Origin of the sequence: Streptomyces sp. NPDC014727 (assembly GCF_043083485.1) — a bacterium.
Taxonomy (GTDB): domain Bacteria; phylum Actinomycetota; class Actinomycetes; order Streptomycetales; family Streptomycetaceae; genus Streptomyces.
Genome location: NZ_JBIBYR010000002.1, coordinates 199,555 through 255,383, shown reverse-complemented (window position 1 = coordinate 255,383; position 55,829 = coordinate 199,555). Strand labels below are relative to the sequence as shown.

53 protein-coding genes (1 of these 53 running past the window's edge) are annotated in these 55,829 nt (G+C 71.4%); 31 read left to right on the top strand and 22 right to left on the bottom strand.

The genetic code is table 11. The features are described from left to right. The 3 genes from ACF1B9_RS04790 to ACF1B9_RS04780 form a co-directional block, all read right to left on the bottom strand. A protein-coding gene (locus tag ACF1B9_RS04790) for an ABC transporter permease (protein WP_391739069.1) crosses the window boundary here: on the bottom strand, nt 1–1,348 show its 5' portion. It extends 116 nt beyond the left edge of the window; only the first 1,348 of its 1,464 coding nucleotides appear in the window; its start codon is at nt 1,346–1,348; the stop codon falls past the left edge of the window. A 165-nt stretch (nt 1,349–1,513) separates the two neighbouring features. Next, the gene (locus ACF1B9_RS04785) at nt 1,514–2,782 is read right to left on the bottom strand and encodes an Ig-like domain-containing protein (RefSeq protein WP_391739067.1); all 1,269 of its coding nucleotides are present in this window, start codon (nt 2,780–2,782) and stop codon (nt 1,514–1,516) included. A 291-nt stretch (nt 2,783–3,073) separates the two neighbouring features. Further along, the gene (locus tag ACF1B9_RS04780) at nt 3,074–3,469 is read right to left on the bottom strand and encodes a hypothetical protein (RefSeq protein WP_391739066.1); all 396 of its coding nucleotides are present in this window, start codon (nt 3,467–3,469) and stop codon (nt 3,074–3,076) included. A 108-nt stretch (nt 3,470–3,577) separates the two neighbouring features. Here ACF1B9_RS04780 and ACF1B9_RS04775 point away from each other — a divergent pair, with 108 nt between their 5' ends. Continuing rightward, entirely contained in the window at nt 3,578–3,865 is a 288-nt protein-coding gene (locus ACF1B9_RS04775; protein WP_391739065.1) for a hypothetical protein, read from the top strand. A gap of 59 nt (nt 3,866–3,924) precedes the next feature. Here ACF1B9_RS04775 and hutH read toward each other — a convergent pair whose 3' ends face one another. The 5 genes from hutH to ACF1B9_RS04750 all read right to left on the bottom strand — a co-directional run bounded on the left by hutH (nt 3,925) and on the right by ACF1B9_RS04750 (nt 10,069). Next, nucleotides 3,925–5,475 carry a histidine ammonia-lyase gene (gene hutH, locus ACF1B9_RS04770; RefSeq protein ID WP_391739063.1) on the bottom strand — a complete coding sequence of 517 codons (1,551 nt, stop codon included), beginning with the start codon at nt 5,473–5,475 and terminating at the stop codon, nt 3,925–3,927. Nucleotides 5,476–5,553: 78 nt separating this feature from the next. After that, nucleotides 5,554–6,714, bottom strand: coding sequence for a diguanylate cyclase domain-containing protein (locus ACF1B9_RS04765; protein WP_391739061.1), 1,161 nt, complete (start codon nt 6,712–6,714; stop codon nt 5,554–5,556). An 85-nt stretch (nt 6,715–6,799) separates the two neighbouring features. Then, the gene (locus tag ACF1B9_RS04760; RefSeq protein WP_391739060.1) at nt 6,800–7,612 is read right to left on the bottom strand and encodes an enoyl-CoA hydratase/isomerase family protein; all 813 of its coding nucleotides are present in this window, start codon (nt 7,610–7,612) and stop codon (nt 6,800–6,802) included. Nucleotides 7,613–7,768: 156 nt separating this feature from the next. Then, complete coding sequence (locus ACF1B9_RS04755) at nt 7,769–8,938, bottom strand: adenylate/guanylate cyclase domain-containing protein (RefSeq protein ID WP_391739058.1); 1,170 nt, start codon at nt 8,936–8,938, stop codon at nt 7,769–7,771. 225 nt (nt 8,939–9,163) lie between these two features. Next, nucleotides 9,164–10,069 carry a biotin--[acetyl-CoA-carboxylase] ligase gene (locus ACF1B9_RS04750; RefSeq protein WP_391739056.1) on the bottom strand — a complete coding sequence of 302 codons (906 nt, stop codon included), beginning with the start codon at nt 10,067–10,069 and terminating at the stop codon, nt 9,164–9,166. Nucleotides 10,070–10,203: 134 nt separating this feature from the next. Between ACF1B9_RS04750 and ACF1B9_RS04745 the strand changes: the two genes are divergently transcribed. The 4 genes from ACF1B9_RS04745 (at nt 10,204) to ACF1B9_RS04730 (ending at nt 12,970) form a co-directional block, all read left to right on the top strand. After that, a complete protein-coding gene (locus ACF1B9_RS04745; RefSeq protein WP_391739054.1) occupies nt 10,204–11,796 on the top strand; it encodes an acyl-CoA carboxylase subunit beta in 1,593 nt (530 codons plus the stop codon). Nucleotides 11,797–11,810: 14 nt separating this feature from the next. Beyond that, entirely contained in the window at nt 11,811–12,020 is a 210-nt protein-coding gene (locus ACF1B9_RS04740) for an acyl-CoA carboxylase epsilon subunit (RefSeq protein WP_391739053.1), read from the top strand. Nucleotides 12,021–12,211: 191 nt separating this feature from the next. Further along, nucleotides 12,212–12,340 (top strand): morphogenic membrane protein MmpB, encoded by a 129-nt coding sequence (gene mmpB / locus ACF1B9_RS04735; RefSeq protein WP_093900106.1) that lies wholly within the window; start codon nt 12,212–12,214, stop codon nt 12,338–12,340. A 12-nt stretch (nt 12,341–12,352) separates the two neighbouring features. Beyond that, complete coding sequence (locus ACF1B9_RS04730) at nt 12,353–12,970, top strand: nucleoside triphosphate pyrophosphatase (protein ID WP_391739052.1); 618 nt, start codon at nt 12,353–12,355, stop codon at nt 12,968–12,970. A 97-nt stretch (nt 12,971–13,067) separates the two neighbouring features. Here ACF1B9_RS04730 and ACF1B9_RS04725 read toward each other — a convergent pair whose 3' ends face one another. After that, nucleotides 13,068–13,523, bottom strand: a complete 456-nt coding sequence (locus tag ACF1B9_RS04725; protein WP_391739050.1) for a hypothetical protein — start codon at nt 13,521–13,523, stop codon at nt 13,068–13,070. Nucleotides 13,524–13,963: 440 nt separating this feature from the next. On the opposite strand from ACF1B9_RS04725, the gene ACF1B9_RS04720 reads away from it, so the two are divergent. Together ACF1B9_RS04720 and ACF1B9_RS04715 are read left to right on the top strand one after the other, a co-directional pair. Next, nucleotides 13,964–15,718, top strand: coding sequence for an acetyl/propionyl/methylcrotonyl-CoA carboxylase subunit alpha (locus ACF1B9_RS04720; protein WP_391739049.1), 1,755 nt, complete (start codon nt 13,964–13,966; stop codon nt 15,716–15,718). A gap of 354 nt (nt 15,719–16,072) precedes the next feature. Then, nucleotides 16,073–16,672, top strand: a complete 600-nt coding sequence (locus ACF1B9_RS04715) for a helix-turn-helix domain-containing protein (RefSeq protein ID WP_351082128.1) — start codon at nt 16,073–16,075, stop codon at nt 16,670–16,672. A 178-nt stretch (nt 16,673–16,850) separates the two neighbouring features. Here the strand turns inward: ACF1B9_RS04715 and ACF1B9_RS04710 are convergent, their stop codons facing one another. Both ACF1B9_RS04710 and ACF1B9_RS04705 read right to left on the bottom strand, forming a co-directional pair. Next, complete coding sequence (locus ACF1B9_RS04710) at nt 16,851–17,816, bottom strand: DeoR/GlpR family DNA-binding transcription regulator (RefSeq protein ID WP_391739048.1); 966 nt, start codon at nt 17,814–17,816, stop codon at nt 16,851–16,853. Nucleotides 17,817–18,040: 224 nt separating this feature from the next. Next, entirely contained in the window at nt 18,041–19,480 is a 1,440-nt protein-coding gene (locus tag ACF1B9_RS04705) for an NAD(P)H-quinone dehydrogenase (RefSeq protein ID WP_391739331.1), read from the bottom strand. A 248-nt stretch (nt 19,481–19,728) separates the two neighbouring features. Here ACF1B9_RS04705 and ACF1B9_RS04700 point away from each other — a divergent pair, with 248 nt between their 5' ends. The 3 genes from ACF1B9_RS04700 (at nt 19,729) to ACF1B9_RS04690 (ending at nt 22,917) form a co-directional block, all read left to right on the top strand. Further along, the gene (locus ACF1B9_RS04700) at nt 19,729–20,166 is read left to right on the top strand and encodes a gamma-glutamylcyclotransferase (RefSeq protein WP_351082125.1); all 438 of its coding nucleotides are present in this window, start codon (nt 19,729–19,731) and stop codon (nt 20,164–20,166) included. Nucleotides 20,167–20,277: 111 nt separating this feature from the next. Next, a complete protein-coding gene (locus tag ACF1B9_RS04695) occupies nt 20,278–21,102 on the top strand; it encodes a purine-nucleoside phosphorylase (RefSeq protein ID WP_266358490.1) in 825 nt (274 codons plus the stop codon). A gap of 174 nt (nt 21,103–21,276) precedes the next feature. After that, entirely contained in the window at nt 21,277–22,917 is a 1,641-nt protein-coding gene (locus ACF1B9_RS04690) for a phospho-sugar mutase (RefSeq protein ID WP_391739330.1), read from the top strand. Nucleotides 22,918–22,969: 52 nt separating this feature from the next. On the opposite strand, the gene ACF1B9_RS04685 is transcribed toward ACF1B9_RS04690, so the two are convergent. From ACF1B9_RS04685 to ACF1B9_RS04665, 5 genes are all read right to left on the bottom strand, one after another. Further along, nucleotides 22,970–24,091 (bottom strand): cation diffusion facilitator family transporter, encoded by a 1,122-nt coding sequence (locus tag ACF1B9_RS04685; RefSeq protein WP_391739047.1) that lies wholly within the window; start codon nt 24,089–24,091, stop codon nt 22,970–22,972. A 192-nt stretch (nt 24,092–24,283) separates the two neighbouring features. Then, a complete protein-coding gene (locus tag ACF1B9_RS04680; protein WP_391739045.1) occupies nt 24,284–25,477 on the bottom strand; it encodes an ABC transporter permease in 1,194 nt (397 codons plus the stop codon). After that, the gene (locus ACF1B9_RS04675) at nt 25,474–26,193 is read right to left on the bottom strand and encodes an ABC transporter ATP-binding protein (protein ID WP_391739043.1); all 720 of its coding nucleotides are present in this window, start codon (nt 26,191–26,193) and stop codon (nt 25,474–25,476) included. Before ACF1B9_RS04675 ends, ACF1B9_RS04680 begins: the two co-directional genes overlap by 4 nt. After that, the gene (locus ACF1B9_RS04670; protein ID WP_391739042.1) at nt 26,190–27,269 is read right to left on the bottom strand and encodes a peptidoglycan-binding protein; all 1,080 of its coding nucleotides are present in this window, start codon (nt 27,267–27,269) and stop codon (nt 26,190–26,192) included. The genes ACF1B9_RS04675 and ACF1B9_RS04670 overlap by 4 nt, the downstream gene beginning before the upstream one ends. Next, nucleotides 27,266–27,919 (bottom strand): hypothetical protein, encoded by a 654-nt coding sequence (locus ACF1B9_RS04665; protein ID WP_391795891.1) that lies wholly within the window; start codon nt 27,917–27,919, stop codon nt 27,266–27,268. Before ACF1B9_RS04665 ends, ACF1B9_RS04670 begins: the two co-directional genes overlap by 4 nt. Nucleotides 27,920–28,054: 135 nt before the next feature. On the opposite strand from ACF1B9_RS04665, the gene ACF1B9_RS04660 reads away from it, so the two are divergent. From ACF1B9_RS04660 to ACF1B9_RS04635, 6 genes are all read left to right on the top strand, one after another. Then, the gene (locus ACF1B9_RS04660) at nt 28,055–28,750 is read left to right on the top strand and encodes a response regulator transcription factor (protein ID WP_391739040.1); all 696 of its coding nucleotides are present in this window, start codon (nt 28,055–28,057) and stop codon (nt 28,748–28,750) included. 65 nt (nt 28,751–28,815) lie between these two features. Further along, nucleotides 28,816–30,318 (top strand): ATP-binding protein, encoded by a 1,503-nt coding sequence (locus ACF1B9_RS04655; RefSeq protein WP_391739329.1) that lies wholly within the window; start codon nt 28,816–28,818, stop codon nt 30,316–30,318. Continuing rightward, complete coding sequence (locus ACF1B9_RS04650) at nt 30,315–30,809, top strand: hypothetical protein (RefSeq protein ID WP_391739038.1); 495 nt, start codon at nt 30,315–30,317, stop codon at nt 30,807–30,809. Before ACF1B9_RS04655 ends, ACF1B9_RS04650 begins: the two co-directional genes overlap by 4 nt. A 501-nt stretch (nt 30,810–31,310) precedes the next feature. After that, complete coding sequence (locus ACF1B9_RS04645; RefSeq protein ID WP_391739036.1) at nt 31,311–31,976, top strand: hypothetical protein; 666 nt, start codon at nt 31,311–31,313, stop codon at nt 31,974–31,976. Nucleotides 31,977–32,137: 161 nt separating this feature from the next. Then, entirely contained in the window at nt 32,138–32,749 is a 612-nt protein-coding gene (locus ACF1B9_RS04640) for a TetR/AcrR family transcriptional regulator (protein ID WP_391739034.1), read from the top strand. Further along, nucleotides 32,746–33,783 (top strand): DMT family transporter, encoded by a 1,038-nt coding sequence (locus tag ACF1B9_RS04635; protein ID WP_391739032.1) that lies wholly within the window; start codon nt 32,746–32,748, stop codon nt 33,781–33,783. Before ACF1B9_RS04640 ends, ACF1B9_RS04635 begins: the two co-directional genes overlap by 4 nt. Nucleotides 33,784–33,824: 41 nt before the next feature. On the opposite strand, the gene ACF1B9_RS04630 is transcribed toward ACF1B9_RS04635, so the two are convergent. After that, complete coding sequence (locus ACF1B9_RS04630; RefSeq protein ID WP_391739030.1) at nt 33,825–34,496, bottom strand: PH domain-containing protein; 672 nt, start codon at nt 34,494–34,496, stop codon at nt 33,825–33,827. Nucleotides 34,497–34,620: 124 nt separating this feature from the next. Between ACF1B9_RS04630 and deoC the strand changes: the two genes are divergently transcribed. From deoC to ACF1B9_RS04610, 4 genes are all read left to right on the top strand, one after another. Then, complete coding sequence (gene deoC, locus ACF1B9_RS04625) at nt 34,621–35,622, top strand: deoxyribose-phosphate aldolase (RefSeq protein ID WP_391739328.1); 1,002 nt, start codon at nt 34,621–34,623, stop codon at nt 35,620–35,622. 13 nt (nt 35,623–35,635) lie between these two features. Then, the gene (locus ACF1B9_RS04620; protein ID WP_391739327.1) at nt 35,636–37,084 is read left to right on the top strand and encodes an aldehyde dehydrogenase family protein; all 1,449 of its coding nucleotides are present in this window, start codon (nt 35,636–35,638) and stop codon (nt 37,082–37,084) included. Beyond that, nucleotides 37,074–38,003, top strand: a complete 930-nt coding sequence (locus ACF1B9_RS04615) for an aldehyde dehydrogenase family protein (RefSeq protein WP_391739029.1) — start codon at nt 37,074–37,076, stop codon at nt 38,001–38,003. Before ACF1B9_RS04620 ends, ACF1B9_RS04615 begins: the two co-directional genes overlap by 11 nt. A 123-nt stretch (nt 38,004–38,126) precedes the next feature. After that, nucleotides 38,127–38,834 (top strand): uridine kinase, encoded by a 708-nt coding sequence (locus ACF1B9_RS04610; protein ID WP_391739028.1) that lies wholly within the window; start codon nt 38,127–38,129, stop codon nt 38,832–38,834. A 154-nt stretch (nt 38,835–38,988) separates the two neighbouring features. Here the strand turns inward: ACF1B9_RS04610 and ACF1B9_RS04605 are convergent, their stop codons facing one another. Continuing rightward, nucleotides 38,989–39,801 (bottom strand): SigE family RNA polymerase sigma factor, encoded by an 813-nt coding sequence (locus tag ACF1B9_RS04605; RefSeq protein WP_391739026.1) that lies wholly within the window; start codon nt 39,799–39,801, stop codon nt 38,989–38,991. Between the two features lie 192 nt (nt 39,802–39,993). Between ACF1B9_RS04605 and afsQ1 the strand changes: the two genes are divergently transcribed. The 5 genes from afsQ1 (at nt 39,994) to ACF1B9_RS04580 (ending at nt 43,830) form a co-directional block, all read left to right on the top strand. Beyond that, nucleotides 39,994–40,671: a two-component system response regulator AfsQ1 gene (afsQ1, locus tag ACF1B9_RS04600; protein ID WP_176729344.1), complete on the top strand. Its 678-nt coding sequence runs from the start codon at nt 39,994–39,996 to the stop codon at nt 40,669–40,671. Continuing rightward, nucleotides 40,668–42,206 (top strand): ATP-binding protein, encoded by a 1,539-nt coding sequence (locus ACF1B9_RS04595; protein WP_391739024.1) that lies wholly within the window; start codon nt 40,668–40,670, stop codon nt 42,204–42,206. The genes afsQ1 and ACF1B9_RS04595 overlap by 4 nt, the downstream gene beginning before the upstream one ends. Continuing rightward, nucleotides 42,203–42,820 carry a hypothetical protein gene (locus ACF1B9_RS04590; protein ID WP_391739023.1) on the top strand — a complete coding sequence of 206 codons (618 nt, stop codon included), beginning with the start codon at nt 42,203–42,205 and terminating at the stop codon, nt 42,818–42,820. The genes ACF1B9_RS04595 and ACF1B9_RS04590 overlap by 4 nt, the downstream gene beginning before the upstream one ends. 166 nt (nt 42,821–42,986) lie before the next feature. Continuing rightward, entirely contained in the window at nt 42,987–43,535 is a 549-nt protein-coding gene (locus ACF1B9_RS04585) for a VanZ family protein (protein WP_391739022.1), read from the top strand. Nucleotides 43,536–43,629: 94 nt separating this feature from the next. Next, nucleotides 43,630–43,830, top strand: a complete 201-nt coding sequence (locus ACF1B9_RS04580; protein WP_351086442.1) for a PspC domain-containing protein — start codon at nt 43,630–43,632, stop codon at nt 43,828–43,830. A 71-nt stretch (nt 43,831–43,901) separates the two neighbouring features. Here ACF1B9_RS04580 and ACF1B9_RS04575 read toward each other — a convergent pair whose 3' ends face one another. Next, the gene (locus ACF1B9_RS04575) at nt 43,902–44,219 is read right to left on the bottom strand and encodes a hypothetical protein (RefSeq protein WP_391739021.1); all 318 of its coding nucleotides are present in this window, start codon (nt 44,217–44,219) and stop codon (nt 43,902–43,904) included. Between the two features lie 136 nt (nt 44,220–44,355). Beyond that, nucleotides 44,356–45,510 (bottom strand): adenosine deaminase, encoded by a 1,155-nt coding sequence (locus ACF1B9_RS04570; protein ID WP_391739019.1) that lies wholly within the window; start codon nt 45,508–45,510, stop codon nt 44,356–44,358. A 103-nt stretch (nt 45,511–45,613) separates the two neighbouring features. Between ACF1B9_RS04570 and ACF1B9_RS04565 the strand changes: the two genes are divergently transcribed. Continuing rightward, nucleotides 45,614–46,375: an alpha/beta hydrolase family protein gene (locus tag ACF1B9_RS04565; RefSeq protein ID WP_391739018.1), complete on the top strand. Its 762-nt coding sequence runs from the start codon at nt 45,614–45,616 to the stop codon at nt 46,373–46,375. Between the two features lie 295 nt (nt 46,376–46,670). After that, nucleotides 46,671–47,216 carry a hypothetical protein gene (locus ACF1B9_RS04560; RefSeq protein ID WP_391739017.1) on the top strand — a complete coding sequence of 182 codons (546 nt, stop codon included), beginning with the start codon at nt 46,671–46,673 and terminating at the stop codon, nt 47,214–47,216. 33 nt (nt 47,217–47,249) lie between these two features. Here ACF1B9_RS04560 and ACF1B9_RS04555 read toward each other — a convergent pair whose 3' ends face one another. Further along, the gene (locus tag ACF1B9_RS04555) at nt 47,250–48,203 is read right to left on the bottom strand and encodes a LysR family transcriptional regulator (RefSeq protein ID WP_391739015.1); all 954 of its coding nucleotides are present in this window, start codon (nt 48,201–48,203) and stop codon (nt 47,250–47,252) included. Nucleotides 48,204–48,265: 62 nt separating this feature from the next. On the opposite strand from ACF1B9_RS04555, the gene ACF1B9_RS04550 reads away from it, so the two are divergent. The 3 genes from ACF1B9_RS04550 to ACF1B9_RS04540 all read left to right on the top strand — a co-directional run bounded on the left by ACF1B9_RS04550 (nt 48,266) and on the right by ACF1B9_RS04540 (nt 51,480). Further along, nucleotides 48,266–49,585: an MFS transporter gene (locus ACF1B9_RS04550; protein WP_391739014.1), complete on the top strand. Its 1,320-nt coding sequence runs from the start codon at nt 48,266–48,268 to the stop codon at nt 49,583–49,585. Between the two features lie 85 nt (nt 49,586–49,670). After that, nucleotides 49,671–50,387 carry a L,D-transpeptidase family protein gene (locus tag ACF1B9_RS04545; protein WP_391739013.1) on the top strand — a complete coding sequence of 239 codons (717 nt, stop codon included), beginning with the start codon at nt 49,671–49,673 and terminating at the stop codon, nt 50,385–50,387. Nucleotides 50,388–50,493: 106 nt separating this feature from the next. Then, on the top strand, nt 50,494–51,480 hold the full coding sequence (locus tag ACF1B9_RS04540) for a sigma-70 family RNA polymerase sigma factor (RefSeq protein ID WP_391739011.1): 987 nt from the start codon (nt 50,494–50,496) through the stop codon (nt 51,478–51,480). A gap of 184 nt (nt 51,481–51,664) precedes the next feature. Here the strand turns inward: ACF1B9_RS04540 and ACF1B9_RS04535 are convergent, their stop codons facing one another. After that, nucleotides 51,665–52,033: an STAS domain-containing protein gene (locus tag ACF1B9_RS04535; protein WP_391739326.1), complete on the bottom strand. Its 369-nt coding sequence runs from the start codon at nt 52,031–52,033 to the stop codon at nt 51,665–51,667. 361 nt (nt 52,034–52,394) lie between these two features. Between ACF1B9_RS04535 and ACF1B9_RS04530 the strand changes: the two genes are divergently transcribed. After that, nucleotides 52,395–55,670, top strand: a complete 3,276-nt coding sequence (locus ACF1B9_RS04530) for a S8 family serine peptidase (RefSeq protein ID WP_391739325.1) — start codon at nt 52,395–52,397, stop codon at nt 55,668–55,670. Nucleotides 55,671–55,829 lie beyond the last annotated feature (159 nt).

Genomic DNA, 55,829 nt, shown 5'->3' with positions numbered 1-55,829 from the left:
AGAGCGAGACGGGTGCGGTCAGTGCTACGTCGAGCGTCCTGGCCGCTCCGGGACCGCCCGGACCGGCCATGAACCGGCCGCCGCCCATTCCGCCGCCCGAGGAGCCGAGCTGTGCGGTGAGGGTGGGGCTGATGGCGGTCACGACGTACGCGCCGGCAAGCCCGACGGCGATGCCGAGCACCCCGCCCAGCAGTCCGTTGACGAGGGCCTCGCCGACGACCTGACGGGTGACCCGGCCGCTCTTCCAGCCGAGCGCCTTCAGGGTGCCGAACTCCCGTACCCGGCGGCTGACCGCCGAGGAGGTGAGCAGTCCGGAGACCAGGAAGGCGGCGGCCAGAACCGCGATCGACAGCCACTTGCCGACGCCTGCGGCCAGGTCGGAGGCGGTGGAGAGGGAGCCGGAGACGGTGTCGGCGAGATCGGCGGAGGTGGTGACGGTCGTGCCCGGGACGTTCTTCTGGATGGTGGACTTGACCTGGTCGATCTGCTGCGAGTCCGCGGCCTTCACATAGACCGTGGTGACCTTGTTCTTCGAGTCGGCGAGAGTCTGCGCCTGCTTCAGCGGGATGTAGAGGTTGGCGGCCGCGTCACCGCTGTCGGCGGTCGAGACCCCGACGATCGTGAACTCGGTCCCGTGGATGGTCACGGTCTTGCCGACGTCGAGCTTCTTCTCCTTGGCGTACGCGGAGTCGACGACGGCGATCTTCGCGTCGGTCTCGGACGTCTTGAACGTACGGCCCTTGGTGATCTCCGAGGAGGTCAGCGGGCCGAGGGCCTGCTTCGTGACGTCGGTGCCGTACACGGAGTAGGAGTTGACGTCGAAGGAGGCACCGCCGCCCCTGACCTCGCCCTGCGGCTGCGCGGCGCCGCCGCCCTGCCCGCCGGGACCGCCCCGGTCGTCCTGGCCTCCCGTGCCGCCCTGCTGCTTGAACTCGCCGCGCCTGAACTGGCCGTCGACCTTCATGACGTTCAGGCTGAGTCCGCCGACGGCGTCCGCGACACCGTTCTGTCCGCCGATCGCGTCGACGGTGGAGGAGGCCAGCGTCTGGAAGCCCTGTACCAGGACCCGGTCGCTGCTCTGTGTCGAGTCGTCGCCGTTGCCCTTGGCGTCGAACTCGAACTTCGGGCGTCCGCCGCTTGAGCCGGGAGCGACGGCGGCCTTGGTGACCGTCATGTCCGTACCGAGGCCGTACAGCGATTGCAGGACCTTGTCCTGGGCCTTGCTCATGCCGGAGGAGACCGAGCTGACGACGATGACCAGCGCGATGCCCAGGGCGAGTCCCGAGGCGACGACCAGCGCCGCCTTTCTGCGGCGGCGCAGTTCGCGCCGGAGGTAGGTGAAGAACATGGCGCGAAGCTACGAGCCGGTCGTGATGGTGGGTTAAGGCCAGGATGAGAGCCGGGTGAGAACACCTGCGTACGCCGAAGGCGGCGGCGCCGCGGATCCGAGGGGATCCGGGTGCCGCCGCCTCCGTACGGGATTCGGGACTGCGGGAGGGGTGGTGCGTGCGGGTCAGGCCTGGGAGCCCGCCGTCCACTCCGCCCAGCTCATGTTCCAGCCGTTGAGGCCGTTGTCGGGGGTGATGGTCTTGTCCGGGGAGTTCTTGACGATGACCACGTCGCCGACGAGGGAGTTGTTGTAGAACCACGCGGCGGGCTGGCCGGCGTCGTTCGCGCCCTTCACGTCGGCGAGACCGACACAGCCGTGGCTGGTGTTGGCGCTGCCGAAGATCGACCGCGCGCCCCAGTAGTTGCCGTGGATGAAGGTGCCCGAGGTGGAGAGCCGCATGGCGTGCGGCACGTCCTTGATGTCGTACTCGCCCTTGCCGTCGCCGTCGGTGAAGCCGACCGTCGCACCGTTCATCCGGGTCTCCTTGAACTTCTCGGAGATCACCATCTGCCCGTTGTACGTGGGGTTGGCGGAGGAGCCGGAGGAGATCGGGATGGTCTTGATCGTCTTGCCGTCCTGGGTGACGGTCATCATCTTCGTGTTGGCGTCGACCGTCGAGACCTGGTTGCGGCCGACCTTGAAGGTGACCGTCTTCTGCTGCACACCGAAGACGCCGTCCGCGCCCTCGACACCGTCCAGCGCCAGCTTCAGCGTGACGGTGGAGCCGCCCTGCCAGTAGTTCTCGGGGCGCAGGTCGAGGCGCTGCGCGTTGAACCAGTGTCCGACGACCTGCTGGCCGCTGCTGGACGTCACGGTGATCCCGGCCTGGACGGCCTTCTTGTCCGTGATCGGCTTGTTGAAGTTGATCGAGACCGGCATGCCGACGCCGACCGTGGAGCCGTCCTCGGGGGTGAAGTTGCCTATGAAACTGTTGGCGGGCGAGACGGTGGTGAACGAGGAGTTCTCGTGCGCCTCGCGGCCCTTGGAGTCCTTGGCCGTCGCGCTGATCTTGTACGTGGTCGAGCGCTCCAGCTGGACGTCCGGCTTCCAGCTCTTGCCGTCGGCGGCGAGCGTGCCCTTGACGGCCGCACCGGCCTGCGTGGTCATGGCGACCTGGGACAGCGTGCCCTTGGCGACGGTGACCTTCGCGTCGTTGTTGATGCTCGCGTTGGTCGCACCGTTCTTCGGCGAGATGGCTATCTGCGCCTCGGACGCGTCCTGGGCGGCCGCCTTGTCGACCTCGGCCGCCTGCGACTTCTTCGAGCTCTCGGAGCTGCTGCCGCTCGCGTCGCCGTCGTTGCAGGCCGTGAGCACCAGAACGCCGCCGAGCAGTGCGGACGCGGCCATCAGGCCCCTGCGCCGCTTGCTTCCCGTCATCACACGCTTCTCCATCGTTGCCGAATCCCCAAAAACCCCGAGCGGAGCCGCCGTCGCCCGGCGAAACCCGTCAATGTTCCTAGAACCCATGGAAAGGGTCCTTCGTTCCACATCCAAGAGAGATGTGGGGAACAACACTCACCGACGCATCCGCGGCGGCGGTGGTTCCCGCTTCCGATCACGTATGTGCGAGACCGGTGCGCACGACGGCCCCGGCCCACGGAAAGCGGGCCGGGGCCGGTGCTTCACACCTGCCGGACCCGTTGCTCCGTGCCGCCGCTCACGCCGTTGTGTCCGCCGTCGTCCTCACCCATTGTGCGGGACGCCGTCGTCCACCTCGTCGACGTCGTCGGTCTCGTAGTCCTCTTCGCCGCCCTCCTCGTCCTCGTCGAGGTCCCAGCCGTCCGGGTCGTCCGGGTCGTAGTCGACGGTCTCGCTGCTCCAGGACGCCTGGGCGAGTTCGACCCCCGGCACCTCGCTGACCAGGTCGAACGGATCGACGAGGGAGGCGAGGGCCTCCGCGCCGTCCTCCCGTACGGCCTCCTCGGCCCGTACGCGCTCCTCGGCGGCCTCGCCGCCGGGCTCCCCGTACTCGGCGGCGATGGACTCCAGTGCGGTGCCGCTGAGGGCGTCCAGGTCCGTGATCTCCAACACCATTTCGACGCGAAGCCGAACAAATTGTGATGTCCCAGAAGTGCTCATGTGCCGGAGCGTAAGCTCCCCGCCCCCGCGACTTTCCCACGACCCGCTGCTTTCACTAGCATCGGCGTACAGGCCTAACTCACGGCTGTGACAAGGGGGATCGATTCCGTGGCCGCTGCTCGCCGCCCGCTCCTGACCGCCACCGCCGCGGGCACGTTGCTGGCCGCCCTGTGGTTCGTCCCGTCCGCCAACGCGACGGACGAATCGGCCGGCGCTCCGGGCGCCCGGATCCGACAGGCGACCGCCGCCGAGGACACCGCGACGGGCCCGAGGCTCGCCGACACCGGCGCCGGGGTCGACACCAGCCCGTATCTGATCGGCGGCACGGCGTTCCTGGGCATCGGCGCGGCGTTCGTCACCTACTCGGTCCGCCGCGCCGAGGCCCTGTCCGCCTGAACAGGCCAGGATCTTCAGCGTTCTTCCAGGCCGTTCTTCCAGGCCGGTGCGGTGCTCTTCTAGGCCAGCGGTCCGGTCACCGGCTCGACCGCCGCGACCAGCCTCCCGGTACGGACGAACGCGTCCGCCGCGGCCAGGTCCGGCGACAGAAAGCGGTCCGGCCCCGGCCCCTGGACGCCCGCCGCGCGCAACGCCTCGATGGCCGCCTGCGAGGCCGGGGCGGGCGCGAGGCCCTGCGCGGCGCGCAGTTCGATGGCACGGGTCGCCGCGTACAGCTCCACGGCGACGATCCGGGCGAGGTCGTCGACGGCGGTACGGAGCTTGCGCGCCGCCGACCAGCCCATGGAGACGTGGTCCTCCTGCATCGCGGAGGACGGGATCGAATCGGCCGAGGCGGGGACGGCGAGCCGCTTCATCTCGCTGACCAGGGCGGCCTGGGTGTACTGGGCGATCATCAGGCCCGAGTCCACCCCGGCGTCGTCGGCGAGGAACGGCGGCAGCCCGTGCGAACGGTTCTTGTCCAGCAGCCGGTCGGTGCGGCGCTCGGTGATCGAACCGAGGTCGGCCGCGACGATCGCCAGGAAGTCGAGGACGTACGCGACGGGGGCGCCGTGGAAGTTGCCGTTGGACTCGACCCGGCCGTCGGGGAGCACGACGGGGTTGTCGACGGCGGAGGCCAGTTCGCGGTCGGCGACGATCCCGGCGTAGTCGAGGGTGTCGCGTCCGGCGCCGTTGACCTGGGGAGCGCAGCGCACGGAGTAGGCGTCCTGCACACGCGGCGCGTCGTCCTGGTGGTGGCCCGTGAGGCCGGAACCGGCGAGCACCCGCAGCATGTTGTCGGCGCTGGCGCCCTGGCCCGGGTGCGGGCGGATGGCGTGCAGTTCGGGGGCGAGGACCTTGTCCGTGCCGAGCAGCGCCTCCAGGGAGAGGGCGGCGGTGATGTCGGCCGAGGTGTAGAGGTTCTTCAGGTCGGCGAGGGCCATGACGAGCATGCCCAGCATGCCGTCGGTGCCGTTGAGGAGGGCGAGGCCCTCCTTCTCGCGCAGCTCGACCGGGGTGATGCCGTGGGCGGCGAGCAGCTCACCGGCGGGGCGCACGGTGCCGTCGGGGCCTTCCGCGTCGCCCTCGCCCATCAACGTCAGCGCACAGTGGGAGAGCGGGGCCAGGTCGCCGGAGCAGCCGAGCGAGCCGTACTCGTGGACGACGGGGGTGATGCCCGCGTTGAGGACGTCGGCCATGGTCTGCGCGACCTCGGGGCGCACGCCGGTGTGCCCGGAGGCGACCGTCTTCAGCCGCAGGAACATCAGAGCGCGGACGACCTCGCGCTCGACCCGTGGGCCCATGCCGGCGGCGTGCGAGCGGACGATGTTGCGCTGGAGCTGTGCGCGGAGCTCCTGGCTGATGTGCCGGCTGGCCAGCGCCCCGAAGCCGGTGGAGACGCCGTAGACCGGCTCCGGCTTGGCGGCGAGCGCGTCCACGATCTCGCGGGCGGCGGCGAGCGCGCTCACGGCGTCCGCGGAGAGCTCGACGCGGGCGTTGCCGCGGGCCACGGCGATGACGTCCTGGGCGGTGGTACCGGACGTCCCCACCACGACTGTATGCATATCCATATTCAGAAGCGTACGGATTGAATCCCTTCATGTCACTAGTGGTCGCACGGTTGACCCCTTACCCATCCGGTCACACGGTCAGGGGCGGCTGCCGCGCAGGTGGCGGCGGTCGTGCGGGGACCTGGGCGGCGCGTCGGCCAGCCGGATCACCTCCCCGTCGCGCCCCGCCACCACCGGCTCCGTGGAACGGGCCGCCTTCGCCCGGTACTGGGCCGCGTCCGCCAGCCGGAAGAGCCGTCGCGCCGACACCACGGGGCCGATCGGATCACCGGTCGACGCGATCCCGCACGCCACCCCGTCACCGAGCTCCAACTCGGCTGCCCGTTCGCAGAGTTCGGCGGCCACCCGGATCACCTCGTCCACTTCGGGCCCCACCGCGAGCAGACAGAACTCATCGCCGCCGAGCCGGGCCGCGAGCGCACCGGGCAGCATGGCGCCGCAGCGGGACAGTACCGAGCCGAAACGTTCCAGCAGGCGGTCCCCGACGGCATGGCCATGGGTGTCGTTCACCCGCTTCAGACCATTGAGGTCGCAGACGACCAGACTGATCACCGCGCCGTCCGCCCGGTGCCGCTCCACCGCCTCGTCGAGCCGCACATCGACGGCACGGCGGTTGGCCAGCCCGGTCAGCGGATCGGTGAAGGCGAGCTTGCGGACCTCTTCGAGCCGTTCGGTCTGGGAGATCCCGGCGGCGACGACCGCGGCCAGCACGGTCGCGAAGTCCGCGTCCTCCCGGCCGAACACCGGCTGCCCCACCGGGCGGGCCACATACAGCTCACCCCAGGCCCGCCCGTGCAGCACGATCGGCGCGACCACGCAGCAGCCGCGCCCGCGTCGACGCAGGGCCGCCACCCGCTGTTGGCAGTACCCGCGCCCGTACCCCCGCACCCCCGCGCACGGCGTCCCGCCCACCGGACCGTCGGCGGTCTCGACCCAGGCGTCCGGCTCACCGCCACCGGCCCACCGCTCGTGCAGGAACTCGGTGATCTCCGGGAACTGGTACACCGGATACGCCTCCTCCTCGGGGAACTCCTCCTCCCCCTCGGCCCGTTCGCCCGCGTTCACCAGAACGCGCAGCCGCCCGCGCCCCCGCTCCCAGACGGAGAGCGCGGCGAAGCTGCCGCCCAACGCCTCGCACGCCCCCAGCGCAGCCGCTCGCCACGACCCCCGCGGGGTGTGCGCCGCCGCCATCGTCTGCGCGAGCGAAACCACGGCCCGCAGCCGCACATCATCACCCATCGCTACAGCTTATGTAGTTTTGTGGTGATTTGATCAGTTTGCGACCTCGATCATGTTCACTGCGTGTCTCTTTGAACACGCAACGTCACTCGCCGGGCCAGTTCGGCTTCCTCTTCTCGTTGAACGCGGCCACCCCCTCGGCCCGGTCACCGGAGAAGGCCACCGACCGCCAGGCGGCGTCCTCGACTTCGAGACCGGCGCGCAGATCGAGGCCGTGCCCCAGGCGCAGCGCCCGCTTGGCGGCCCGCAGCCCCACCGGGGAGTTGGCGGCGATCCGCCCCGCGAGCGCCAGCGCGGTCTCCCGGTCCCGTCCCGCTTCCACCAGTTCGTCGACCAGCCCCGCCTCACGCGCCTCGGCCGCCTCCACCCGCCGTGCCGTGAAGACCAGCTCGGCGGCGCGCGCCGCGCCGATCCGCCGCGGCAGCAACTGCGTGCCGCCGCCGCCCGGGATGACACCGACCGACACCTCGGGCAGCCCCACCACGGCCGTGCGGTCGGCGACGATCAGGTCGCAGGACAGGGCCAGCTCGAATCCGCCGCCGAGCGCGAAGCCGTGCACGGCCGCGATGGTCGGCATCGGCAGTTCCAGTACGCCGGTGTACGCGGCGCGGGCCGTCGGGCGCTGACGCAGCAGCTCGGCGTCGGTGAAGGAGTTGCGCTCCTTCAGGTCCGCGCCCACGCAGAAGGCCCGTTCGTGGCTGGAGGTGAGGACGGTGACCCGTACGCCCGGGTCGGCGGCGAGCGCGGCGCAGGCCGCATTGATCGAGCGGGCCATGTCCGTGGACACCGCGTTCATCGCTCCCGGCCGGTCGAGGACCAGCTCGGCGACGTGTTCCTGCCCCTCGTGGACCCGTACGACGACGAATTCCCCGAACCGCTGCTCGGACGTGACGGTCATGACTGGCACCCCTCCGGTTAACGATCGTTACCGGAGGGATCCTATGGGGCTCCCCGGACAGTGGTCCGGGCGCGTTCGGGCCCGGGGCCCCTCGTTCGGATCACGCCGACGTGCCCCGCCACCGCGCACCGACCGCGCCCGATCCGGACGGAAGACCTAGGACGTGCCCCGGCGTGCCAGCAGCCAGGGCTCCACCACACCGAGGCCGCGCACCGGGCGCTGCCACATCGGCTGCAGCCCGTAGCGGTACGTGGGCAGGGACGGCTCCACGCCGTCCTGGCGCTCCTTCTCGGCCGCTGCGGCCTCCTCCGCCGCCTGCGCCTCGGAGGCCGGCGCGTCGCCGGTACGGGTCAGCTCCTCCGCGAACGCCCCGTCCACCAGTACGGCGTCCTTCGGGGCTATCGAGGTCAGCCGGCTCGCGAGGTTCACCGTCGTACCGAAGACATCGCCCATTCGGGTGGTGACCGTGCCGAACGCGATGCCGACCCGCAGCGCCGGCATGGTCTCGTCCTGGGTCATCGCCTCGATCAGACGCAGCGCGATCTCGGCCGCGGTGCCCGCGTCGTCGGCGGCGAAGAGGACCTCGTCGCCGAGGGTCTTGATGAGCCTGCCGCCGTGGGCGGCGACCAGGTCGGCCGAGGTGGTCTCGAACGCCTCGACCAGCTCGCCGAGCTCCTCCTCCTCCAGCCGCCGGGTCAGCCGGGTGAATCCGACGAGGTCGGCGAAGCCGACGGCCAGGCGCCGGTCGACCATCTCCTCGTCGTCGGCGGCCTGCACGACCCGGCCGGTGGCGGCGGCGAGCTGGCGCCGCCACACGTACACCAGGAACTCCTCCAGCTCCGGCAGGAGCAGCTCCACCAGCGGGTACGTGACCTCGGTGCGGGTCATTCCGGGCTCGGGCGGTTCGGTCAGCCCCTCCAGGAAGGAATCGATCTGCCATTCCGCCAGCCGGGCGGTGGTCTGCCCGGTGGACCGGGCCACCTGGATGGCCATCGGCTCACTGAGCAGCCCCGCCTCGACGAGTCCCGCGAGCCGGCGCAGCGCCAGCACATCGGCCTCGGTGAGCGCCCTGGCCTGCCCGATGTCGGCGAAGCCCATGGCCCGCCAGAACCGGGAGGCCAGGTCCATCGAGACACCGGCGGTACGGGCCGCCTGGAACGGCGTGTAGCGACGGTCGGCGCCCAGGATCAGCTGTTCCAGCCGGATCGCGAGGGGGTCGTCGGTCGGTTCCGCCGTATGGTCGACTTCGTGATGCGGTGTCGGGTGGACCGAGGGTTCCGACGGGGGCTCCGCGCCCGCACCGGAGGTCGTGTCGTCGACGGTCACCAGCCGCCTCCTGCCCGTTCCCTGCGCACTGCCCTGCCGATCTGTCGGTGGATCGCCTCAACGATACGGCAGGTGTGCCGTGGCTCACGTCCCCATGGCCTCCGGGAATGTTCTCGGACGAGCCGGTGGGCGTGGGTGGTTTCCGCCGGTGGGGGGATTCCGGGAGGGCAAGGAGGCATGCCCCCGGTGTCGGGCGGGCCGGGGGACGGTCGTCGTGCCGCCGCCTCAGACCAGGCCGCCTCCGACGCCCCGCAGGTGCACGATGTCGCCCGCCGACACGGGCTCCTGGAGACCGTCGTCGGTGGACAGGATCAGGCGGCCGTCGCCGTCGATCGCCACGGCCTCGCCGGTGAGCGTGCGGTCGCCGGGCAGTTGGGCCCGTACCCTGCGGCCGAGGGTCGCGCAGCCCGCCGCGTACGCCTCCTGCAGTCCGCTCGCCGCCGCGTCGCCCTCCGCCGCGCGCCACTGGCCGTACCAGTGCTCCAGGGAGCGCAGTACGCCCCGCAACAGCGTCTCCCGGTCGGTGGAGACCGCCCCGGCCAGGGCCAGCGAGCCGGCCGTGGCGGCGGGGAGTTCGTCGGCGCGCAGGGACACGTTGAGGCCGATGCCGACGACGACGCCGTTCCCGGCGCGCTCGGCCAGGATGCCGCCCGCCTTGCGCTCCTCGCCCCGTGGGGTCTCCCCCGCACGGAGCCTGTCGGGGCTCCTGGGGACCGTCACGAGAAGGTCGTTCGGCCACTTCAGGGCCGTGTCGACGCCCGCCGCGCGGGCCAGGCCCGCAGCCGTCGCGACGCCGGTGAGCAACGGCAGCCAGCCCCACCGCCGGACGGGGACGTCGCCGGGCGTCAGGAAGACGGAGAGGAACAGGCCCGAACGGGCCGGGGCCGCCCAGGTGCGGTCGAGGCGCCCGCGGCCCGCGGTCTGCTCCTCGGCGACCAGCACGGCGCCCTCGGCGAGGCCGGACGCCGCGCGTGCGGCGAGGTCGGAGTTGGTGGACCCGGTGGTCTCCACGACGTCGAGCGAGGTCCACAGGCCGCCCGGCCGCAGCAGCCCGCGGCGCAGCGCGGGGACGTTGAGGGGCGGCCGGTCCAGGTCCGACCAGCGGCTGTGAGGCGCATCCGAAGGTGTCATGCAAGCCAGACTAGGTGTGGCAAACGACGCACTGCTGAACCGTATCCGCGCCGATACCCTACGGATCAGTAGGTGTTTCAGTACCTGATCAGCAGCACAGTCGTCCCCGTGACCAGGCAGGGAGCCGCCACCCGATGTCCGAGCCGGAAGAGATCGACATCCACACCACCGCGGGCAAGATCGCGGACCTGCAGCACCGAATCGACGAAGCGACGCACGCGGGCTCCGCGCGCGCGGTCGAGAAGCAGCACGCGAAGGGCAAGCTGACCGCCCGCGAGCGGATCGACCTCCTGCTGGACGAGGGTTCCTTCGTGGAACTCGACGAGTTCGCCCGGCACCGCTCCACCAACTTCGGCATCGAGAAGAACCGCCCGTACGGGGACGGTGTCGTCACCGGCTACGGCACGGTCGACGGCCGCCCCGTCTGCGTGTATTCGCAGGACTTCACCATCTTCGGCGGATCGCTCGGCGAGGTCTACGGTGAGAAGATCGTCAAGGTGATGGACTTCGCGCTGAAGACCGGCTGCCCGGTCATCGGCATCAACGACGGCGGCGGCGCCCGTATCCAGGAAGGCGTGGCAGCGCTCGGCCTGTTCGCCGAGATCTTCCGCCGCAATGTGCACGCCTCGGGCGTCGTCCCGCAGATCTCGCTGATCGTCGGACCGTGCGCGGGCGGCGCGGTCTACTCCCCCGCGATCACCGACTTCACCGTCATGGTCGACCAGACCTCGCACATGTTCATCACCGGCCCCGACGTCATCAAGACCGTCACCGGCGAGGACGTCGGTTTCGAGGAACTCGGCGGCGCCCGCACCCACAACACCACCTCCGGGGTGGCGCATCACATGGCGGGCGACGAGAAGGACGCCATCGAGTACGTCAAGTCGCTGCTGTCGTACCTCCCTTCGAACAACCTCTCCGAAGCACCGGCCTTCCCGGAGGAGGCGGACCTCACCACGAGCGACGAGGACCGCGAGCTCGACACCCTCATCCCGGACTCGGCGAACCATCCGTACGACATGCACTCCGCCATCGAGCACGTGCTGGACGACGGCGAGTTCCTGGAGACCCAGGCCCTGTTCGCCCCGAACATCCTCACCGGCTTCGGGCGCGTCGAGGGCTATCCGGTGGGCATCGTCGCCAACCAGCCGATGCAGTTCGCCGGCTGCCTGGACATCAACGCGAGCGAGAAGGCGGCGCGGTTCGTCCGCACCTGCGACGCCTTCAACGTGCCCGTCCTGACCTTCGTCGACGTCCCCGGCTTCCTGCCCGGCGTCGACCAGGAGTACGGCGGCATCATCCGCCGCGGCGCCAAGCTGATCTACGCGTACGCGGAGGCGACCGTCCCGCTGATCACGGTGATCACCCGCAAGGCGTTCGGCGGCGCGTACGACGTCATGGGCTCCAAGCACCTGGGCGCCGACATCAACCTCGCCTGGCCGACCGCGCAGATCGCCGTGATGGGGGCGCAGGGCGCGGTGAACATCCTGCACCGCCGCACCATCGCCGCCGTCACGGACCCCGACGAGGCAGACGCCACCCGTGCCAAGCTGATCGCCGACTACGAGGACACGCTGCTCAACCCGTACGTGGCGGCCGAACGCGGCTACGTCGACGCGGTGATCATGCCGTCCACCACTCGCGCCCACATCGTCAAGGCGCTGCGCCAGCTGCGCACCAAGCGGGAGTCGCTGCCCCCGAAGAAGCACGGCAACATCCCCCTCTAGAAAGGGTCCTGACCATGATCAAGGTCGTACGGGGCAACCCGACCCCGGAGGAGCTGGCTGCCGCACTGGCGGTGGTCCGGGCACGCGCCGCGGCCCCGCTGTCCGAGGTGTCGCCCGGCGCTCCGGCGGTGCCCGGCCAGTGGTCCGACCCGGGGCGCATCGCCCGGCGCGAACGCCATCTGCCGGGGCCGCGGGCCTGGGCGCGGACGTACTGGCCCGGGTAGCCGCGGGACGACGGCCCGGTCCCCGCTCCCCAGCAGACCGGGCCGTCACCCGTCCGCACGTGTTTTCCGAGGTCCGGGCCCTTTCGGGTCCGGACCTCGGTGCGTACGGGCGCGATCTGGCCCGTACGCACCAGGGCGCCTGAGTACCCGTACTCAGGCGCGCCGCCCGGCCCCGCAGCAGGATCGGTCCCATGCTGTGGTCCGACCCGGAGAACAAGCCGCCGAAGGAACTGCGCGACGCCCAGGACATGATGCGGCGCGCGGGGCTGGTGCTCGCGCTCGCGATGGTGGTCGCGATGTTCGTGCTCGGGACACGGTGAGGGGCTTCTACGATGGCGCGTATGACTGATCAGCGCCGTCTCGTGCTCGCCTCCGCCTCCCCCGCCCGTCTCGGCCTTCTGCGGCAGGCCGGATTCGCACCCGAGGTGATCGTCAGCGGGGTGGACGAGGAGGCGCTGAGCGCCCCGACACCGGCCGAGCTGGCGCTCGTGCTCGCCGAGGCCAAGGCCGCCGCGGTGGCCGGCCGGCCCGAGGCGGCGGGCGCCCTGGTCATCGGGTGCGACTCGGTGCTCGAACTCGACGGCGAGGCGCTCGGCAAGCCGGCCGACGGCGAGGAGGCCATCGCCCGCTGGAAGTCCATGCGCGGCCGGGCCGGAGTGCTGCGGACCGGCCACAGCGTGATCGACACCGCGACCGGACGTACGGCCTCGGCGACCGCGTCCACGACCGTCCGCTTCGGCGAACCGACGGACGCCGAGATCGCCGCCTACGTGGCCACGGGCGAGCCGCTCCACGTCGCGGGCGCCTTCACGCTGGACGGCCGCTCGGCACCGTTCGTCGACTCCATCGAGGGCGACCACGGCAATGTCATCGGGCTCTCGCTGCCGCTGCTTCGCCGGCTGCTGGGCGAGCTGGGGATCTCCGTCACCGAGCTGTGGGTCCGCGGCTGAGCCGGAGCGGCCACCTCGCCGGGCCGTCCGGTTCGGCCGTTCGGGTGGGCCGACCGAGCCGGGCCTCGGGACCGGACCGTCCGTTCGGCCGTTCGGGTCAGACGGGAGCCGGAGCGTTCGGCTCGGCGTCCTCGGCCGGCCGGCCGGTCCCGGACTCGGGACCGTACGCCACCAGCGCCAGCACGATCAGCCCGAGCACCACCATCAGACACGCGAACGCGGCCCAGCCGACCAGCCCCACCGTCAGCGCGCCCAGCACCCCGTGCACCACGGCGCAGGTGATGAGGGCGATGCGGCCGATGCGGCCGGGAGCCCGGTCGCGGAGGCCGGTCAGCAGGAGGACCAGCCCGCACAGCAGCAGGTACAGCCCGAAGACACCGCCCATCGCCCAGGTGCCGTTGACCATGGCGGAGGGTTCCAGCCCGGCCAGCGACATGTCCTGGTTCCTGACGACCGTCGCCAGGATGCCGTTGACGACCACGATGCCCACAGCCTCCACGAACAGCACGATCGCCGCCACGAACGCCACCGGTCTGCGCACCACGGTGCTCACCCCCTGTTACCTGCAGTACGTGCGATAGCGCGGACCCTACAGGGGGTACCCCCTGCTCCTTAAGAGCTTGGGGGAGGGTAACGCCCGGACAAGGGCCCGGGCATCCTTCCCTTCCGCCCCGCACTCCTGACGCGCACCCGTGCGCTTCCCCTGCGCCCCCTCGCCGTGACCGCCGCGCGACGGGCAAAGAATCGTTCGCCCATTAGTGGGGACTCGACAAAGAAACGCCGGGCGGGGCTGCTTGCATGAACAGAGACCTGGACCACACCTCGTGGCTACTGTGCGGTCATGAATCCGGGCGTACCGTGGTGCCACAAGGGATTTCGCGACTTGAGCAAGCCTCGAATCACACTCCGTGTGGGCAAGCTCACCAGTGGGGACGGGTCGTAGGGCCGTGTCGGTAGTCCCTAAACTCAGCTTGTTTCAAGGAGGGAGCCATCGTGCGCAAGGTGCTCATCGCCAACCGTGGCGAAATTGCTGTCCGTGTTGCTCGGGCATGCCGGGATGCCGGGATCGGGAGCGTGGCCGTCTACGCCGACCCGGACCGCGACGCTCTGCATGTACGCGTGGCCGACGAGGCATTCGCCCTGGGCGGTGACACCCCGGCCGCCAGCTATCTGGACATCGCCAAGGTGCTCCAGGCTGCCAAGGACTCGGGGGCGGACGCGATCCACCCGGGCTACGGCTTCCTGTCGGAGAACGCCGAGTTCGCCCAGGCCGTGCTGGACGCGGGTCTGACCTGGATCGGCCCGCCGCCGCAGGCGATCCGGGACCTCGGCGACAAGGTCGCCGCCCGGCACATCGCCCAGCGGGCCGGTGCCCCGCTGGTGGCCGGCACCCCCGACCCGGTCTCGGGCTCCGCCGAGGTCGTGGCCTTCGCGAAGGAGCACGGGCTGCCGATCGCGATCAAGGCCGCCTTCGGTGGTGGCGGTCGCGGGCTGAAGGTGGCGCGCACGCTGGAGGAGATCCCGGAGCTGTACGACTCCGCGGTCCGTGAGGCCGTGGCGGCGTTCGGCCGTGGCGAGTGCTTCGTGGAGCGCTACCTCGACAAGCCGCGCCACGTCGAGACGCAGTGCCTGGCCGACACCCACGGCAACGTCGTCGTCGTGTCCACCCGTGACTGCTCGCTCCAGCGCCGCCACCAGAAGCTGGTCGAGGAGGCCCCCGCGCCGTTCCTCTCGAAGGCACAGAACGCGGAGCTGTACGCGGCGTCGAAGGCCATCCTCAAGGAGGCCGGATACGTCGGTGCGGGCACCGTGGAGTTCCTCGTCGGCACGGACGGCACCATCTCGTTCCTGGAGGTCAACACCCGGCTCCAGGTCGAGCACCCGGTCACCGAGGAGGTCACCGGCCTCGACCTCGTCCGCGAGATGTTCCGCATCGCCGACGGCGAGGAACTCGGCTACGACGACCCGGCCGTGCGCGGGCACTCCTTCGAGTTCCGGATCAACGGCGAGGACCCGGGCCGCGGCTTCCTGCCCGCCCCGGGCACCGTCACCGTCTTCTCCCCGCCGACCGGCCCCGGTGTCCGCCTCGACGCGGGCGTGGAGTCCGGTTCCGTCATCGGGCCCGCCTGGGACTCGCTGCTGGCGAAGCTCGTCGTGACCGGCGCGACCCGTGAGCAGGCGCTGCAGCGGGCGGCGCGTGCGCTGGCCGAGTTCCATGTCGAGGGCATGGCCACCGCCATTCCGTTCCACCGTGCCGTCGTGGCCGACCCGGCGTTCACCAGTGACCCGTTCCGGGTCCACACCCGGTGGATCGAGACCGAGTTCGTCAACGACATCAAGCCCTTCACCGCCGCCGCCGATGTGGAGGCTGAGGAGGAGACCGGTCGCGAGACCGTCGTCGTCGAGGTCGGCGGCAAGCGTCTTGAGGTCTCGCTGCCCTCGTCGCTGGGGATGAGCCTGGCCCGTACCGGACTCGCGGCGGGCGCCAAGCCCAAGCGCCGGGCGGCGAAGAAGTCCGGCTCCGCGGTCTCCGGCGACACGCTGGCGTCCCCGATGCAGGGCACCATCGTCAAGGTCGCCGTCGAGGAGGGCCAGGTGGTCCAGGAGGGCGATCTGGTCGTCGTCCTGGAGGCCATGAAGATGGAGCAGCCGCTCAACGCGCACCGCGCCGGCACCATCAAGGGACTCGTCGCCGAGGTCGGCAGCTCGATCTCGTCCGGCGCCGTGATCTGCGAGATCAAGGACTGAGCGACGGGGTCGGCCCGTCGTCGCACCGGGGGGGGGGGGGGGGGGGGGGGGGGCCCGCGGCGGGGGGGGGGGGGGGGGGGGGGGGGGGGGGGGGGGCCGGGCGGGGGGGGGGGGGGGCCCCGGGGGGGCCCCCCCCCCCCCCCCCCCCCCGGCTGTTCTGCATCGGCGTCGTGTCACTCCTCGGCGGAGAACTTGGCGGAAACTCGGCGGACGGCGCAGCCGGCGCCCTCGCGACGAGCGAGGGGGTCAGGGTCGGGGGCAGTGTCGGAAGGCCGGCCCCGGGCGGTGCGGAAACTCCCTCCGGACCCGCAATGGCATCCTGGACCCCGGGGCGGAAAAAGGGAGGACTGCCCAATGGCGATGAGCACGGCACAGACATCGGCCCGGCCCATGCGCGCCGACGCGCGCCGCAATTACGACCGGCTGCTGGGCGAGGCCCGTACCGCCTTCGCGGAACACGGCACCGACGCGTCCCTGGAGGACATCGCGCGACGCGCGGGCGTGGGGATCGGCACGCTGTACCGGCACTTCCCGAACCGGCACGCGCTGATGAACGCCGTCTTCCAGGAGGCGCTGACCTCCCTGATCAACCGTTCGCGGGAGCTCGCGGGGGCCCGGCAGCCGTGCCGGGGCCTGGTGGAGTGGCTGGGCGCGATCATCACTCACGCGGGCGAGTACCGCGGGCTCGCCCAGGCGCTCATGTCGACGTCACGGGACGAGACTTCTGCGCTGTCGCAGTGCAATGTGCCGCTGCGCGAGGCGGGGGCGGTGCTGCTGGGGCGGGCTCAGGCGAGCGGGGCCGTACGGGCGGATGTGTCCATAGACGACCTGATGCAGCTGACGAACGCGATCGCGCTGGCCGCCGAACAGTCGCCGGACGACCCGGAGTTGGCGAGTCGGCTGCTGATGCTGACCTTGCAGGGGCTGAAGGGGCCGAACGCGGAGGCGAATTGAGCACGCGGGGGCGGATGGCGACGGGGTCGCGGTGCCGGGTTCGTCCCTCCGCCCGCCTCTGCCGTGACCGGTGGCGCCTCCCCCGGCTCCCCCGGTCGTCGATCACCGGAACGGCTTGATTCCGACGGGCGCGGCGCGGAACGCGCCCGCCGCGGGCGAACCGCACCCGCACCGCCCTCTACCGGCGTCGCAGATCCGCCACTCTCGCCCGGTCCCCCTGGCTCTGTTCCGCCAGGCCTGCCGCGCTGCGCAACTGCTGCGGCCCGGGCCCACCTGCGCGCGTACGGCGCTGACCGGGCAGCGGCATGTCGCGGCGGGCCTGGCGGCCCGGGGGAACGGCTTCGGCCGGTGCGGGGCCACTGCCCGCGCCGGCCACCGCGATCTGCACCCCCTGATCCGCCAGGGCCTGCAGTTCGGTGGCGGCACGGTCGTCGTGGCCGGGCGGCTCGTCCGTCACCAGGCGGGTGATCAGATCCGTCGGCACCGTCTGGAACATGGTGTCGGAGCCGAGTTTGGTGTGGTCCGCCAGGACCACCACCTCCGCCGCCGCCTGCACCAGGGCCCGGTCCACGCTCGCCGAGAGCATGTTGGACGTGGAGAGGCCGCGCTCCGCCGTGAGCCCGCTCCCGGAGAGGAACGCGCGCGAGACCCGCAGCCCCTGGAGGGACTGCTCGGCACCGCTGCCCACCAGGGCGTAGTTGGAACCGCGCAGCGTTCCGCCGGTCATCACCACTTCCACCCGGTTGGCATGGGCCAACGCCTGGGCGACCAGGAGGGAGTTGGTGACGACGGTCAGACCGGGGATCCGCGCGAGCCGGCGGGCCAGCTCCTGCGTGGTCGTACCGGCACCGACGACGATGGCCTCGCCCTCTTCGACGAGACCGGCGGCCAGGTCGGCGATGGCCGTCTTCTCCGCGGTCGCGAGATGGGATTTCTGCGGAAAGCCGGACTCCCGCGTAAAACCGCCCGGCAAAACCGCACCGCCGTGCCGGCGGTCGAGGAGTCCTTCTGCCTCCAGTGCCCGCACGTCCCGCCGTACGGTCACTTCGGAGGTCTGGACGACGCGGGCGAGCTCACGGAGCGATACCGCCCCGTTGGCACGCACCATTTCGAGGATCAATTGACGACGTTCTGCAGCGAACACGAAACTGACAGTAACGTGACCGCCCGAGTGTTTTCAGCAGTTTGCGCCGAATAAGAGAAGTTGTGCGTAGAAGGGGCCGCCAAGTGGTAAGGGTGACCCCCTTGTTGTTCCGCACTGATCACCCGACGGCCACCCGGACACCCGACGTGCCAGGGAGTTGCCGGGGACTGCCCGGATCCGAAGCCTCTTACGGCCTGATCCGCTCCCTGTCGTGCACCAGGCCGTCAGGCCTCGCCCGCGAGCTTGCGGGTGTGCAACTGACGGGCCACTTCCGCGATCGATCCCGACAGGGACGGGTACACGGTGAAAGCGTTTGCGATCTGTTCGACCGTCAAATTGTTGTCGACCGCGAGCGAGATCGGGTGAATCAGCTCGCTCGCCCGCGGTGCGACGACGCAGCCGCCGACCACGATCCCGGTGCCCGGCCGGCAGAAGATCTTGACGAAGCCGTCACGGATGCCCTGCATCTTGGCGCGCGGATTGCGCAGCAGCGGCAGCTTGACCACTCGGGCGTCTATCCGGCCCGCGTCGACATCGGCCTGGGTGTAGCCGACGGTGGCGATCTCGGGGTCGGTGAAGACGTTCGAGGAGACCGTCTTCAGATTCAGCGGTGTCACCGCGTCGCCCAGGAAGTGGTACATCGCGATCCGGCCCTGCATGGCCGCGACCGAGGCCAGGGCGAAGATCCCGGTGACGTCACCGGCCGCGTAGACGCCGGGGGCGCTGGTGCGGGAGACCTTGTCGGTCCAGATGTGGCCGGACTCCTTGAGCCGGACCCCGGCCTCCTCCAGGCCCATGCCCGCACTGTTCGGGATCGCGCCGACCGCCATCAGGCAGTGCGAACCGGAGATGACCCGGCCGTCGGCGAGGGTGACCTCGACCCGGTCGCCGACCCGCTTGGCCGCCTGGGCACGGGAGCGGGCCATGACGTTCATGCCGCGGCGACGGAAGACGTCCTCCAGCACGGCGGCCGCGTCCGGGTCCTCGCCCGGCAGCACCCGGTCGCGGGACGAGACGAGGGTGACGCGCGAGCCGAGCGCCTGGTAGGCGCCCGCGAACTCGGCACCCGTCACACCGGAGCCGACCACGATGAGCTCCTCGGGGAGCTCGTCGAGGTCGTAGACCTGGGTCCAGTTCAGGATGCGCTCGCCGTCGGGAAGCGCATCCGGAATCTCCCGGGGGTGGCCACCGGTCGCGATCAGCACGGCGTCGGCGGTGAGGGTCTCCTCCGTGCCGTCGGCGGCGGTCACGACGACCTGGCGGGAGCCGTCGGCGGCCTGCAGGCCTTCGAGGCGGCCCCGGCCCCGCATCACGCGCGCCCCCGCACGCGTGACGGAGGCGGTGATGTCGTGGGACTGGGCGAGCGCCAGGCGCTTCACCCGCCGGTTGACCTTGCCGAGGTCGACGCCGACGACGCGGGCCGCCTGCTCGATGTGCGGGGTGTCGTCCGCGACGATGATGCCCAACTCCTCGTACGAAGAGTCGAACGTGGTCATCACCTCGGCCGTCGCGATCAGGGTCTTCGAGGGCACGCAGTCGGTCAGCACGGACGCGCCGCCGAGGCCGTCGCAGTCGACGACGGTCACCTCCGCGCCGAGCTGGGCGCCCACCAACGCCGCCTCGTACCCGCCGGGTCCGCCGCCGATGATCACGATCCGGGTCACGAAAAGTCCGCCTCGCATGTGTCATCCCGCGGCCGTCCGCTGCCCCGGCCGGGGGTCCGGGGGGTCGCCCCGGGGAATGCAGTACGTACTTCATTGTCCCGCACGCGCCAAGGTGCTTCGCCCCGGGGCCCTCCATACGTGCGCCAAGACGTGCGCGACGGGGGTCCGGAACGGGAAACGGAACCCCGTACGGGGTCTTCCTCACAGGAATCGACGTTCTCCCCACCACCTCCCGTACCCTCGAACCCATGTCGCTCTACGCCGCGTACGCCGGCAACCTCGACGCGCGGCTGATGACGCGCCGCGCACCGCATTCCCCGCTGCGCGGCACCGGCTGGCTCAACGGCTGGCGGCTGACCTTCGGCGGGGAGCAGATGGGCTGGGAAGGCGCGCTCGCCACGGTCGTGGAGGCCCCCCGTTCCCAGGTCTTCGTGGCGCTGTACGACATCGCGCCGATGGACGAGGACTCCATGGACCGGTGGGAGGGCGTCGGTCTGGACATCTACCGGCGGATGCGGGTGCGCGTGCACACCCTGGACGGCGAGGAGCCGGCCTGGATGTATGTGCTGAACGGGTACGAGGGCGGGCTGCCGTCCGCCCGCTATCTGGGCGAGATCGCGGATGCCGCGGAGTCCGCGGGCGCGCCGCACGACTATGTGATGGAACTGCGCAAGCGACCCTGCTGACGCCGCCGACCCGGCGGACCAGCGCTTTTGTGTGAATGTACGACGAAGCGGATGCAGTCTCTGCACATGAGCATCTACGCGCGTAGGGAATCACCGGTTACCCTCATCCGCGTGAACGCATCAGTTATTCCGGACAACATCCAGGGCGACCCGTACGCCGCCGCCGCCGACGCCGCCGCCCGCCTGCGCGAGCTGACCGGCGCCGAGACCCACGACGTCGCGCTCGTGATGGGTTCCGGCTGGGCACCCGCGGGCGATGCGCTCGGCACCCCGGAGGCCGAGTTCCCGGTGACCGACCTGCCCGGCTTCCCGGCGCCCGCCGTGCAGGGGCACGGCGGCACGATCCGCTCGTACCGGATCGGCGAGAAGCGTGCCCTGGTCTTCCTCGGCCGGACGCACTTCTACGAGGGCCGCGGCGTCGCCGCCGTCGCCCACGGGGTGCGTACCGCCGTCGCCGCGGGCTGCAAGACCGTCGTCCTGACGAACGGCTGCGGCGGTCTGCGCGAGGGCATGCGCCCCGGCCAGCCGGTCCTGATCAGCGACCACATCAACCTGACCGCGGCGTCCCCCATCATCGGTGCCAACTTCGTCGACCTGACCGATCTGTACTCGCCGCGGCTGCGCGCGCTGTGCAAGGAGGTCGACGAGACCCTCGAAGAGGGTGTCTACGTGCAGTTCCCCGGCCCGCACTACGAGACCCCGGCCGAGATCAACATGGTCCGCGTCATGGGCGGCGACCTGGTCGGCATGTCCACCGTGCTGGAGGCGATCGCCGCACGGGAGGCGGGGGCCGAGGTGCTGGGCATCTCCCTGGTCACCAACCTGGCGGCGGGACTGAGCGGAGAGCCGCTCAACCATGAAGAGGTGCTGCAGGCCGGGCGCGACTCGGCCACGCGGATGGGGGCGTTGCTGGCACGGGTGCTCGAACGGATCTGAGCGGATCCGGCGGTGCCGGGGGGTGCGGTGCGGGTGCGGTGCGCCCGCGGCGCGCCCGTCCCCCGCCCGCCCCCTTCCCGTGACCGGGGGCGCCGCCCCGGACGCCCGCTCCTCGAACGCCGGAAGGGCTCGACTGTGACGAGCCCCATCCCCTCCCGCAGAAAGGCGGACACCGTGCAGCAGGACCTCATCGCGCAGGCCAGGACATGGCTCGCGGAGGACCCCGATCCCGAGACCCGCGACGAGCTCGCCAAGCTCATCGCCGCCGAGGACCTCGACGAGCTCGCCGCACGGTTCGCCGGCACGCTGCAGTTCGGCACGGCCGGACTCCGCGGCGAGCTGGGCGCCGGGCCGATGCGGATGAACCGCGCGGTCGTCATCCGCGCCGCGGCCGGGCTCGCCTCCTACCTCAAGGCCGAGGGGGAGACGGGCGGACTGGTCGTCATCGGATACGACGCCCGCTACAAGTCGGCCGACTTCGCCCGCGACACCGCAGCCGTGATGACCGGCGCGGGCCTTCGCGCGGCGCTGCTCCCCCGTCCGCTGCCCACGCCCGTCCTGGCGTACGCCGTACGGCACCTGGGCGCCGTCGCGGGCGTCGAGGTGACCGCCAGCCACAATCCGCCCCGCGACAACGGCTACAAGGTCTATCTCGGCGACGGCTCGCAGATCGTCCCCCCGGCGGACGGCGAGATCGCCGCCGCCATCGCCGCGGTCGGCCCGCTCGGCGGCGTGCCCCGCCCCGACGACGGCTGGGAGGTCCTCGGCGAAGAGGTCCTGGACGCCTACTTGGCCCGTACGGACACCGTGCTCGCCGCCGGATCGCCGCGTACCGCCCGCGTCGTGTACACGGCGATGCACGGAGTCGGTACGTCCGTGCTGACGGCCGCCTTCGACCGCGCCGGATTCCCCGCCCCGGTGCTCGTCGCCGAGCAGGCCGAGCCCGACCCCGCGTTCCCCACCGTCGCCTTCCCCAACCCGGAGGAGCCCGGTGCGATGGACCTCGCCTTCGCCACCGCGCGCCGTACGGACCCCGACATCGTCATCGCCAACGACCCGGACGCCGACCGCTGCGCCGTCGCCGTCCCGGACCCGGACGCCGACGGTGGCTGGCGGATGCTCCGCGGCGACGAGGTCGGCGCGCTGCTCGCCGCCCATCTGGTGGACCGCGGCGTGACCGGTGTCCTCGCCGAGTCGATCGTGTCCTCCTCGCTGCTCGGCCGGATCGCCGGGAAGGCGGGCCTCGGGTATGAGGAGACGCTCACCGGCTTCAAGTGGATCGCCCGCGTGGACGGTCTGCGGTACGGGTACGAGGAGGCGCTCGGCTACTGCGTCGACCCGGACGGCGTGCGCGACAAGGACGGCATCACGGCCGCGCTGCTCGTCGCCGAACTCGCCTCCGTGCTCAAGGAGCGGGGGCGTACGCTCCTCGATCTCCTCGACGACCTCGCGGTCGCCCACGGGCTGCACGCCACCGACCAGTTGTCGGTCCGGGTGGAGGACCTGTCGGTCATCGCGGACGCCATGCGGCGGCTGCGCGAACAGCCTCCGGCCGCGCTCGCCGGACTCGCCGTGACCTCGGCCGAGGATCTGTCCCGGGGCACCGAGCAGCTGCCGCCCACCGACGGGCTGCGCTACCGGCTCCAGGGCGCCCGGGTGATCGTCCGCCCGAGTGGCACCGAGCCGAAGCTCAAGTGCTATCTGGAGGTCGTGGTGCCGGTCGGTTCGGCGGCAGAGCTGCCCGCGGCCCGTGCGAAGGGTGCTCAGCTGCTCGCCGGGATCAAGCGGGACCTGGCGGCGGCAGCAGGGATCTGACACCGCGCCACCTCGTCGTCCGGGCCCGGGACCTGCCCGACGGCCAAAGGCCTCATCGGCGGATCGTCTCAGCCGTCACCGACGGTGGCCCCGGCCGCTCGACGTGGTGGACGAGGGCCGCGTGCGGGTCCCTGCTGCCGATGGGGGCGTGGTCGGTATGGACGGTCGCGGCGGTCAGCCGCGAAATCGCGTGGATCAGGGCATGCTCGGCGTCGACGGCCAGCTCATGCGCCTGGACGACCGTCAGGCGCGGATCGACCACGATGTCGGCCTCGGCACGCAGGACGTGGCCGATCCACCGCATCCGCACCTGCCCGATGTCCAGAACCCCCTCCACACCGCGCAGCGCGCGCTCCGCGGCTTCGACCGAGGCGGGGTCGACCGAGTCCATCAGACGCCGGTAGACCTCGCGGGCGGCGTCCTTGAGCACCAGCAGGACGGCGAGAGCGATCAGCAGACCGATGACCGGGTCCGCCGCCCGCCATCCGAGTGCGGCGCCGCCGGCCCCCAGGAGGACGGCGAGCGAGGTGAAGCCGTCGGTACGGGCGTGCAGGCCGTCGGCGACCAGCGCGGCGGAGCCGATCCTCCGGCCGGTCCGGATGCGGTAGCGGGCGACCCACTCATTGCCGACGAACCCGGTCAGGGCAGCCGCGGAGACCGCCCACAGGTGGGTCATGTCACGGGGGTCGAGCAGCCGGTCGACGGCCATCCAGGCGGCCAGGGCCGCGGACGCCGCGACGGTCGCCACGATGAGAACGCCGGCCAGGTCCTCGGCGCGGCCGTAGCCGTAGGTGTATCGGCGGTTCGCCGCCCGCCGCCCGAGCACGAAGGCGATGCCCAGCGGGACGGCGGTCAGTGCGTCGGCGGCGTTGTGGATCGTGTCGCCGAGCAGCGCCACCGAGCCGGACAGGGCGACGATCACGGCCTGGACCGCGGTGGTCGCCCCCAGGACCGCCAGGGAGATCCACAGAGTGCGCATCCCCTCGCGGGAGGTCTCCATCACCGCGTCGACCTTGTCACCGGCTTCATGACCGTGCGGCGTGAACACATGGGCGAGCCGGTGCCGCAGCCGCGTCGGCAGCGCGCCTCCCGCCCCGTGCCGGTGCTCGGCGCGGGTGCGGCCGGGCTCGTGATGGCGGTGGTCGTGTGTACGCGTGTGCCGATGGCCCTCCATGACCTCACCGTGGCACAGGGAATCGATTGCGGCTACAACCGTCATACGCCCTGTGACCAGGTGCGACGTCCTCGCATGTGCGGCTCGGGAGCGTGTGGCACGCGCGCCCCGGACCAGCGGTCGCGCATCTGGCGTCGAGCACGTGGGGCGTACGGGGCGCCGCCCCGGGAGGGCACCCCGCACGCCCCCGCCTCACGTCGCGTTCAGAGCCACCGTCGGGTGGAGACGGGAGGCGCGGATCGCCGGATAGAGGCCGGCGATCACGCCGATCAGGAGGGTGGCGACCAGACCGCCCGCCAGGGACCAGGGCGGGACCACCGCCGTCCAGCCCTGGACCCGCGCGAAGCCGAACGTCGCTGCCGCGCCCAGCAGCGCGCCCGTCGCGCCGCCCAGGGCCGACAGCAGCAGCGACTCGGTGAGGAACTGGAGCCGGATCGCGTTGCGGGTCGCGCCCAGCGAGCGGCGCAGGCCGATCTCCTGGCGGCGTTCCAGGACGGAGATGACCATGGTGTTGGCGACGCCCACCCCGCCCACCAGGAGAGCCACCGCGCCCAGTCCCAGCATCAGGGTCGTCAGGCCCTTGTCGGTGGCGGCCTTGGCGGCCAGCGCGTCCGAGGGGCGGGAGACCCTGACGCTCGCCTCGTTGCCGGGGCTGATGGTGCGGGCCAGGATCGCCCGTACGTCCTCCACCGAGGCGTCCGTGGAGCGCTCGAAGACGGTGGTGGGGTGGCCGTCGAAGCCGAAGTACCTCTCGGCGGCGGGGAATCCGACCATGGCCACCCGGTCCAGGGTGGGGACCAGTTCGAACGGCTTGAGGATGCCGACGACGACCACACGGGTGTCGTTCATCATGATCGTCTCGCCGGTGCGGGTGATGCCGAGGCGCTGCGCCGCCACCGCCCCGAGGACCGTCACGGGGAGGCGTTCGTCGGCCGGATCCAGCCAGGCGCCTGTGTCGACCTCGCCGCCGAGCGTGGACAGCAGGTCGATGCGGGCCGCCTGGGCGGTGACGCCGGCGGTGCGCTCCTGGGGGACCACGTCGCTGCGGCGGATCCGGGCGTCGACGTCGGCGGTGGCCGTGGCGTGCTGCACCGGGCCGACGCGCTCGACCATCGCGACCGCGTTCCTGGGGAGCTTGACCGGCTTTCCCATGGGGTCCTCGCCCGCCTCGGCGGTGAGGAGGTTGGTGCCGAGACGGTCGAGCTGGGCCATCAGGCCCGCGCGGCTCGACTCGGACAGACCGACGACCGCGACCATGGTCGCGATGCCGATGGCGATGCCGAGCGCCGAGAGCACCACGCGCGCGCGGCGGGCGCGCAGGCCGACCGCACCGACGCGGAGGATGTCGCGAGGGGAGAGACGGGCGGGTTTGAGGTCGTTCCTCATGGGCCGGCCCCTTCCGTGCGGGAGGCGGGGCGCGCGCCGGTGTGCGAGTCCGAGACGATCTCGCCGTCCTTGAAGCGGACCCGGCGCGGCAGCGAGTCCGCGATCTCGTTGTCGTGGGTGATCACGCAGATGGTGGTGCCGGACGCGTTCAGCTCGTGCAGCAGCTCCATGACGATCTTCCCGGACGCGGTGTCCAGTGCCCCGGTCGGTTCGTCCGCCAGCAGCAGCCGGGGCTCCCCCACCAGGGCGCGGGCGATGGCCACGCGCTGCTTCTCGCCGCCGGACAGCTCGTTCGGCGTGTGCGAGCAGCGGTGTTCCAGCCGCACCGCGGCGAGCGCTTCCCGCGCACGCGCACGCCGTTCCCTCAGTGGAACGCCCGCGTACAGCAGCCCGTCGGCGACGTTGTCCACCGCGTCGCGTCCCGCCGCCAGGTGGAAGTGCTGGAACACGAAGCCGATGTGGCGGGCGCGCAGCGCGGAGAGCCGGGAGTCGGAGAGCCGGGACACGTCGTAGCCGGCGACCTCGACGGTGCCCGTGGTGGGCTTGTCGAGGGTGCCCATGACATTGAGCATGGTGGACTTGCCGGAGCCGGACGGGCCGACGACGGCGAGCAGTTCGCCCGCTTCGACGGTGAGGTTCACTCCGCGCAGGGCGTGGACGCCGCCGGGGTACGACTTGGTGGCGTCCCGCAGTTCGATCACCGGGTCCGGCGTCATGGTTTCGCCGCTCCGACCTTCATGCCCTCGCGCAGGTCCGGGCCGCTGACCTCGATCTGTCCGTCGGCGGTCATGCCCGTCTCCACCCGCACCATCCTTGAGGTGGTGCCCGTCACGACCTGGAGGCCGTAGCCACCGTTCTCGCCGCGCAGGGCGACGACCGCCTCGACGGGGACCGCGAGGACACCCTTGTGCGCCTCGCTGACGAACTTCACGCTCGCCGACGCCTTGGCGTCCTCACCGGACGCGGCGCCGGCCCCGCCGTCCAGGACGACCTCGACGGTGATGCCGTCCTGCGCGCCCGTTCCGCCCCCGGACGCGGGCTCCTCGGGGCGCACCGTCCCGGCGACCTTGCCGGCCACGGTCCTCCCGCTCGGCAGGGTGACCTCGACCTTGGTGTTCCTGGAGACGAGCGCGCCGTCGGTCTGGTCCAGTTCCGCCCGTACGACGGGCTTGGTGGAGGCGATCGTCAGGACCGGGGTGTCCGGTCCGACCTGGTCGGCGAGCGCCGCGTCGGCGGCGACCACCTTGACCTGGCCGGGCTGGAAGACGACATCGCCCCTGCCGACCCTGCCGGTGGCCTCACGGTTCAGGGACTTCTGCCACTGCTTGACGGCGGCCTCGGTGTCCTTGTCGTACCAGATGTCGACGATCAGCTTCGATCCGTACCCCAAGTCGCGCAGATTGCGCTCCAGTTGGAGTACGTCACTGCCGCGGTCGCCCACCTTCATCTCGCGGAACATCGGGACCGGCCCGTACAGGAGGGTGACGGGCTTGTCGTTCAGCTCGTACAGCGCCTGCCCCATGGCCACCGTCCTGCCTTCGGAAGCGGCCACCGTGACCGTGCCCTCGACGGCGGACTTGACGGGGCGGCGCTGCGCGAAGTCGAGCCTGCCGTCGACCGTCTTGGACTGCACGAGGTCGGTGCGCACGACGGTCGCGGTGGCGGGCGGCAGGCCGCCGCCCTTCCCGGAGGCGCCCGCGTCGCCGCCGTCGCCGAGGAACAGGACGCCCCCGGTGACGGCGGCGGCGACGGTCACCGCGCCGAGCGCGAGAGGAATGCCGCGGTGCTTCACTGCATGCCGTCCAGACCGTCGAGCAGCTTCGACTTGCACGCCTCGCGGGCCTGCTTGTACGACGGTGAATCCGAGTCGATGGACGGGGACCCCGGGTTCGGGTCGCCGCCCGGGATCGCGTTCCCGCCGCTCATGGTCGGATTGGTGAACCGGGAGACGCCGTTGTCCCGCATGCACTTGGCGTGCGCGAGCATCGACTCGTAGGACTTCTGCTGGTCGCGCTTGGGCTCGACCGCCATGACGGCCTGCAGTTCGGACACGCACACGTTGTTCTTGCCGGCCTTGATGCCGGCGTTGCGGCCGGGCTGGGAACCGATCTCGTTGATCTTCGTCCAGTCGAGGTAGCCGCTGAGCTTGGGGTCGGGGTACTCCTTGTAGCCGCCCTTGGCACGCATGCACTGGACGAACTTCATCTGTGCGTCGTAGAAGGCGCTCTTGCCCGCGGACCCGGTGCTCGGCCCGCTCCCGCCCTTCGTGGCGCTCGCGGGCGGTGCGTCCGGCACGTCGGCGATCGACTCGTTCTTCTTCGCCCCGTCGGCGCTGTCGTCACCGCCGCCGCACGCGACGCAGAGGGCGAGTACGGGCAGGGCCACGAGGGTGGCCACGCGCAGCCGGGCGGTGGCGCGGGGGTTCGTCCTGAGGAAGCTCATGCGCTTCACGCTCGCCGCCGCGGATGATGGCCCGTCCATGGACACATGATGGGAACGTAACAATGCCCTCGACCTGCGCGTCCGCCTCCGTACGGGGTGGGCGGGAACGGTCCCGGCGTGCTCATAATCGGCCCCATGCCGCATGTACTGCTCATCGAGGACGACGCGTCCGTACGGGACGGAATGGAGCTCGTGCTGCGCCGGCACGGGTACGACGTCGACACCGCCGCCACCGGCGAGCAGGCCCTCGCCCTGCTGGACGGTCCCGGGGGCGGGAAGGTCGAGCTGGCCGTGCTGGATCTGATGCTGCCCGGCATGGACGGCTTCGAGGTGTGCCGTCGCATCCGCGCCAGGACCACCGCCATGCCGGTCATCATGCTGACCGCGCGCGGCGATGACTCGGACATCGTGACCGGCCTGGAGGCGGGCGCCGACGACTATGTGGTCAAGCCGGTCACCGCCCCCGTGCTGGAGGCCCGCATCCGGGCCGCGCTACGGCGCGCGGAACCGTCCGGGCAGGCGCAGAAGGCGGACGCCGGCTTCGCCGGGCTGGTGATCGACCGCGCCGGACTGACCGTCACCAAGCGCGGCGTCCCCATCGCGCTGCCGCCCAGCGAGCTGCGGCTGCTGCTGGAGCTGTCGGCCTCGCCCGGCCGGGTCCTCAGCCGCGAACAGCTCCTCGAATCCATCTGGGACCACACCTTCCTGGGCGACTCCCGGCTGGTGGACGCGGCGGTCGGCCGGCTGCGGGCCAAGATCGAGGACGTGCCCGCGAAGCCGCGGTACATACAGACGGTGCGGGGCTTCGGCTACCGCTTCGGGCCGCTGTGAACCGTACGGACAAAGACGGGCGCGGCGCCGCGACGACAGGGCGCACCCGGCGGCCGGTCGGCGGGCTGCGCACCCGGCTGGTCGGTGGGCTGCGCGCCCGGCGGCTGGTCGGCGGGCTGCGCACCCGGCTCGTCGTCACCTTCGTCGTCGTCGCCCTCATCAGTGCGGTGACCGCGACCGCCCTCGCCTACCGGGACGCCCGCACCGCCGTCCTCCAGCGCACCCAGAACGCCGCCGTGAACGACCTCCGGGAACGGGTCACGGCGGTCGCCGCCGACTTCGACGTACCGCCCGACCAGCAGGCGCTGGCCCGGTTCGCGGCGAAGGTCTCGGACGGCATCGGCGCCCGCCTCGTGGTCGTCCACTACCAGGACCTCGTCGCGGTCTCCGACTCGCTCGCCGACACGGAGGGACGGATCACCGCCGAGCTGCGCGCCGCCGTGCGCGCCGGGGGCGGGGCCCGGTTCCAGCGGGTGGTGTGGCGAGGCGAGCCCTATCTGGTCGTCGGCATGCCGGTGCGGTACGCCGACGGGGACCACCGCACCTCCGGCCTGGAGGTCTTCGCGATCACCGATCTGCGGGCCGAACGCGACGACACCGCCGCTCTGCTGGACTCCGTGCGGGCGGGCGTCGCGCCGGTGGTGCTGCTGTCCGCCGTCCTGGCGCTGCTGGCCGCGGGGACGGTCCTTCGTCCGGTACGGAAGCTGGGCCGGGCCACCCGTGAGCTCGCGGCCGGAAACCTCGGCAGCCGGGTCGCCGTCACCGGGCACGACGAACTGGCCGACCTGGCAAGGACGTTCAACGAGTCCGCCGACGCGCTCCAGACCTCCGACGCGGAACTGCGCGAGCAGGAGGCGAAGGCACGCCGCTTCGTGGCGGACGTGTCGCACGAACTGCGCACGCCCCTCGCGGCGATGACGATGGTGGCCACCGTCCTGGAGGAGGACGCCGACCAGCTTCCGCCGGACGCCGCGCGGGCGGCGCGTACCGTCGGCGCGGAGACGGCACGGCTGGCCCGGCTGGTCGAGGACCTGATGGAGATCTCCCGCTTCGACGCCAAGGCGGTACGGCTGAACGCGACCGGGACGGACCTCGCCGACACCGTGCGGGCCTCGCTGGCGCTGCGCGGCTGGACGGACCGGGTGCGCACGCGTCTCCAGGAGGACGTACGGGCGGTGGTCGACCGGCGCCGCATCGACGTGATCGTCGCGAATCTGGTGGGCAACGCGCTGCGGCACGGAGCCCCGCCGATCACGGTGACCCTCGGGACGGCTCTCGCGGCGGACGGGGAGTGGGTGACGCTGGAGGTCGCCGACCGCGGCCCCGGACTGCCGCCGGGGGCTCGGGAGCGGGTCTTCGACCGGTTCTACAAGGCGGACGAGGCCCGCACGCGCGGCACGGCCGACGACAGCGGACAGGGCAGCGGGCTCGGCACGGCGATCGCGCTGGAGAACGCGCGGCTGCACGGCGGCACGATCGATGTGGCCGACGTGGCCGATGGACCACGGCGCGGCGCGGTGTTCACACTGCGGCTGCCCCTGCGACGTACGGAGGAGGACGCGGAGTGAAGGTCCGGCAGGGAGTCGTGGTGGCCGCGCTGGGAATCGCCCTCATGGGCTGCGGCGTCCAGCCGACCGGGGTGATAGGCGCGGGCGAGTCCGCGTCCGGGCCGACGCGCGGATTCCGGCTGTACTACGCGTCCGCGGGCGGACTGCGCGGAGTGCCCCTGCCGGACGTGAAGATCAAGAACCTCGCCTCGGTGGTGAAGCTGCTCCTCCAGGGGCCGTCACCCGCCGCGCAGGGCGACGGGCTCACCTCTTTCGTCGAGCTCCCCGGCTTCTCGGCGACCGGAATGGGCAGCAGGGTCACATTGCGCCTCGACGGCCCCTATCCGCAGACGGGGCGCGACCAGGGCACGGGCCAGCTGGTGTGCACGCTGGCACGCGCCCAGTCCGTACTCGACCGGAAGGTCAGGGCCGACGACGTCGAGGTCACCGTGCGACCGTCCGAAGGCTCCGCGCTGGGCCCCTACCGGTGTGCGGACTTCCTCAACAGGTGAGGAGGACAGGCGGGTTGACGGCGCGTCTCCGGTTGAACGGCCGCGCCGCCCTCCACGATCCACACCGTCCCGTACTGCGCCATGAGCGGGAAGCCGATGCCTCGGCCACCCGAACGGATCAAGCGCCGAGCGCATCGGCGAAGGCACGGCCCCGCGCCCGGCCGGGCGGCCGGGCCGACGCCCGTACTCGCTGGCAGCCCGGACGGGAGAGGGGCCCGGCGGCTCCCGCCCGGACCGTGTCAATGAACGACACGCCGCTTCCGGGCCGAGCGGGTGCCGGGAGGTCGCCCGGACAGGCGAACGGCGCATCAATTCACCTGCGCACAAAGGATTCCGATGGGCCGTCGGATTGCACCTGAATGGCATACGGGTGGCCGCCGTCCCGGTCGGCTCCGCGCGATCAGCTCTTCGATACGCCCGATATGACAGGTATGGGGGGCGAAAGTACGTTCAGTCACGGGTCGACTGCGCAGCCGACCTCTCTGAGACAGGAGAAGTGACATGGCTAAACGTTCCACCGTGATCGTCGGCACGGTCGCGGCCGCCGCGGCCCTGATCGCCACCGGCAGCACCCTCACCTCGGCCGCCACCTCCGAGCCGGCCCAGGTGGCCCCGGCGGCGCCGGCGCCCCCGATCGTCCAGCAGGCCGCCGTCCCCGCTCCCGCTCCCGCCGCCGTCCCCGACGGTGCGGCCGACACCGGAAAGGGCGACGGAGGCAGGGGCGACGAGGGCCGGGGCGGCGAAGGGGGCAGAGGCGGCGACGATCGCGGCTACGGCGAGGGCCGGGGCGGCGAAGGGGGCAGAGGCGGCGACGAGGGCGGCTACGGCGAGGGCCGGGGCGGCGGCGGGGGCTACGGCGAGGGCCGCGGCAGGCGCGACGAGGGCCGGATCCACTTCAACGAGCGCACGTACTCCGCGACCCCCGGCGGCTGCATCACCGCCGCCAGCGGCCTCGGCTCGACAAGCTTCAACATCTACAACGACAGCTGGCGGACCGTCGAGGTCTTCAGCGGGGCGACCTGCGACAACGGCGCCCCTGTCGCCACCGTCGGACCGCACGGCGCCACCAATGGCGTGTTCCCGAGGCGCGTCGAAGGAGGCATCTTCGTCCCCGATGGAGTGGGGGGAAGCTTCCGGGTGATCGAGCACGACGACTACGACTGGTGACCAGGCCCGCCGCCCGCACGAGGTGACACGGACCCCGGCCCGCCGGAATCGGGCCGGGGTCCGTGCAGGACCGGCCCCCGGGAGCGGCTTCGACGACCAGGCCACGGGCGAGCCCCCCAACATTAGGTAGACTGATCTACCTAATTTAGAGAGGGGCAGAAATGACCGACCCGAAGGCAGGTGCCGAGCAGCCGGTGACGCGGCGACGCGGGGCCGCACGAGGACGGATCCTCGACGCCGCGGCGCGCCGGTTCTATGCCGACGGCGTCGCGGCGACAGGGATCGACACGATCACGGCCGAGGCCGGTGTGGCGAAGATGAGCCTCTACAACAACTTCGCCTCCAAGGCCGATCTCGTCTCCGCCTACCTCCAGGCCCGGCACGAGGAGTGGCTCGGCCTCTACCAGCGGCGCCTGGCCGGGACGCAGAACCCAAGGGAGGGCGTGCTCGCGGTCTTCGACGCCTACGCCGACCATGCCGATCTCGCCTATGAGCACGGCTTCCGGGGATGCGGGCTGCTCAACGCCGCCGCCGAACTGCCCAACGGACACGAAGGCCGGACAGTGGTGCGCCACCACAAGGAGCAGGTCGAGGACCTGCTCATCACCCATCTCCGGCAGCTGCTGCCCGGCCAGGACGAGCGGGCCCGTGCCACGGCGGAACACCTGGCGTTCCTGCTCGAAGGGGCCATCGTGCGCGCGGGCCTCGAAGGAGACGGCGTGCGCATGCGACGGGCACGGGACATGGCGGCCCGTCTGGTGGACGGCCTGTGATCCGGCAGGCCGGGCACGCCTGCGGACCCGGTGCGGGCGCGTTCGCCGTACTGCTGGCCTCGGTGCTGTGGGGCACCACGGGCACCGCGGCCACCTTCGCGCCGCAGGTGGGGCCCCTGGCGATCGGCGCCGCGGCGATGGGCCTGGGCGGCCTGCTGCAGGCGCTCGTGGCCGGGCGCCGCATCGCACAGGTCCGCGCGGGGCTCGTGGCGCAGTGGCGGATCGTGCTCGTCGGGGGATCCGGCGTGGCGCTGTACCCGCTGGCGTTCTACACGTCCATGCATCTGGCCGGTGTCGCGGCGGGAACGGTCGTCTCGATCGGCTCGGCCCCGCTGGCATCGGCCTTGATCGAGCGGATCGTCGACCGGCGGCGGCTGTCCCGGCGATGGATGGCCGGGGCCGCCCTGGGGCTGGCCGGCACCGTGCTGCTGTGTGCGGCCGAGGCCGCGCGGGGCGGTTCCGTGACCGGTGCGGGGTCCGCCCGGCAGACCGTGGCCGGCGTGGGGCTCGGGCTGGTCGCGGGCCTGACCTATGCCGTGTACGCGTGGGCGGCGCACCGTCTCATCACCCGCGGCATCGTCTCCCGCGCGGCCATGGGAGCGGTGTTCGGGCTGGGCGGGCTGATGCTCGTGCCCGTGCTGCTGGCCACCGGCGCGCCACTGGTCGCCTCCTGGACGAACGCGGGCGTCGGCCTCTACATGGCGCTGGTGCCGATGTTCACCGGGTACGTCCTGTTCGGGTTCGGCCTGGCCCGCATCCCCGTGAGCACCGCGACGACCCTGTCCCTGCTGGAGCCCGCCGTGGCGGCGGTGTTCGCGGTACTGGTCGTGGGCGAGCACCTGCCCGTCCTCGGCTGGACCGGGATCGTGCTCGTCATCGCCTGCCTCGGCGTACTGACCGTCCCCTCCCGGCCCCGTCGAGCCCCTCGGCGTGTCACGGCGGGAACACCGTCGCCGATTCTCCGGCGCCCGCGACCCCCTCGGCGCCTTCCGACCGTGCCGCCGCCGACGGCCCGGCCGGCCGACGAGAGGTAGAAGCTGGGCGCCGTCCCGTGCGGATGCGCTCCGGCACCGCCTCAGCCGGTCGCGAACAGCACCACCAGCAGCACCGCGCCCACCACCGCCGGTGCGATCACCTCGTACGCCCAGCGCACCGAGACCGAGGACGCCGGGCTCTCCTGCGATTCCGCGGACTTCGCCGCGCCCGCAGCCGCACCCGTCTTCGCGCGCTCCACCAGCTCCCGCAGGTCCGCCATGGTCCGGTCGGCCGTCGCCATGCGGGACTTGCTGTCGCGTACGTCGGCGTGCACCGAGGTCCGGCCGTACGGGTCGTCCACCGACTGCCGGGACTGCTGCCGGGCCGCCTTCTTCCGCTGGCGCAGCGACACCGGCACCGCCCACATCTGGTACTTGGTGCCGTCCTCGGTGAACAACTCGCTCGAATACCCGGCCCGCAGATCCGCGACCTCGGTCCACGGCATGGTGATCGTCCGGAACGGGTTGCGGATCCTGATCCGCCGGTCGTTGGCGAACACGACGGGCCGCAGCGTGAACGCCACGACCAGCGGCACCGCGGTCAGTATCCCGGCCAGCGCCAGCCACGGCACCCGCCCGTGGCCCCGGAACGCGGCATCCCCGCCGATCCAGCAGATGAGCACAAGCAGCAGGACACCACCGACGATCCCGGCGGGCGACCGGAAGGTCCGGTCGGCGTAGGTCGGCTCGGCGGGTGGTGTGGGGCTCGTCATGGGCCCGATTCTGCCTGACGGGCGCAACGGGTGCCGGGGCGCCCGCCCCCGTACCGCAGTACGCTCGGACGACCTGGCCCCCTGTACAGGTCGCTACGCGCGTAGATATGCTCCTCTGGTGACCATGCCCACCACAGCTCCCTCCCGCAAGCTCTCAGCTGCGTTCGAGCAGGGAGGTACCCCCCTCTCCGACGCGACCGCGTCCGACGGTGCGCTGCGCCGCTTCCTGCACGGGCTGCCCGGCGTCGACGCCGTCGGCCTCGAAGCACGCGCCGCGTCCCTCGGAACCCGTTCGATCAAGACGACGGCCAAGGCGTACGCCATCGACCTGGCCATTTCGATGATCGACCTGACGACGCTGGAAGGCGCGGACACCCCGGGCAAGGTCCGGGCCCTCGCCGCCAAGGCCGTCCATCCCGACCCGACCGACCGCACGACCCCGCGCACCGCGGCGGTCTGCGTCTACCCCGACATGGCGGCGACCGCCGTCGCCGCGCTGGCCGGTTCCGGCGTGAAGGTGGCGTCCGTGGCGACGGCCTTCCCGGCCGGCCGCGCCGCGCTCGACGTCAAACTCGCGGATGTCCGCGACGCCGTGGCCGCCGGGGCCGACGAGATCGACATGGTGATCGACCGGGGCGCCTTCCTCTCCGGCCGCTACCTCAAGGTGTACGAGGAGATCCTCGCCGTGAAGGCGGAGTGCGCGCGGCCCGACGGCGCCGACGCACGGCTTAAGGTGATCTTCGAGACCGGCGAGCTGTCCACGTACGACAACATCCGCCGTGCCTCCTGGCTCGGCATGCTGGCGGGCGCGGACTTCATCAAGACGTCGACCGGCAAGGTCTCCACCAACGCAACGCCCGCGAACACCCTGCTGATGCTGGAGGCCGTGCGCGACTTCCGGGCGCAGACCGGCGTACAGATCGGCGTGAAGCCGGCCGGCGGCATCCGCACCTCCAAGGACGCGATCAAGTTCCTGGTGCTGGTGAAAGAGACCGCGGGCGAGGACTGGCTGGACAACCACTGGTTCCGCTTCGGCGCCTCCAGCCTGCTGAACGATCTGCTGATGCAGCGCCAGAAGCTCAGCACCGGCCGCTACTCCGGCCCCGATTACGTGACGGTGGACTGAGAACCCCATGACCATGGACAAGCAGACATCTGCATTCGAGTACGCACCCGCTCCCGAGTCGCGCTCGGTCGTCGACATCGCACCCTCGTACGGCCTGTTCATCGACGGTGAGTTCACCGAGGCGGCCGACGGCAAGGTCTTCAAGACTCTCTCGCCGAGCAGCGAGGAGGTGCTCTCCGAGGTCGCGCAGGCCGGCGCCGCGGACGTCGACCGGGCCGTGAAGGCGGCCCGCAGGGCGTTCGAGAAGTGGTCGGCGCTGCCCGGTTCCGAGCGTGCCAAGTACCTGTTCCGGATCGCCCGGATCATCCAGGAGCGCAGCCGCGAGCTTGCCGTTCTCGAAACCCTCGACAACGGCAAGCCGATCAAGGAGACCCGCGACGCGGACCTCCCCCTGGTCGCGGCGCACTTCTTCTACTACGCGGGCTGGGCCGACAAGCTGGACCACGCCGGTTTCGGCGCCAACCCCCGCCCCCTCGGCGTCGCGGGCCAGGTCATCCCCTGGAACTTCCCGCTCCTGATGCTTGCCTGGAAGATCGCCCCGGCGCTCGCCACCGGCAACACGGTGGTCCTCAAGCCCGCCGAGACGACCCCGCTCTCCGCGCTGTTCTTCGCGGACATCTGCCGCCAGGCCGGCCTCCCCAAGGGTGTCGTGAACATCCTCACCGGGTACGGGGACGCGGGCGCCGCGCTCGTCGCGCACGAGGACGTCGACAAGGTCGCCTTCACCGGGTCGACGGCGGTCGGCAAGGCCATCGCGCGCCAGGTCGCCGGCACGGACAAGAAGGTCACCCTCGAACTGGGCGGCAAGGGCGCCAACATCGTCTTCGACGACGCCCCGATCGACCAGGCCGTCGAGGGCATCGTCACCGGCATCTTCTTCAATCAGGGCCAGGTCTGCTGCGCGGGCTCGCGGCTGCTCGTGCAGGAGTCGGTCCAGGACGAGCTGCTGGACGCGCTGAAGCGCCGGCTGTCCACGCTTCGGCTCGGCGACCCGCTGGACAAGAACACGGACATCGGCGCGATCAACTCCGCGGAGCAGCTCGCCCGGATCACGGCGCTCGTCGGGACGGGCGAGGCGGAGGGCGCCGAGCGCTGGTCCGCCCCCTGCGAACTTCCCTCCTCCGGCTACTGGTTCGCCCCGACGCTGTTCACGAACGTCACCCAGGCGCACACCATCGCGCGCGACGAGATCTTCGGCCCGGTGCTGTCCGTGCTGTCGTTCCGCACGCCCGACGAGGCCGTCGCGAAGGCCAACAACAGCCAGTACGGCCTCTCGGCCGGCATCTGGACGGAGAAGGGCTCCCGCATCCTCGCGGTGGCGAACAAGCTCCGGGCGGGTGTCGTCTGGGCCAACACGTTCAACAAGTTCGACCCGACCTCGCCCTTCGGCGGCTACAAGGAGTCGGGCTTCGGCCGCGAAGGCGGCCGTCACGGCCTGGAGGCGTACCTCGATGTCCGATAACCGTCTGAGCGTCTTCAAGACCTACAAGCTGTACGTCGGGGGCAAGTTCCCCCGCTCCGAGAGCGGCCGGGTGTACGAGGTGACGGCGAAGAAATCAGCCGCCGGCGCGGCGGGCAAGGGCAAGTGGCTGGCGAACGCCCCCCGGTCCTCCCGCAAGGACGCGCGGGACGCGGTCGTGGCCGCCCGCAAGGCGTTCGGCGGCTGGTCGGGCGCGACGGCGTACAACCGCGGCCAGATCCTCTACCGCGTCGCGGAGATGCTGGAGGGTCGCAAGGAGCAGTTCGTACGCGAAGTGGCGGACGCGGAGGGCCTGTCGAAGTCCAAGGCGGTGGCCGTCGTGGACGCGGCGATCGACCGCTGGGTCTGGTACGCGGGGTGGACCGACAAGATCGGCCAGGTCGTGGGCGGGGCCAACCCGGTCGCGGGCCCGTTCTTCAACCTGTCCACACCCGAGCCGACCGGTGTGGTCGCGGTACTGGCGCCCCAGAAGTCGTCGTTCCTGGGGCTGGTCTCGGTGATCGCCCCGGTGATCGCGACCGGCAACACGGCGGTCGTCATCGCCTCGGCGGACTCCCCCCTCCCGGCCCTGTCCCTGGGCGAGGTGCTGGCCACCTCCGATCTGCCGGGCGGTGTGGTGAACATCCTGTCCGGGGGGACGGCGGAGATCGCGAGACCGCTGGCGTCCCACCAGGACGTGAACGCCATCGACCTCACGGGCGCGGACGCCGCGCTGGCGAAGGAGCTGGAGATCGCGGCGGCGGACAACCTGAAGCGGGTGCTCCGCGCGCAGGCCACGGACGAGGACAGCGCCTCCGACTGGTCGGCCGATCCCGGCACCCACCGCCTGACGGCCTTCCTGGAGACGAAGACGGTCTGGCACCCCACGGGTGCGCTGGGCGTCTCGGGGTCCTCGTACTGAGCCGTACGACCGCGGCCCGCTCCCCTCGAAATCCCCGGAGGAGCGGGCCGCGTTCGCGTGCGAGCCCCCACCCGATCGAGGCGATCGAGTAACCACCCGAATGCGTAGAGTAGTTGCGGTGTGATGCTCGATACCAACCCGACCTCCGGGGGATCCTCTGCGTGGGTCCATGCCTCACACTCGTGTCCTGTGAATTCCCAACCTCCCCCGACCCGCGTCGTGCTGCTCGCGGGCCCTTCCGGCTCCGGCAAGTCCTCCCTGGCCGCCCGCACCGACCTGCCGGTGCTGCGTCTGGACGACTTCTACAAGGAGGGCGACGACCCCACCCTGCCGCTCGTTCCCGGCAGCACGGACATCGACTGGGACTCCGCACAGTCCTGGGACGCCGATGCGGCGGTGGCCGCGATCACGGAACTGTGCCGCACGGGACGCACCGAGGTCCCGGTGTACGACATCGCCACGAGCTCCCGTGTCGACCGGGAGGCCTTCCACATCCAGCGCACCCCGCTGTTCGTGGCCGAGGGGATCTTCGCGGCGGACATAGTCGAACGGTGCCAGGAGCTGGGCGTCCTCGCGGACGCGCTGTGCCTGCGCGGCCGTCCCACGACGACCTTCCGCCGACGGCTGCTGCGGGATCTGCGCGAGGGGCGCAAGTCCGTGCCGTTCCTGCTGCGGCGGGGGTGGCGGCTGATGCGGGCGGAGCGGCGGATCGTGGCGCGGCAGACGGCGCTGGGCGCGTATCCGTGCGGCAAGGAGGAGGCGCTGGGGCGGCTGGCCGCCGCCGCGGCGGGCCGGTGCCGACGGGCGTCCGCGGCACGGGGGACGGTCTAGTGCTGTGACCACGCCCCGTCGACCCGGCGGGCCGGGGGCATGACGACGGGGTCGGACGGGCCCCCAGCCCGTCCGACCCCGCAGCACTTCCCCCGTGCACCACCGCCTCCCCCGAAGCGGCGGCCCCCCTCGTCCCCCGTATCCCCCCGTCCCCTCAGGCCACCAGCTCGCCGAAGGACTCCTCCTCGTCACGGCCGAAGCTGAGGACCTCGTCCTCGCGCAGCCGACGGAGCGACCGCCAGATGCTGGACTTCACCGTGCCGACACTGATGTCGAGTATGGCCGCGATCTCCGGGTCGGTGCGGCCCTCGTAGTAGCGCAGGACCAGCATCGTGCGCTGGAGTTCGGGCAGCCGCGCCAGCGCCTGCCAGAGCACGGCGCGCAGTTCCGTGCCGCGCATCGCGTCCGTGTCGCCCGCCGTCTCCGGCAGCTCCTCGGTCGGGTACTCGTTGAGCTTGCGCCTGCGCCAGGCGCTGATGTGCAGATTGGTCATGGTGCGGCGCAGATAGCCGCCGACCGCCGCCTTGTCACTGATCCGGTCCCACGCACGGTAGGTCGAGAAGAGAGCGCTCTGCAGCAGGTCCTCGGCCTCGAACCGGTCACCGGTCAGGTGATAGGCGGTTGCGTACAGGGAGGCGCGGCGCTCCCGGACGTAGGCCGTGAACGCCGTTTCGGCGTCCTCGACCTGCGCCGGGGCCTTCCGCTCCCCCGTGACCTCCCCGTACGCGGCTCCCCCGTTGCTTCCCCCGCCATTTCCCCCGTTGCCCCCCACGGACGCGTCGATCACCGTCATGTACGACGTGTGCTGACGCCCGGCGCCCCGAACGCACCCCCGCCCGCCGCCGAGCTCTCGGCTCCGCTCAAGCAGGGAGGCGCCCCCCACGGCACCGGATTTCTCGGTACTCCGGCCGACATCGTGGAGACGCGTGACAACTGCGCTTGCGGTGGTGCTGTGAGTTGCGTTCATCCTGCGCCCCCCATCGGTGGAGTCCGTCCGTTCCTCGTGCCAATGAGCTTGCCGGGGCAGTTTCATCGGGCTGTCCGCCGACTGTCACAGCCCTGTCACAGGGCCTGCCGTCGGCGCGTCGCCGGTGCGCCGGATGTATGAGTCGGCGCCAACTGTCGAACTGGGGCTCCACCATGGGTCAGAATGACCAGCGTGCCTTTCCTGTTGCTGATCGAGGACGACGACGCCATCCGCACGGCTCTCGAACTCTCGCTGTCACGCCAGGGCCACCGTGTGGCCACCGCGGCGACGGGAGAGGACGGCCTCAAACTGCTGCGTGAACAGCGGCCGGATCTGATCGTGCTGGATGTGATGCTGCCCGGCATCGACGGTTTCGAGGTGTGCCGGCGCATCCGGCGCACCGACCAACTGCCGATCATTCTGCTGACCGCGCGCAGCGACGACATCGACGTCGTAGTGGGACTCGAGTCCGGCGCCGACGACTATGTGGTGAAGCCCGTGCAGGGCCGGGTGCTCGACGCCCGTATCCGGGCGGTGCTGCGCCGCGGTGAGCGCGAGTCCACCGACTCCGCGTCCTTCGGGAACGTGGTGATCGACCGTTCCGCGATGACCGTGACCAAGAACGGCGAGGATCTGCAGCTCACACCGACCGAGCTGCGACTTCTGCTGGAGCTGAGCCGCCGGCCGGGCCAGGCCCTGTCGCGGCAGCAGCTGCTGCGGCTGGTCTGGGAGCACGACTACCTCGGTGACTCCCGGCTCGTGGACGCCTGTGTGCAGCGGCTGCGCGCCAAGGTGGAGGACGTGCCGTCCTCGCCGACCCTGATCCGTACCGTTCGGGGTGTGGGCTACCGGCTGGATTCGCCTCAGTGAGTGATGCCGTCAAACGGACCCTGCTCACCGGGCTTCGCTGGACCAGCCTGCGGCTGCGTCTCGTCGTCGTGTTCGCGCTGGTGGCGCTGACCGCCGCCGTGTCCGCCTCGGGGATCGCGTACTGGCTGAACCGCGAGGCCGTGCTGACCCGCACCCAGGACTCCGCCCTCGGGGACTTCCGTCAGGAGATGCAGAACCGGGCGGCCTCGCTGCCGCCGCAACCCACCAAGGACGATCTGCAGAACGCCGCCGTGCAGATGGCGAACAGCTCGCCCGGCTACAGCGTGCTGCTGGTCGACGAGCGCGACCGCGGCAAGCCGATCGTCGGCAACTCCGACCTGGACACCTTCACGCTCGACAACGTGCCGCTGTCGCTGCAGAAGGCCGTCAACAAGAAGCAGCCGATCGAGGCGGGCAACAAGTACGCGTACCACCTGTTCTGGCAGCGGACCAGCATCCGCGGCACGCCGTATCTGGTGGGAGGGACGAAGATCATCGGCGGCGGCCCGACCGGCTACATGCTGAAGTCCCTCGACCAGGAGCGTCAGGATCTGAACTCGCTCGCCTGGTCGCTGGGGATCGCCACCGGGCTCGCCCTGGTCGGTTCGGCGCTGCTCGCGCAGGCCGCCGCGACGACCGTGCTGCGCCCCGTTCAGCGGCTCGGTGACGCCGCCCGCAAGCTCGGCGAGGGCAAGCTCGACACCCGGCTCGTGGTCTCCGGCACCGATGAACTCGCCGATCTCTCCCGTACGTTCAACAGGACCGCGAGTTCGCTGGAGAAGAGGGTCGCGGACATGAGTGCGCGGGACGAGGCGAGCCGGCGGTTCGTCGCCGACATGTCGCACGAACTGCGCACGCCGCTCACCGCGCTGACCGCCGTCACCGAGGTGCTGGAGGACGAGGCGGACAGCCTCGATCCGATGATCGCGCCGGCGGTGCACCTGGTGGTGAGCGAGACCCGGCGCCTCAACGACCTGGTGGAGAACCTGATGGAGGTCACCCGCTTCGACGCGGGCACGGCCCGGCTCGTCCTCGACACGGTCGATGTCGCCGACCAGGTCACCGCCTGCATCGACGCCCGTGCCTGGCTGGACGCGGTGGATCTGAACGCCGAGCGCGGCATGCTGGTCCGCCTCGACCCCCGGCGGCTCGACGTGATCCTGGCGAATCTGATCGGCAACGCCCTCAAGCACGGCGGTTCGCCGGTGCGGGTCGCGGTGCGGACCGAGGGCGACGAACTCGTCATCGAGGTCCGCGACCACGGCCCAGGCATCCCCGAGGACGTCCTGCCGCACGTCTTCGACCGGTTCTACAAGGCCAGCGCCTCCCGGCCGCGCTCCGAGGGCAGCGGCCTCGGTCTGTCGATCGCCATGGAGAACGCGCACATCCACGGCGGAGACATCACGGCCGCGAACTCACCGGACGGCGACGGCGCGGTGTTCGTCCTGCGGCTGCCGCGCGACGCCGAGCCGCTCACCCGTTCCGACGGGGACCGCGACCCGGGGAACCAGGACGAGGAGGGCGAGGCGACATGACGGGCGGCAACCGCCGGGCGGTCCGGTCGGCCGTGGCGCTGGTCGGTGCCGTGGCCGCCGCCGTGCTGGCCGCGGGCTGCGGGATCAGGACCACCTCCGTGCCGGTGGACGCCGGGGCGGCACCGTCCCGGGTGCCGTGCTCGATGTCCGCGGAGGACGTCACCACCCAGGCCCTCAAGGGCATCCCCGTACAGATCTATCTGGTCTGCTCCTCGCAGCTCGTCACGGTGGACCGCACGGTGCAGGTCGGGGACACGAAGTCGGACCGGATCCGGACAGCGCAGGCGCTCCTGGAGGAACTGGAGCAGAAGCCGCCCGCCGACGAGCGGCGGGCCGGGTTCACCACGGCCGTGCCGGCCGGGCTGCGGATCGGCCCGGCCCGCGGCGGCGACCGGCAGGGCACGCTGCGGCTCAGCGAGCAGCCGGAGGACCTGCCGGCCGAGGCGCTGGCCCAGATCGTGTGCACGTACGCGGAGAGCGAGACGCTCGCCCCGCAGGGCACGGTGGTGCTGGCCGGGCCCGGCACATACGCGCCGCGCGGGTATCTGTGCACCGCGGAGACGAAGGCGCGGCCGAAAGCCGTGCCGACGCCGGCGGCGCGGCCGAAGGCCTGAGCACGGGAATACCGGGGCGTGGGAGACGTCCGGCGGCCGGTTCGCCGTTCCCACGCGCCGGGTGGGCCGGGCTCGGCCCGAGCCGGTCGAGGCGCCGGGTGGGCCGGGCGACGGGTTCGTCGGGCTGGGCGGAACCGATCCTGCCGTCCGGCGCGTCTTGGGGGGCGTGCGTCAAGGTTCGGGCAGTCGAGCTGCCATCCGCTTCCGCGCGGCCGGGATCTCTCTCCTCCTCGCGCATCTGCTGCTTGTCGGCTGGCTGACGCTGCGCCCCCTCGACGTGCCGTGGACGACGGCCTCGAACCTCCACCCGCTGGCCGGCATCAGAGCGGACCTGTCGCTCGGCCCAGTCGAGGCCACCCGCCGGATCGGCGCAGGACTGCTGCTGCTGGCCCCGCTCGGCGTACTGCTGCCGATGGCCGGAGGGCGGCTGTTCGTCTCCCCGTGGGCCTCGATGGCCCGTACCGTCGCGGCCGGGGCACTGATCTCGCTCGCCATCGAACTGCTGCAGACCGGAGTGCCGGGGCAGGTCGTCGACGTCGACTCGCTGTTGCTGAACACGATCGGTGTGGCGCTCGCCCATCTGCTGGTCGTACCCGTGGGCCGGGCGCGGCTGCGCCGCAGGAAGCAGCGGCGGATCAGGGTGATGCCCCGCCCCAGGGACGAGCCGGCTCAGGGGCCGACCCCGACGATTCCCAGGGTCGGTATCGCACCGTAGAGCGATGCTTTGCCCCTGTTCGTCGGGCGACCATGGATGCATCGGGAGCACGACGGAGCTGCTCCCTCAGCAACGGTTCACGAAGGAGCCCACCATGGCCGCACTCGCCCGCCCCCTCGACGGACGCATGATCGGTGGAGTGTGCGCGGCGCTGGCACGGCGCTTCGGCACCTCCGCGGGGACCATGCGCGTCATCTTCCTGCTCTCCTGCCTGCTGCCGGGGCCGCAGTTCCTGCTCTACCTGGCGCTGTGGGTGCTCTTCCCGGCCGAGAAGACCTCGTCCACCGCCTGGTGAGGCGTCGCACCACATGCCTGTGGGGCGGGCACCCGGTTCGGGTGTCCGCCCCACAGGCATGTGTACGGGGATCAGCCGCCGAGCGGGAGGCCGTTGGTCGACAGACCGCTGGTCTTCAGGCCACCCGCGGGCATACCGCCGAGCAGGCCCTTGACCGGCGTGGTGGCGCCGCCGACGAGCTTCTGCCGGCCGGTGCCGAGGAGCTTGGTGGTCGTGTCCTGGACCGGCGGGGTCCGGGTGGCGGTCTCCAGCGCCGAGTCGGCGACCGGCAGGGTGGTGGCCGCGGCGTCGGTCGGCAACACGGTGGCGGAGGCGGTGCCCGCGGCGGCAGCGGCGAAAGCGGCACCGAGCGCGGCGACACCGAGAGTCCTCACGGCAGACTGCTTCATGTGAAATTCATCCTTGGGGAGGGGGGAAGTGAGCGGCTCTGAAACGTAGTCAGCTCACTACCCGTCCCGCAAACACGCCCCACCCGGGCAACGGCCGGGAATTCGCCCTCCCGGCCGTTCCCCCCGAACGTGTGAATCAGTCCCCGGAAGTCGAAGAGCCGCTGGTCGTGGCGGTCTGCTCGAAGAGCCACTCGGACTTCAGCTCCGCATATCCGGGCTTGATCACATCATTGATCATCGCGAGACGTTCATCGAAAGGGATGAACGCGGATTTCATCGCGTTGACGGTGAACCACTGCATGTCATCGAGCGTGTATCCGAAGGTCTCGGTCAGCTTCTCGAATTCACGGCTCATGGTCGTACCGCTCATCAGCCGGTTGTCCGTGTTCACGGTGACCCGGAAATAAAGCTTCCGCAGCAGCCCGATGGGGTGCTCGGCGTACGAGGCGGCGGCGCCGGTCTGGAGGTTGGAGGTGGGGCACAGCTCCAGCGGGATGCGCTTGTCCCGTACGTAGGAGGCGAGACGGCCGAGCTTCACACCGCCGTCCTCGGTGACCTCGATGTCGTCGATGATGCGGACGCCGTGGCCGAGCCGGTCGGCGCCGCACCACTGGAGGGCCTGCCAGATCGACGGCAGGCCGAAGGCCTCGCCCGCGTGGATGGTGAAGTGGTTGTTCTCGCGCTTGAGGTACTCGAACGCGTCGAGGTGCCGGGTGGGCGGGAAACCCGCCTCCGCGCCCGCGATGTCGAAGCCGACGACGCCCTGGTCGCGGTAGCGGTTGGCGAGTTCGGCGATCTCCAGGGAGCGGGCGGCGTGCCGCATCGCGGTGAGGAGGGCGCCCATGCGGATGCGGTGCCCGTCCCGGCGGGCCCGCCGCTCGCCCTCGCGGAAGCCCTGGTTGACCGCCTCGACGACCTCTTCGAGGGTCAGCCCGGCTTCCAGGTGCTGCTCGGGGGCGTACCGCACCTCGGCATAGACGACACCGTCCGCGGCCAGGTCCTCGGCGCACTCGGCGGCCACCCGGAACAGTGCCTCACGGGTCTGCATGACGGCGCAGGTGTGGGCGAACGTCTCCAGATAGCGCTCCAGCGACCCGGAGTCGGCCGCCTCGCGGAACCAGGTGCCGAGCTTGTCGGGCTCGGTCTCGGGGAGTCCGCCGTATCCGCTCGCGAGGGCGAGGTCGACGATCGTTCCCGGGCGCAGGCCGCCGTCGAGGTGGTCATGGAGAAGGACCTTGGGGGCACGTCGGATCTGATCCTGGCCGGGCACATGGAGGGTCGGGCTCATCATTTGGGCACTCTAGCGCCTACGCGCGTAGATTGTCGCTTGCCGATACGTAACAGTGACCGCGAATACGGGTGGAGTACACCTGTCCTTCTGACACTGTTCTGTCATGGCACAGCGCGCACTCCCCCTGCCTGCTGCGAGGCTGGGACGGGCCGTCAGGACGGCCGGAGCACCAACTGCGGTCAGCGGCGTGGTTCTGCTGCTCCCGGACGGCGAGGCCGACTCGCACCGCCGCCCCTCCCCCCTTTCGTACGCCCTCCAGCTGCCGCTGGCCCGGACCCTGGCCCGCGCGGGTCAGGAGGACGGGCTCGCCGCGCATGTCGTGCGCTACGGCTGCCGGGGCTGGAACGCGACCGACGCGCAGCTCGCGGCGGACGCCCGTTGGGCGGTGGACGAGGTAGTACGGCGCTACGGCGACGTCCCCGTCTGCCTTGTCGGCCACGGCATGGGCGGCCGGGCCGCGCTCCGGGCGGGCGGCCACGCGGCGGTCGGCTCCGTCCTGGCGATGGCTCCCTGGCTGCCCGAGGACGCGCGGGACGAGCCGGAGCCGGTGAAGCATCTGCTGGGCCGGCACGTCCTGCTCGTCCACGGCACGAACGATGCCCGCACCGATCCCGAGCTCTCCTTCCGGCTGGCCGAACGGGCCAAGAAGGCCAACCGTGACACCTGCCGTTTCGAGGTCCACTCGGACGGCCACGGTCTGCGCCAGCACCGGGCCGAAGTGGCGGCCCTGGCCACGGACTTCGTCCGCGGCTCGCTCTTCGGCCGGGCATACGCCCGCCCGGTGGCCGACGCCCTTGCGGCGCCGCCACCGCTGGGGCTGCGGATGCCCCTGGCCGCCGGGTTCGGAAGGTCGTTGCGGGACTGAGGGGACGAAGTGGCCGGGGCCGGCACATGGTGTGGCCGCACCCCGTTCGCCGCGCAACCGGTGGCACCGCCAACGGAGTTGAGTACGCACACTCATGTCACGCACCACCATGACTCATAGGTTGATCACACGATGAACAGCCATGAACAGCGACGGCATGAGGGGGGCTCATGAGTACCGGGGTCCACAGGGCGGCTACCGCCTTCGGGAGGTGGCCGACGGTCCGCCCGGTGACGGTGGCCGCAGGTGCGGCGCACATGGCGTCACCGGGCGGGACGGGGCTGGTGACAGGGTCGTGACCGCGGCGAGGGTACGCGTGCTGGAGGGGCCGCCGCTGGTGCGGTGGCTGTGCGCCGAAACGGCGCTCACCTGGGTCTGCGTCACCGTCGTGGGTGTCCTCGGCCCTTGGGGGGACCATCCGACGCGGTGGTTCATCCCCACCTGCCTGCTGCTGCCGGTCGTGCTGCACTACGCGCTGCGGGGCCGGTTCGCCGTATGCCTGGACGACGCCGGGATCACGGTCGTCCGGCCCTGGAGCCGTCGGCGCGTGTCCTGGGCGGAGGTGGACGGGATCCGGTTCACTCCGCTCCCGGTCGGGGAGGACGACCTCGCCTGGTGGGCGGTGACGACGACCGTGGGGGCCGCACGCACACTGCCCCTGGCCACCGTCCTCGACACCGACGATCCGGCGTGCGACGCCCTGCGCCGGCACGGGCTGCTGTTCCGTCCGTTCGCCGACCGGGGCCTCGGTGTGCCCGGCACGCCGGAGGACTCGCGCGCACACGCGTACTTCGAGCGGGCCGTACGCGCGGCCGGGGGCCGGTCATCGGGCGGACGGTGAGCCGGGACCGCTCCCGGCGCCGTACCGGCCCGGTCAGTCCGGCAGCAGATGTCCCCGCCTCGACAGCAGGAAGCGTTTGAAGGCGGCCACCGGCGGGGTGTCCGGGTGGCCGTCCAGCCAGGCGACGCCGATCTCGCGGGCCGCCCTCGGGGCCGTCACGGTGAGCTCGACGACGCCGGGGCGGGCCACCGCGGGCGGTGGCAGCAGGGCCACGCCGAGACCCGCCGCGACCAGGCCGCGCAGGGTCTCCGCCTCCTCGCCCTCGAAGGCGACGCGTGGCGTGAACCCCGCCTCGGCGCACAGGTCGTCGGTGATCCGCCGCAGGCCGTATCCCGGTTCGAGGGTGACGAACTTCTCGTCGGCGGCCTCCGCCAGGCGGATGCGACGACGCGAGGCGAGCCGGTGGTCCTCGGGGACGACAAGACGCAGCCGCTGTTCGTCGAGACGGCGGGCGACCAGATCCGGGGCGTCCGGGACGGGTGAGGTGAGGCAGAGGTCGAGGCCGCCGGCCCGGAGGCGTTCGATCATCGCCTCGCCGTAGTTCTGCACGAGTTGGAAGCGGACCCGGGGGTGGTCGGCGCGGAAGGCGCGGAGCAGGGCGGGCACGGTCTCGGAGCCCATGGTGTGCAGGAAGCCGAAGGCGACCTTGCCGGTGGCCGGGTCGGCGTCGGCCCGTACCGAGTCGGCGGCCTTCTCGACCTCGGCGAGGGCCCGCTCGGCGGAGCCCAGGAAGGTGCGGCCCGCGGGGGTCAGGGAGACGGTACGGCCCTTGCGGGCGAACAGGGCGACTCCCAGGTCCTGTTCGAGCCTGACCATCGACCGTGAGAGCGTCGACTGCGGGACGCCGAGCTCGTGCGCGGCGCGGGTGACGTGCTCATGCCGAGCCACCGCCTCGAAGTGGGCCAGCCTCGGCGCGAGGACCGCGCGGATGTCTTCTTCGTAACTGCTCGGTGACAGCCGTGGCCGTGAGCTGCGTTCATGCGCCATGGGATTGATTATCGCCAATTCGTGCATTGGACGCATGAAACCGGGGGGCCTACTTTCGAACCATGCCTCCTGCCAGTACCGGGGCGTCCACCCTCACGGTGGCCGCCTCGCCCCAGCCGTCCCCCGTCGCCGCTGCCGCCACCACCGGCTCCGCCGGACCGGACCGTCTCGAACCCGGCCGCCCCGGTTACCGCCGGATGAGCTTCGCGCTCTTCGCCGCCGGTGTCGCGACCTTCGCACTCCTCTACTCCACCCAGGCCCTGCTGCCCGCCGTCTCCGCGTCCCTCGGCGCCACGGCCGGACAGGCCAGCTGGACGGTCTCCGCCGCGACGGGCGCCCTGGCGCTGTGCGTGCTGCCGCTGAGCGCGCTCTCCGAGCGCTTCGGGCGACGGCAGATGATGACCGCCTCACTGACGGTGGCCGTGCTGGTCGGGCTGCTCGTACCCTTCGCGCCCTCGCTGGGCTGGCTGATCGCGCTGCGCGCCGTCCAGGGCGCGGCACTGGCCGGGCTGCCCGCCTCCGCGATGGCCTACCTGGCGGAGGAGGTACGGCCGAAGGCGCTGGTCGCCGCGATCGGACTGTTCGTGGCGGGGAACAGCATCGGCGGGATGAGCGGCCGGATCCTGACCGGCTGGATCGCCCAGCTGTGGGGCTGGCGGGCGGCGCTCGGAGCGGTCGGGCTGCTGGCCGTGGCCTGCGCGGTGGTCTTCCACTTCATGATCCCCGCGGCCCGGCACTTCACCCCGGGCTCACTGAACCCGAAGGCCCTGGCGAAGACGGTGGGCGGGCACCTCGCCGATCCCCTGCTGCGCCGGCTGTACGCGATCGGCGCGCTGTTCATGACGGTGTTCGGCGCGGTCTACACGGTGATCGGCTACCGCCTGGTGGAGGCGCCGTTCGACCTCCCGCAGGGGATCGTCGGCTCGATCTTCCTGGTCTACCTCGTCGGTACGGTCTCCTCCGCGGCGGCGGGCAAGCTGGTCGCCCGGCTCGGCCGCCGGGGCGCGCTGTACCTCGCCGTCTCCACCACGGCCGCCGGTCTGCTGCTCTCGCTCGCCGACCGACTGGCCGCCGTGCTGCTCGGCCTGGTCCTGATCACGGCGGGCTTCTTCGCCGGGCACGCGGTCGCCTCGTCGTCCGTGAGCCGCACCGCGACGAAGGGCCGGGCACAGGCGTCGGCGCTCTACCAGTCCGCGTACTACCTGGGCTCCAGCGCGGGCGGCACGCTCGGCGCGGTCGCCTTCCACGCCGGGGGCTGGGCCGGGACCGTGTCGTTGGGGCTCCTCGCCGTCCTCGGCGTCGTCTCGATCACGCTGTACGGCTCACGGGCCGCGCGCGCCGAGCGCCGCCGGCTGCTGCCAGTGGCGTCCGTACAGAACTGAGACGTACAAAGCACAACCATCCACTCCCCGACGCGCGTCTAGCAGGCGGAATCACCTCACGGCGCGCGAAGGGGAGTTGGCGTACATGAGAGTCGCAGGAAACATACGGGCGGTCAGGTCGCGGCGCGCGGTCGCGTTGTCCGTCGCCGGTCTGATGGCGGCGCCCGCCCTTGTCGTGGGCACCGGCGGATCCGCTCAGGCGGCGTCCTGCACGACGTCCACCGGGCCGTATCAGAAGCAGGTCGAGAAGTATCTGCACCGGCCGGTCGACGGCAAGCAGTCGGCCGCCGACTGCAAGGCGATCCGGTCGTTCCAGACCACCTACGGCGTCACGCCCACGATCGGCTACGCGGGACCGGTCACGTGGCGCACCATGAAGACGCTCACGGCACAGAAGGCGGCCGGCAAGAACCCCAACAAGGCCAAGAAGTGCCCCACGAACAAGGGGCGCATCGCGTGCGTGGACCTGACCCGGCAGCTGAGCTGGATACAGGACGGCAGCAAGCTGAAGTTCGGTCCCGTGCCGGTACGCACCGGGCGGAACGGGTACGAGACCCGCACCGGGTCGAAGAAGATCTACTGGCGGGACATCGACCACGTCTCGTCGATCTACCACGTGTCGATGCCGTACTCCCAGTTCTTCGACGGCGGGCAGGCGTTCCACTCGGTGGGCTTGAAGATGTGGAACCCGCCGGGGTCGCACGGCTGCGTCAACATGCGGCCCGCCGACGCGAAGTCGTACTGGAATCTGCTGAGGAACGGCGACGACGTGTACGTGTACGGGCGCAAGCCCGGAACGTGACCTGATCGCGGGCCGCTTCGGTGCTTCCCGCCGTCGTTGTCAGTGGCCTGCGGTAGCTTCCACCGTGCTGAACCGAGTGGCGTCACAGCACAACAGGGGTGGAGCGATGGGTGATCTGGCGGCGGCGGACATCGACAGCCGGCTGGAGGGACACCGGGTCGAGCTGACCGGCTACTGCTACCGGATGCTCGGCTCTGCCTTCGAGGCGGAGGACGCGGTACAGGACACGCTGGTGCGCGCCTGGCGCAACTTCGACAAGTTCGAGGGGCGTTCCTCGCTGCGGTCCTGGTTGTACCGCATCGCCACCAACGTCTGTCTGGACATGCTGAACGCGGGCAAGAAGCGGGCCCGTCCGGTCGATCTGACGGGCCCGACGCCGCTCGCCCGGGCGGCGCTCAACCCGCTGCCGGAGAACACCTGGCTGGAGCCGATGCCGGACGGGCGGATCCTGCCCACGACGGCCGACCCGGCGGAGGCCGCCGTTGCCCGGGAGTCGGTGCGGCTCGCGCTCGTGGCCGCGTTGCAGCATCTGCCCCCCAAGCAGCGGGTGGTGCTGATCCTGCGCGAGGTGCTCGCCTGGAAGGCGAGCGAGGTCGCCGAGCTGCTCGACACCTCGGTCGCCTCGGTCAACAGCGCCCTCCAGCGGGCGCGCGCGACCCTCTCGGAACGCGAGGGCCTGATCCCCGACAGCGCGGATCCGCTCGACGAGGAGCAGCGCAGGCTCCTCGAGCGCTACGTCGCGGCCTTCGAGGGGTACGACATGGCGGCGCTGACCGCGCTGCTCCACGAGGACGCCGTGATGACCATGCCGCCGTTCGACCTCTGGCTCCAGGGGCACGACGACATCACCGGCTTCATGGTCTCCCACGGTGCCGGCTGCGCGGGCTCGCGGCTGGTGGCGACGGAGGCGAACGGCACCCCGGCGTTCGCGCACTACAAGCCGAATCCGGACGGACCGGGGTTCGTGCCGTGGGCGGTGCAGGTCATCGACATCTCGGACGGCGTCATCACCGGGATGCACTGCTTCCTGGACACCCCGCGCTGGTTCCCGCTGTTCGGTCTGCCGGATCACCTCGACGCCGACACCGCGTGAGGCGCGGCATACGCAGCGGGCCGACGGCAGGCCGGGCGGCGCCGACGGACGACGAGGAGCGAAGCGTCACGGCGGCGCTCCGCGTACGGCTCCACCGGCCGTACCGAGGGACGAACGGGGCCCGGTGGGGGGCGCGGGAGTACGGGGCGGTGGGCGGCTGTCAGCCCCGGGCCGCGTGCCCGGCTCAGGCTCCGCCGTCCCCGGCCGCGCACCGCACGTCCACCACATCGGCCAGCCCCACCAGGTCGAGCAGGCTCCGCAGTTCGGGCGGTGCGTTGCGCAGCCGGAGCCGTCCGCCGCCCGCCCGGCGTGCGACGAGCCCCAGTCGCGCGATCGCCTCGACCAGGGCCAGATCCGGCTGCACGACTCCGCCCACATCGCAGTCCACCTCGGCGTCCGGGTCGCGGACGGCGCCCTCGGCACCGTCCAGCAGCGACTCCAGCTCGGCGCAGAGTCCCGGCACGGAGTCCCGTGTGACGCGACCGGTGACGACAAGAGCGATCGGGCTCATGGCTTCCACATCAGGGTGACCGGTCCGGCGGCCGAAACTCATCGCTGTCCCGCTCCGTACTTTCCCGCCGTCCCGGACCGGCCCCCGTCCCCCGAATCCGCTCATCAGCTGCTCCTTCGTGCCCGGCACACACCTCTCGGTCGCCCTCGCCCCCCGTCCGGTTCACCCCTGCACCGATGAGCTTGCGTCAACTCCGGTTGTCTGTGCGGTTTCTGTGAACCCTTTCGATCAATTCTCCCTCTAGGTAGGTGAACCGGCCGACACCGGCTTCTCAGCGGTGCCGACTGACCAGTGGCCCCTCGTCGGGCTGCCTGATTCTCCAGGGGGAGAGTTGCGCAAACACGTGAGAAACGCGTGTGTTTCGACCATCGCCACGGCGGCCGCCGTGGCGCTCGCAGCCGGGATGACCACGCCGGCCGTGGCACAGCCCGATGGCGCGCGGTCCACGGGCGCCAAGTCCGTGGCCCGGCACCAGCTGACGCTGATCACCGGTGACCGCGTCTCGGTGGACGCCAAAGGCCGGATCATGGACTTCCGGCCCGCCAAGGGGCGTGAACACATACCCGTGCAGCGTCAGATACGTGACGGGCACACCCTGCTGGTCCCGGCCGACGCACACCGGCTGATCAGCTCCGGCAAGCTGGACCGACGGCTGTTCGACGTCACCGAGCTGAACCGCGCGGAGAACCGCCGGGCGCAGAAGGCGGGCCTGAAGCTGATCGTCGCCTACCGGGGCGACCGGGCCGCGGCGGCGAAGGCGGAGGTCCGTGACGCGGGCGCCACCCGGGTCGACCGGACCCTGAAGACCCTGAACGCCGAGTCGGTGACCACCCCGACCCGCGACGCGAAGGACATCTGGCGGGCACTCACCAGCAAGCCCTCGAACGGCGCCCAGCGCACCACGGCCGCCGGTGTCGACCGGGTCTGGCTGAACGGCGTGCGCAAGGCGAGCCTCGACAAGAGCGTGCCGCAGATCGGCGCACCGACCGCCTGGAAGGCCGGTTACACCGGGAAGGGCGTCAAGATCGCCGTCCTGGACACCGGCGTGGACGCCACCCACCCGGACCTCAAGGGCCAGGTCCTGGAGACGAAGAACTTCACCTCCTCGCCCGACACCAAGGACCGGGTCGGGCACGGCACGCACGTCTCCTCGATCGCGGCCGGTACGGGCGCCAAGTCGGGCGGCAAGTTCAAGGGCGTGGCCCCGGACGCCAAGCTCATCGAGGGCAAGGTGCTCGACGACGACGGCTTCGGCGACGACTCCGGCATCCTGGCCGGCATGGAGTGGGCCGTCGCACAGGGCGCCGACATCATCAACCTGAGCCTCGGCGGCGGCGACACCCCCGAGGTCGACCCGCTCGAAGCGGCGGTCAACAAGCTGTCGGCCGACAAGGGCGTCCTGTTCGCCATCGCGGCGGGCAATGAGGGCGACGGCGCCGGTACGGTCGGCTCCCCGGGCAGCGCGGACGCCGCCCTGACCGTCGGCGCGGTCGACGACAACGACCGACTGGCCGACTTCTCCAGCCGTGGCCCGCGCATCGGCGACGGCGCGATCAAGCCGGATGTCACCGCCCCCGGCGTCGACATCACGGCCGCAGCCGCACCCGGCTCCGCCATCGACCAGGAGGTCGGGCAGAACCCGCCGGGCTACCTGTCGATCTCCGGTACGTCGATGGCGACCCCGCACGTCGCGGGCGCCGCGGCGCTCCTCAAGCAGCAGCACCCCGAGTGGAAGTACACCGAGCTCAAGGGCGCGCTCACAGCCTCGACGAAGCCCGGCGCGTACACCCCGTTCGAGCAGGGCTCGGGCCGGATCGCCGTCGACCGGGCGATCGCCCAGACCGTCGTCGCGGACCCGGTCTCGGTGAGCTTCGGCGTGCACCAGTGGCCGCACACCGACGACGCCCCGGTCACCAAGAACGTGACGTACCGCAACCTCGGTACGACGGACGTCACCCTCGACGTCGCGGTCACGGCCACCGGCCCGAAGGGCAAGCCCGCCCCGGCCGGCTTCTTCACTCTCGGCGCCGACAAGGTGACCGTCCCCGCGGGCGGCACCGCCGACGTACCGCTGACCGTGAACACCAAGCTCGGCGGCACGGCCGACGGCAGCTACTCCGCGTACGTCGTCGGGACCGGTGACGGCCAGACCGTGCGCACCGCGGCCGCGGTCGAGCGCGAGACCGAGTCGTACGACGTCACGGTCAAGTTCATCGGACGTGACGGCAAGCCCGCCAAGTACTACGAGTCCGACCTCTACGGCATGTCGGGCTCGGCACGCGATGTGTGGGTGTCCCCGACGGGTGAGGGCGGCACGGCGAAGGTCCGCGTCCCCAAGGGCGGTTACGCGATGAACTCGGCCGTCTACGTCGACCCGGAGAACAGTGCCAAGGGCACCGACTGGTTCGCCCAGCCGGTCCTGAACCTCACCAAGAACACCACCGTGACGCTCGACGCCCGCAAGACGAAGCCGGTGAACTTCACCCTGCCCACCACGGGCACGAAGTCCCAACTGGCGTCGCCCGACCTCCAGTTCGCCACCAAGGACAGCGGCTACGGCTACGGCTGGATCCTCGACTCGTACCAGGGGTTCCGCACCGCGCACGTCGGCCCGAAGGTGACCGACGGCTCGCTTTCCCAGCACTGGATCGGCAGCTGGACCAAGGGGGCCTCGACCCGGTACGACATCGCGGTCGGCGGCCCGGTGACCCAGGCGGCGACCGGATACAGCCGGAAGTTCACCGCCGCTCAGATGGCCAAGGTGCAGACCTCTCTCGGCTCGTCCGTCAAGGGCAAGACCGGTGGGTTCGCGGCCTGGGGCGAGCTCCCCGGTTCGTTCTCCGGCTGGTCGGCCTGGTCCAGCCAGAAGCTCCCCGGTACCAACACCGCCTATGTCTCCACCGCCGACAAGGTGCGGTGGGGCTTCGACTTCAGCCAGGAAGGCGGAATCGACAAGGACGGCTACCCGGTGACCGAGGCGATGTACTCCCTCGGTGACCCGCAGACCCTCAAGGCGGGCAAGACCTACACGAAGAAGGTCAACACCGCGGTGTTCGGCCCCGCGCTCGGCGCCGGATACGGGATCTTCCGCGACGGCAACGACATCATCGGCTCGCTGCCCCTGGCGGCCGACGGTCGCGGCAACATCGGCTCCTCCACATACAGTTCGGTCAAGACCGTCCTGTACCGCAACGGCACCCAGATCGCCCGGAACGCGGACCCGCTGGAGGGCTACATGCCCATCACCGTGCCGTCCGCGGCCGCGGACTACCGGCTGACGACCTCGGTCCAGCGCAGCACCAAGGTCTCGGCCGTCTCCACCCGGATCGACGCGAGCTGGACCTTCCGGTCCAAGAAGAGCGCCGGCCCGACCCAACTGCCGGTCTCCACGGTCCGCTTCACGCCCAATGTGACGCTGGACGGCAAGGTGACCGCGGGCAGGACCGCTTCGGTGCCGGTGACGGTTCAGGGTGCCGCCGCCGGCAAGAACCTGAAGTCGCTGACGGTGTACGTCAGTTACGACGCCGGCAAGACCTGGAGGAAGGCCACGGTCAAGGCGGGCAAGATCTCCGTGAAGAATCCGGCCAAGGGGAAGTCCATCTCCTACAGGGCCAATGTCACGGACAAGAAGGGCAACAAGTCCTCCGTGTCGATCTACCACGCGTACTTCGGCAAGTGAACGGCCTGTCGGTGAGCCGGTAGGCGCACCGACAGCATGAGAGCGGCCCGGGGGGGGGGGGGGGGGCCCCCCCCCCCCCCCCCCAACCCCCCCCCCCCCCCCCCCCGCGGGGCCCACAGAACGCGACCCGCGCGCGCCCCCCCACCCACCACCACACCG

What these genes read in the sequence shown, in the direction of transcription:
- ACF1B9_RS04615 (WP_391739029.1), top strand. Translation starts at nt 37,074, where the DNA reads ATGTCCGATAACCGTCTGAGCGTCTTCAAGACCTACAAGCTGTACGTC.
- ACF1B9_RS04570 (WP_391739019.1), bottom strand. Translation starts at nt 45,510, where the DNA reads ATGATGAGCCCGACCCTCCATGTGCCCGGCCAGGATCAGATCCGACGT.
- ACF1B9_RS04545 (WP_391739013.1), top strand. Translation starts at nt 49,671, where the DNA reads ATGAGAGTCGCAGGAAACATACGGGCGGTCAGGTCGCGGCGCGCGGTC.
- ACF1B9_RS04700 (WP_351082125.1), top strand. Translation starts at nt 19,729, where the DNA reads ATGTCGCTCTACGCCGCGTACGCCGGCAACCTCGACGCGCGGCTGATG.
- ACF1B9_RS04715 (WP_351082128.1), top strand. Translation starts at nt 16,073, where the DNA reads ATGGCGATGAGCACGGCACAGACATCGGCCCGGCCCATGCGCGCCGAC.
- ACF1B9_RS04530 (WP_391739325.1), top strand. Translation starts at nt 52,395, where the DNA reads ATGACCACGCCGGCCGTGGCACAGCCCGATGGCGCGCGGTCCACGGGC.
- ACF1B9_RS04580 (WP_351086442.1), top strand. Translation starts at nt 43,630, where the DNA reads ATGGCCGCACTCGCCCGCCCCCTCGACGGACGCATGATCGGTGGAGTG.
- hutH (WP_391739063.1), bottom strand. Translation starts at nt 5,475, where the DNA reads ATGGATATGCATACAGTCGTGGTGGGGACGTCCGGTACCACCGCCCAG.
- ACF1B9_RS04660 (WP_391739040.1), top strand. Translation starts at nt 28,055, where the DNA reads ATGCCGCATGTACTGCTCATCGAGGACGACGCGTCCGTACGGGACGGA.
- ACF1B9_RS04620 (WP_391739327.1), top strand. Translation starts at nt 35,636, where the DNA reads ATGGACAAGCAGACATCTGCATTCGAGTACGCACCCGCTCCCGAGTCG.
- ACF1B9_RS04730 (WP_391739052.1), top strand. Translation starts at nt 12,353, where the DNA reads ATGGCGCGTATGACTGATCAGCGCCGTCTCGTGCTCGCCTCCGCCTCC.
- ACF1B9_RS04640 (WP_391739034.1), top strand. Translation starts at nt 32,138, where the DNA reads ATGACCGACCCGAAGGCAGGTGCCGAGCAGCCGGTGACGCGGCGACGC.
- ACF1B9_RS04665 (WP_391795891.1), bottom strand. Translation starts at nt 27,919, where the DNA reads ATGAGCTTCCTCAGGACGAACCCCCGCGCCACCGCCCGGCTGCGCGTG.
- ACF1B9_RS04760 (WP_391739060.1), bottom strand. Translation starts at nt 7,612, where the DNA reads ATGACCGTCACGTCCGAGCAGCGGTTCGGGGAATTCGTCGTCGTACGG.
- ACF1B9_RS04540 (WP_391739011.1), top strand. Translation starts at nt 50,494, where the DNA reads ATGGGTGATCTGGCGGCGGCGGACATCGACAGCCGGCTGGAGGGACAC.
- ACF1B9_RS04610 (WP_391739028.1), top strand. Translation starts at nt 38,127, where the DNA reads ATGCTCGATACCAACCCGACCTCCGGGGGATCCTCTGCGTGGGTCCAT.
- ACF1B9_RS04550 (WP_391739014.1), top strand. Translation starts at nt 48,266, where the DNA reads ATGCCTCCTGCCAGTACCGGGGCGTCCACCCTCACGGTGGCCGCCTCG.
- ACF1B9_RS04750 (WP_391739056.1), bottom strand. Translation starts at nt 10,069, where the DNA reads ATGACACCTTCGGATGCGCCTCACAGCCGCTGGTCGGACCTGGACCGG.
- ACF1B9_RS04675 (WP_391739043.1), bottom strand. Translation starts at nt 26,193, where the DNA reads ATGACGCCGGACCCGGTGATCGAACTGCGGGACGCCACCAAGTCGTAC.
- ACF1B9_RS04680 (WP_391739045.1), bottom strand. Translation starts at nt 25,477, where the DNA reads ATGAGGAACGACCTCAAACCCGCCCGTCTCTCCCCTCGCGACATCCTC.
- ACF1B9_RS04785 (WP_391739067.1), bottom strand. Translation starts at nt 2,782, where the DNA reads ATGGAGAAGCGTGTGATGACGGGAAGCAAGCGGCGCAGGGGCCTGATG.
- deoC (WP_391739328.1), top strand. Translation starts at nt 34,621, where the DNA reads ATGCCCACCACAGCTCCCTCCCGCAAGCTCTCAGCTGCGTTCGAGCAG.
- ACF1B9_RS04745 (WP_391739054.1), top strand. Translation starts at nt 10,204, where the DNA reads ATGTCCGAGCCGGAAGAGATCGACATCCACACCACCGCGGGCAAGATC.
- ACF1B9_RS04605 (WP_391739026.1), bottom strand. Translation starts at nt 39,801, where the DNA reads ATGAACGCAACTCACAGCACCACCGCAAGCGCAGTTGTCACGCGTCTC.
- ACF1B9_RS04685 (WP_391739047.1), bottom strand. Translation starts at nt 24,091, where the DNA reads ATGGAGGGCCATCGGCACACGCGTACACACGACCACCGCCATCACGAG.
- ACF1B9_RS04630 (WP_391739030.1), bottom strand. Translation starts at nt 34,496, where the DNA reads ATGACGAGCCCCACACCACCCGCCGAGCCGACCTACGCCGACCGGACC.
- ACF1B9_RS04555 (WP_391739015.1), bottom strand. Translation starts at nt 48,203, where the DNA reads ATGGCGCATGAACGCAGCTCACGGCCACGGCTGTCACCGAGCAGTTAC.
- ACF1B9_RS04575 (WP_391739021.1), bottom strand. Translation starts at nt 44,219, where the DNA reads ATGAAGCAGTCTGCCGTGAGGACTCTCGGTGTCGCCGCGCTCGGTGCC.
- ACF1B9_RS04765 (WP_391739061.1), bottom strand. Translation starts at nt 6,714, where the DNA reads ATGGGTGATGATGTGCGGCTGCGGGCCGTGGTTTCGCTCGCGCAGACG.
- ACF1B9_RS04590 (WP_391739023.1), top strand. Translation starts at nt 42,203, where the DNA reads ATGACGGGCGGCAACCGCCGGGCGGTCCGGTCGGCCGTGGCGCTGGTC.
- ACF1B9_RS04740 (WP_391739053.1), top strand. Translation starts at nt 11,811, where the DNA reads ATGATCAAGGTCGTACGGGGCAACCCGACCCCGGAGGAGCTGGCTGCC.
- ACF1B9_RS04535 (WP_391739326.1), bottom strand. Translation starts at nt 52,033, where the DNA reads ATGAGTTTCGGCCGCCGGACCGGTCACCCTGATGTGGAAGCCATGAGC.
- mmpB (WP_093900106.1), top strand. Translation starts at nt 12,212, where the DNA reads ATGCTGTGGTCCGACCCGGAGAACAAGCCGCCGAAGGAACTGCGCGAC.
- ACF1B9_RS04645 (WP_391739036.1), top strand. Translation starts at nt 31,311, where the DNA reads ATGGCTAAACGTTCCACCGTGATCGTCGGCACGGTCGCGGCCGCCGCG.
- ACF1B9_RS04565 (WP_391739018.1), top strand. Translation starts at nt 45,614, where the DNA reads ATGGCACAGCGCGCACTCCCCCTGCCTGCTGCGAGGCTGGGACGGGCC.
- ACF1B9_RS04780 (WP_391739066.1), bottom strand. Translation starts at nt 3,469, where the DNA reads ATGAGCACTTCTGGGACATCACAATTTGTTCGGCTTCGCGTCGAAATG.